The 55,575-nt window shown below is 63.7% G+C and carries 53 protein-coding genes, 1 tRNA gene and 1 pseudogene (1 of these 55 only partly in view); 27 read left to right on the forward strand and 28 right to left on the reverse strand.

Annotation, left to right across the window (positions count from 1 at the left end):
- Positions 1–213: 213 nt before the first annotated feature.
- Positions 214–1,149 carry a LysR family transcriptional regulator gene (locus tag CO664_RS17825; protein ID WP_097539503.1) on the reverse strand — a complete coding sequence of 312 codons (936 nt, stop codon included), beginning with the start codon at positions 1,147–1,149 and terminating at the stop codon, positions 214–216.
- 241 nt (positions 1,150–1,390) lie between these two features.
- On the opposite strand from CO664_RS17825, the gene CO664_RS17830 reads away from it, so the two are divergent.
- The 6 genes from CO664_RS17830 to CO664_RS17855 are packed head-to-tail and all read left to right on the forward strand — an operon-like array spanning position 1,391 to position 7,601.
- Positions 1,391–2,596 carry an ABC transporter substrate-binding protein gene (locus CO664_RS17830; protein ID WP_097539504.1) on the forward strand — a complete coding sequence of 402 codons (1,206 nt, stop codon included), beginning with the start codon at positions 1,391–1,393 and terminating at the stop codon, positions 2,594–2,596.
- Between the two features lie 13 nt (positions 2,597–2,609).
- On the forward strand, positions 2,610–3,392 hold the full coding sequence (locus CO664_RS17835; RefSeq protein WP_097539505.1) for an ABC transporter ATP-binding protein: 783 nt from the start codon (positions 2,610–2,612) through the stop codon (positions 3,390–3,392).
- A 1-nt stretch (position 3,393) separates the two neighbouring features.
- Positions 3,394–4,095: an ABC transporter ATP-binding protein gene (locus tag CO664_RS17840; protein ID WP_037417375.1), complete on the forward strand. Its 702-nt coding sequence runs from the start codon at positions 3,394–3,396 to the stop codon at positions 4,093–4,095.
- A 3-nt stretch (positions 4,096–4,098) separates the two neighbouring features.
- Positions 4,099–4,986: a branched-chain amino acid ABC transporter permease gene (locus CO664_RS17845; protein ID WP_097526203.1), complete on the forward strand. Its 888-nt coding sequence runs from the start codon at positions 4,099–4,101 to the stop codon at positions 4,984–4,986.
- A complete protein-coding gene (locus CO664_RS17850; RefSeq protein WP_037417380.1) occupies positions 4,979–5,980 on the forward strand; it encodes a branched-chain amino acid ABC transporter permease in 1,002 nt (333 codons plus the stop codon). Before CO664_RS17845 ends, CO664_RS17850 begins: the two co-directional genes overlap by 8 nt.
- Before the next feature lie 25 nt (positions 5,981–6,005).
- Positions 6,006–7,601 (forward strand): GMC family oxidoreductase N-terminal domain-containing protein, encoded by a 1,596-nt coding sequence (locus CO664_RS17855; RefSeq protein ID WP_097539506.1) that lies wholly within the window; start codon positions 6,006–6,008, stop codon positions 7,599–7,601.
- A 4-nt stretch (positions 7,602–7,605) separates the two neighbouring features.
- On the opposite strand, the gene metH is transcribed toward CO664_RS17855, so the two are convergent.
- From metH to CO664_RS17875, 4 genes are all read right to left on the reverse strand, one after another.
- The gene (gene metH / locus CO664_RS17860; protein WP_097539507.1) at positions 7,606–11,376 is read right to left on the reverse strand and encodes a methionine synthase; all 3,771 of its coding nucleotides are present in this window, start codon (positions 11,374–11,376) and stop codon (positions 7,606–7,608) included.
- Positions 11,377–11,550: 174 nt separating this feature from the next.
- The gene (gene pmi / locus CO664_RS17865) at positions 11,551–12,708 is read right to left on the reverse strand and encodes a mannose-6-phosphate isomerase Pmi (protein ID WP_097539508.1); all 1,158 of its coding nucleotides are present in this window, start codon (positions 12,706–12,708) and stop codon (positions 11,551–11,553) included.
- 11 nt (positions 12,709–12,719) lie between these two features.
- Positions 12,720–13,214 (reverse strand): heme-degrading domain-containing protein, encoded by a 495-nt coding sequence (locus CO664_RS17870; protein WP_037389644.1) that lies wholly within the window; start codon positions 13,212–13,214, stop codon positions 12,720–12,722.
- Positions 13,215–13,291: 77 nt separating this feature from the next.
- On the reverse strand, positions 13,292–14,188 hold the full coding sequence (locus CO664_RS17875; protein WP_037389641.1) for an ROK family protein: 897 nt from the start codon (positions 14,186–14,188) through the stop codon (positions 13,292–13,294).
- A gap of 212 nt (positions 14,189–14,400) precedes the next feature.
- On the opposite strand from CO664_RS17875, the gene CO664_RS17880 reads away from it, so the two are divergent.
- Positions 14,401–14,477: transfer RNA gene (locus CO664_RS17880), tRNA-Arg, on the forward strand.
- Between the two features lie 134 nt (positions 14,478–14,611).
- On the opposite strand, the gene CO664_RS17885 is transcribed toward CO664_RS17880, so the two are convergent.
- The 4 genes from CO664_RS17885 to CO664_RS17900 all read right to left on the reverse strand — a co-directional run bounded on the left by CO664_RS17885 (position 14,612) and on the right by CO664_RS17900 (position 19,296).
- The gene (locus CO664_RS17885) at positions 14,612–15,160 is read right to left on the reverse strand and encodes a c-type cytochrome (protein WP_234820278.1); all 549 of its coding nucleotides are present in this window, start codon (positions 15,158–15,160) and stop codon (positions 14,612–14,614) included.
- Between the two features lie 26 nt (positions 15,161–15,186).
- Positions 15,187–15,555 carry a hypothetical protein gene (locus CO664_RS17890; protein ID WP_037389639.1) on the reverse strand — a complete coding sequence of 123 codons (369 nt, stop codon included), beginning with the start codon at positions 15,553–15,555 and terminating at the stop codon, positions 15,187–15,189.
- A 135-nt stretch (positions 15,556–15,690) separates the two neighbouring features.
- Positions 15,691–18,474, reverse strand: a complete 2,784-nt coding sequence (locus CO664_RS17895; protein WP_234820279.1) for a LuxR family transcriptional regulator — start codon at positions 18,472–18,474, stop codon at positions 15,691–15,693.
- 150 nt (positions 18,475–18,624) lie between these two features.
- A complete protein-coding gene (locus CO664_RS17900) occupies positions 18,625–19,296 on the reverse strand; it encodes a Crp/Fnr family transcriptional regulator (RefSeq protein ID WP_037389636.1) in 672 nt (223 codons plus the stop codon).
- Positions 19,297–19,598: 302 nt separating this feature from the next.
- Here CO664_RS17900 and CO664_RS17905 point away from each other — a divergent pair, with 302 nt between their 5' ends.
- Entirely contained in the window at positions 19,599–19,946 is a 348-nt protein-coding gene (locus CO664_RS17905) for a hypothetical protein (RefSeq protein ID WP_097539509.1), read from the forward strand.
- A gap of 415 nt (positions 19,947–20,361) precedes the next feature.
- On the opposite strand, the gene CO664_RS17910 is transcribed toward CO664_RS17905, so the two are convergent.
- Positions 20,362–20,523: a hypothetical protein gene (locus tag CO664_RS17910; protein ID WP_097539510.1), complete on the reverse strand. Its 162-nt coding sequence runs from the start codon at positions 20,521–20,523 to the stop codon at positions 20,362–20,364.
- Between the two features lie 186 nt (positions 20,524–20,709).
- On the opposite strand from CO664_RS17910, the gene CO664_RS17915 reads away from it, so the two are divergent.
- From CO664_RS17915 to CO664_RS17935, 4 genes are all read left to right on the forward strand, one after another.
- Positions 20,710–21,021, forward strand: a complete 312-nt coding sequence (locus CO664_RS17915) for a PepSY domain-containing protein (RefSeq protein WP_037417535.1) — start codon at positions 20,710–20,712, stop codon at positions 21,019–21,021.
- Positions 21,022–21,085: 64 nt separating this feature from the next.
- Positions 21,086–21,691, forward strand: a complete 606-nt coding sequence (locus tag CO664_RS17920; RefSeq protein WP_097539512.1) for a general stress protein — start codon at positions 21,086–21,088, stop codon at positions 21,689–21,691.
- 305 nt (positions 21,692–21,996) lie between these two features.
- Positions 21,997–22,806 (forward strand): hypothetical protein, encoded by an 810-nt coding sequence (locus CO664_RS17930; RefSeq protein WP_037417541.1) that lies wholly within the window; start codon positions 21,997–21,999, stop codon positions 22,804–22,806.
- Between the two features lie 12 nt (positions 22,807–22,818).
- The gene (locus CO664_RS17935) at positions 22,819–23,529 is read left to right on the forward strand and encodes a metallophosphoesterase (protein WP_037417544.1); all 711 of its coding nucleotides are present in this window, start codon (positions 22,819–22,821) and stop codon (positions 23,527–23,529) included.
- Positions 23,530–23,543: 14 nt separating this feature from the next.
- Here CO664_RS17935 and CO664_RS17940 read toward each other — a convergent pair whose 3' ends face one another.
- The gene (locus tag CO664_RS17940; RefSeq protein WP_037417546.1) at positions 23,544–24,713 is read right to left on the reverse strand and encodes a zinc-dependent alcohol dehydrogenase; all 1,170 of its coding nucleotides are present in this window, start codon (positions 24,711–24,713) and stop codon (positions 23,544–23,546) included.
- A 51-nt stretch (positions 24,714–24,764) separates the two neighbouring features.
- On the reverse strand, positions 24,765–25,742 hold the full coding sequence (locus tag CO664_RS17945) for an SDR family oxidoreductase (RefSeq protein WP_037417549.1): 978 nt from the start codon (positions 25,740–25,742) through the stop codon (positions 24,765–24,767).
- 235 nt (positions 25,743–25,977) lie between these two features.
- Between CO664_RS17945 and CO664_RS17950 the strand changes: the two genes are divergently transcribed.
- Positions 25,978–27,099: a DNA topoisomerase IB gene (locus CO664_RS17950; protein WP_234820283.1), complete on the forward strand. Its 1,122-nt coding sequence runs from the start codon at positions 25,978–25,980 to the stop codon at positions 27,097–27,099.
- A 98-nt stretch (positions 27,100–27,197) separates the two neighbouring features.
- Here CO664_RS17950 and CO664_RS17955 read toward each other — a convergent pair whose 3' ends face one another.
- The 3 genes from CO664_RS17955 to CO664_RS17965 all read right to left on the reverse strand — a co-directional run bounded on the left by CO664_RS17955 (position 27,198) and on the right by CO664_RS17965 (position 28,490).
- Entirely contained in the window at positions 27,198–27,890 is a 693-nt protein-coding gene (locus tag CO664_RS17955; protein ID WP_037417552.1) for a BON domain-containing protein, read from the reverse strand.
- Between the two features lie 119 nt (positions 27,891–28,009).
- Entirely contained in the window at positions 28,010–28,204 is a 195-nt protein-coding gene (locus CO664_RS17960; protein WP_037417555.1) for a hypothetical protein, read from the reverse strand.
- Positions 28,205–28,244: 40 nt separating this feature from the next.
- Entirely contained in the window at positions 28,245–28,490 is a 246-nt protein-coding gene (locus CO664_RS17965) for a hypothetical protein (protein WP_037417559.1), read from the reverse strand.
- Positions 28,491–28,660: 170 nt separating this feature from the next.
- Here CO664_RS17965 and CO664_RS17970 point away from each other — a divergent pair, with 170 nt between their 5' ends.
- Both CO664_RS17970 and CO664_RS17975 read left to right on the forward strand, forming a co-directional pair.
- Positions 28,661–29,518, forward strand: a complete 858-nt coding sequence (locus CO664_RS17970; protein ID WP_097539514.1) for an SDR family oxidoreductase — start codon at positions 28,661–28,663, stop codon at positions 29,516–29,518.
- Positions 29,519–29,643: 125 nt separating this feature from the next.
- Positions 29,644–31,620, forward strand: a pseudogene (locus CO664_RS17975) (protein-L-isoaspartate(D-aspartate) O-methyltransferase).
- Positions 31,621–31,652: 32 nt separating this feature from the next.
- On the opposite strand, the gene CO664_RS17980 reads toward CO664_RS17975, so the two are convergent.
- Positions 31,653–31,976 carry a hypothetical protein gene (locus tag CO664_RS17980; RefSeq protein WP_097539515.1) on the reverse strand — a complete coding sequence of 108 codons (324 nt, stop codon included), beginning with the start codon at positions 31,974–31,976 and terminating at the stop codon, positions 31,653–31,655.
- A 17-nt stretch (positions 31,977–31,993) separates the two neighbouring features.
- Positions 31,994–32,125, reverse strand: a complete 132-nt coding sequence (locus CO664_RS31590) for a hypothetical protein (protein WP_083853972.1) — start codon at positions 32,123–32,125, stop codon at positions 31,994–31,996.
- A gap of 172 nt (positions 32,126–32,297) precedes the next feature.
- Here CO664_RS31590 and CO664_RS17990 point away from each other — a divergent pair, with 172 nt between their 5' ends.
- The 3 genes from CO664_RS17990 (at position 32,298) to CO664_RS30740 (ending at position 33,357) form a co-directional block, all read left to right on the forward strand.
- Complete coding sequence (locus tag CO664_RS17990) at positions 32,298–32,804, forward strand: DUF892 family protein (protein ID WP_097539516.1); 507 nt, start codon at positions 32,298–32,300, stop codon at positions 32,802–32,804.
- A gap of 87 nt (positions 32,805–32,891) precedes the next feature.
- Complete coding sequence (locus tag CO664_RS17995; protein WP_097526194.1) at positions 32,892–33,146, forward strand: hypothetical protein; 255 nt, start codon at positions 32,892–32,894, stop codon at positions 33,144–33,146.
- A gap of 37 nt (positions 33,147–33,183) precedes the next feature.
- Entirely contained in the window at positions 33,184–33,357 is a 174-nt protein-coding gene (locus CO664_RS30740; protein WP_086022744.1) for a hypothetical protein, read from the forward strand.
- On the opposite strand, the gene CO664_RS18005 is transcribed toward CO664_RS30740, so the two are convergent.
- Entirely contained in the window at positions 33,354–33,629 is a 276-nt protein-coding gene (locus CO664_RS18005; RefSeq protein WP_097526193.1) for a hypothetical protein, read from the reverse strand. The two genes, CO664_RS30740 and CO664_RS18005, sit on opposite strands and share 4 nt — an antisense overlap.
- Before the next feature lie 148 nt (positions 33,630–33,777).
- Here CO664_RS18005 and CO664_RS18010 point away from each other — a divergent pair, with 148 nt between their 5' ends.
- Positions 33,778–34,125, forward strand: a complete 348-nt coding sequence (locus CO664_RS18010; protein WP_097539517.1) for a hypothetical protein — start codon at positions 33,778–33,780, stop codon at positions 34,123–34,125.
- A gap of 44 nt (positions 34,126–34,169) precedes the next feature.
- Positions 34,170–34,361: a hypothetical protein gene (locus tag CO664_RS18015; RefSeq protein ID WP_037417580.1), complete on the forward strand. Its 192-nt coding sequence runs from the start codon at positions 34,170–34,172 to the stop codon at positions 34,359–34,361.
- Positions 34,362–34,433: 72 nt separating this feature from the next.
- Here the strand turns inward: CO664_RS18015 and CO664_RS18020 are convergent, their stop codons facing one another.
- Entirely contained in the window at positions 34,434–34,709 is a 276-nt protein-coding gene (locus CO664_RS18020) for a hypothetical protein (RefSeq protein ID WP_097539521.1), read from the reverse strand.
- Positions 34,710–35,031: 322 nt separating this feature from the next.
- Here CO664_RS18020 and CO664_RS18025 point away from each other — a divergent pair, with 322 nt between their 5' ends.
- Positions 35,032–35,586: a DUF4142 domain-containing protein gene (locus CO664_RS18025; protein WP_097526190.1), complete on the forward strand. Its 555-nt coding sequence runs from the start codon at positions 35,032–35,034 to the stop codon at positions 35,584–35,586.
- Here the strand turns inward: CO664_RS18025 and CO664_RS18030 are convergent.
- Positions 35,583–36,005, reverse strand: a complete 423-nt coding sequence (locus CO664_RS18030; protein ID WP_097539522.1) for an META domain-containing protein — start codon at positions 36,003–36,005, stop codon at positions 35,583–35,585. The two genes, CO664_RS18025 and CO664_RS18030, sit on opposite strands and share 4 nt — an antisense overlap.
- Positions 36,006–36,165: 160 nt before the next feature.
- On the opposite strand from CO664_RS18030, the gene dxr reads away from it, so the two are divergent.
- A complete protein-coding gene (gene dxr / locus CO664_RS18035; protein WP_037417589.1) occupies positions 36,166–37,338 on the forward strand; it encodes a 1-deoxy-D-xylulose-5-phosphate reductoisomerase in 1,173 nt (390 codons plus the stop codon).
- A gap of 17 nt (positions 37,339–37,355) precedes the next feature.
- Here the strand turns inward: dxr and hemA are convergent, their stop codons facing one another.
- The 4 genes from hemA to CO664_RS18055 form a co-directional block, all read right to left on the reverse strand.
- Positions 37,356–38,570, reverse strand: coding sequence for a 5-aminolevulinate synthase (gene hemA, locus CO664_RS18040; protein WP_176536619.1), 1,215 nt, complete (start codon positions 38,568–38,570; stop codon positions 37,356–37,358).
- A 210-nt stretch (positions 38,571–38,780) separates the two neighbouring features.
- Complete coding sequence (locus CO664_RS18045) at positions 38,781–39,578, reverse strand: xanthine dehydrogenase family protein subunit M (protein WP_037417592.1); 798 nt, start codon at positions 39,576–39,578, stop codon at positions 38,781–38,783.
- Positions 39,579–39,594: 16 nt separating this feature from the next.
- Complete coding sequence (locus CO664_RS18050) at positions 39,595–41,940, reverse strand: xanthine dehydrogenase family protein molybdopterin-binding subunit (protein ID WP_097539523.1); 2,346 nt, start codon at positions 41,938–41,940, stop codon at positions 39,595–39,597.
- A 58-nt stretch (positions 41,941–41,998) separates the two neighbouring features.
- Positions 41,999–42,487: a (2Fe-2S)-binding protein gene (locus CO664_RS18055; RefSeq protein ID WP_097526186.1), complete on the reverse strand. Its 489-nt coding sequence runs from the start codon at positions 42,485–42,487 to the stop codon at positions 41,999–42,001.
- A gap of 427 nt (positions 42,488–42,914) precedes the next feature.
- Here CO664_RS18055 and CO664_RS18060 point away from each other — a divergent pair, with 427 nt between their 5' ends.
- Positions 42,915–43,166: a YMGG-like glycine zipper-containing protein gene (locus CO664_RS18060; protein WP_014766143.1), complete on the forward strand. Its 252-nt coding sequence runs from the start codon at positions 42,915–42,917 to the stop codon at positions 43,164–43,166.
- Positions 43,167–43,279: 113 nt separating this feature from the next.
- Here CO664_RS18060 and CO664_RS18065 read toward each other — a convergent pair whose 3' ends face one another.
- Entirely contained in the window at positions 43,280–43,690 is a 411-nt protein-coding gene (locus CO664_RS18065) for a DUF1801 domain-containing protein (protein ID WP_097539678.1), read from the reverse strand.
- Between the two features lie 65 nt (positions 43,691–43,755).
- Positions 43,756–44,346: a DUF1801 domain-containing protein gene (locus CO664_RS18070; protein ID WP_176536620.1), complete on the reverse strand. Its 591-nt coding sequence runs from the start codon at positions 44,344–44,346 to the stop codon at positions 43,756–43,758.
- A gap of 224 nt (positions 44,347–44,570) precedes the next feature.
- Between CO664_RS18070 and CO664_RS18075 the strand changes: the two genes are divergently transcribed.
- From CO664_RS18075 to CO664_RS18090, 3 genes are all read left to right on the forward strand, one after another.
- Complete coding sequence (locus tag CO664_RS18075) at positions 44,571–45,302, forward strand: DUF899 domain-containing protein (RefSeq protein ID WP_050988233.1); 732 nt, start codon at positions 44,571–44,573, stop codon at positions 45,300–45,302.
- A gap of 366 nt (positions 45,303–45,668) precedes the next feature.
- Positions 45,669–47,582: an autotransporter assembly complex family protein gene (locus CO664_RS18080; RefSeq protein ID WP_097526185.1), complete on the forward strand. Its 1,914-nt coding sequence runs from the start codon at positions 45,669–45,671 to the stop codon at positions 47,580–47,582.
- 209 nt (positions 47,583–47,791) lie between these two features.
- Positions 47,792–53,413, forward strand: coding sequence for a translocation/assembly module TamB domain-containing protein (locus CO664_RS18090; RefSeq protein WP_097539524.1), 5,622 nt, complete (start codon positions 47,792–47,794; stop codon positions 53,411–53,413).
- A 202-nt stretch (positions 53,414–53,615) separates the two neighbouring features.
- Here the strand turns inward: CO664_RS18090 and CO664_RS18095 are convergent, their stop codons facing one another.
- A complete protein-coding gene (locus CO664_RS18095; protein WP_037417610.1) occupies positions 53,616–54,095 on the reverse strand; it encodes a VOC family protein in 480 nt (159 codons plus the stop codon).
- 92 nt (positions 54,096–54,187) lie between these two features.
- Complete coding sequence (locus CO664_RS18100) at positions 54,188–54,622, reverse strand: Lrp/AsnC family transcriptional regulator (RefSeq protein WP_037417614.1); 435 nt, start codon at positions 54,620–54,622, stop codon at positions 54,188–54,190.
- A gap of 138 nt (positions 54,623–54,760) precedes the next feature.
- Here CO664_RS18100 and rocF point away from each other — a divergent pair, with 138 nt between their 5' ends.
- Positions 54,761–55,575, forward strand: the 5' portion of a protein-coding gene (rocF, locus tag CO664_RS18105; RefSeq protein ID WP_037417618.1) for an arginase. It continues 109 nt past the right edge of the window; the window shows 815 of its 924 coding nt (coding positions 1–815); the start codon lies at positions 54,761–54,763; its stop codon lies beyond the right edge, outside the window.

A 55,575-nucleotide genomic window follows, 5' to 3' on the forward strand; every position in this document is an offset into this window, starting at 1 on the left:
GCAGCGCCGCCGCCCTCGTCAGTGATCGGGCTTATAGACCCCACACCTCAGACACGTCAACAGACATTTTTAAAAAATCGATAGATTTTTGTAAGCTGCTGATTTGTCACACGGATTTCGACACGATCGACTAACCGCTTGAAATCGGCGTCGGCCGCGGAAGGAGAAGCTCCTCCATGGCTGTTGCCTATATGGTTAACGCTCTATTGCTCTTCAAGGGGGCGCATCTCGGCTGACCGCCGCCCGGCCTTCCCGGAGGAAGGAGCCGCGGCTCTCCCTCGCCGCTTCGACCAGAAAATCGCGTACGGCCCTCACCCGCGGCATCGCCATCAGGTCGCGATGGCAGATCAGCCAATAGGTGCGTTTCAGCTCGATCTCGTCCGGCAGCACGATCTCGAGATTGGCTTCGTCCTTGGCCATGAAATAGGGCAAGACGCAGAGGCCGAGGCCCTGACGCGCCGCCTTCAGCTGCGTCAGGATGCTCGAGCTCTGGAAATGGGCGCGCAGGCCCGGCTGGATCTCGCCGAGATAGTCGAGCCCGGGCGTGAAGATCATATCCTCAATATAGCCGACGAAGCGGTGCGAACTCAGGTCATTGCGCGTCCGGATCATCGGATGCCGGGCGAGATAGCTTCGCGCTCCATAGACATGCAGCGTATAGGGCGTCAGCACCTCGGAATGATAGGGGCCCGCCTTGGGCGCGGCGAGCGCCACGGCAATATCGGCCTCCTTGCGCGACAAGGACATGATCTGCTGAATCGCCACAAGCTCCAGCGAAATATTCGGATAGCGGCCGGCGAAGTCGGCAAGCCGGTCGGAAAGGAAGAAATTGCCGAAGCCCTCGAGCGTGCTCAGCCGCACGACGCCGCGCTGGGCGGTCATGCCGTCGCTGATGTCGAGCTGCAGCTGCTCCGTTTCCCGCTCGATCCGTTCGGCCGTCTCGACGAAGCGCTGGCCCATGCCGGTCAGCACGTAGCCACGCGGATTGCGTTCAAAGAGCTTCACCTTGAGGGCAAATTCCAGCCGGTCGATACGGCGCGAGACAGTCGCATGGCTGGTTCTCAAACGCCGCGCCGCGGTCGAAAGCTGGCCGGTGCGCGCCACCGCCAGGAAGAACTGCAGGTCGTCCCAGGTGAAATTCGGATTCATTCCGCCTCCCTTCTGTTCAAAAATGAACAGATGCTGTTTGCAATTTACGGTTTGACCCGCTTGCTTCCAAGTAGAATTTTCTGGATGTTAAACTTCGAGGCCAGCTGTTGAGGAGCATGTCTGGCCAAATTTGAACAGAGCGATACGAGAAACGGTCGGGGCCTCGAAAGGTCACCGCCAGGCCCTATGTGTTTGCGCATGACGGCCAGCATCACCCTGGACATCCTCGGGAGGAGGACAGATGAACAAGAAAGTGATCGCCACACTTGCAATGCTGCTCGCCAGCAGCACCGCCGCTCTTGCCGACGCGTCCGACGGCAAGGTCAAGATCGGCATTCTGAACGACCAGTCCGGCGTCTATGCCGATTTCGGTGGCAAATCTTCTTATGAGGCGGCGCTGATGGCGGTCGAGGATTACGGCGGCAAGGTGCTGGGCGTCCCTGTCGAAGTCGTGACCGCCGACCACCAGAACAAGCCCGATATCGCCTCCAACATTGCCCGGCAATGGTATGACACCGAGCAGGTCGACAGCATCATGGAACTCACCACCTCATCGGTGGCGCTCGCGGTACAGGCGATCTCGAAGGAGAAGCAGAAGATCGACATCGTCACTGGCGCGGCGACGACGGAGCTTACCGGCAAGCAATGTAGTCCCTATGGCTTCCACTGGGCCTATGACACCCACTCGCTGGCCGTCGGCACGGGCGGCGCACTCGTCAAGCAGGGCGGCGATAGCTGGTTCTTCCTGACCGCCGACTACGCCTTCGGTTATTCGCTCGAGGAAAACACCGGCAACTACGTCAAGGAAAACGGCGGCAAGGTCGTCGGAGCGGTGCGCCATCCGCTGGCCACCACCGACCTCTCGTCCTTCCTGCTGCAGGCGCAATCCTCCGGTGCCAAGGTGATCGGGCTTGCCAATGCCGGTCTCGACACCTCGAACGCCATCAAGCAGGCGGCCGAGTTCGGCATCGTCCAGGGCGGTCAGCGCCTGGCGGCGCTGCTCTTCACGCTTGCCGAGGTCCACGGCCTCGGGCTCGAGGCGGCGCAAGGGTTGACGCTCACGGAGGGCTTCTATTGGAACCGCGACGCCGAAAGCGCCAAGTTCGGCAAGCGCTTCATGGAGCGCACCGGCAAGATGCCGAATATGGTCCATGCCGGCACCTATTCCGCCGTGACGCAATATCTGAAGGCGATCGAAAAGGCCGGCAGCGATGATGCCGACGCGGTCGCCAAGGAACTGCATGCAATGCCGGTGAACGACGTCTTCGCACAGAACGGCACCGTGGCGCCGAACGGTCGGATGATCCACGACATGTACCTGCTCGAGGTCAAGAAGCCGGACGAGAGCAAGGAGCCCTGGGACTACTTCAAGGTTCTGGCGACCATCCCCGGCAAGGAGGCCTTCATCGATCCGGCCGAGAGCGGCTGCGACCTGGTGAAATCCTGACCGGCGCCTAGCGATGAGCGTCGCCACGCCTCTTGAGAATGGAAGGCCGCGGGTGGTTCTGTCCGCCCGCGGTCTCCGCCGCGACTTCGGCGGCTTCACCGCCGTCAAGGATGTCGACCTTGACGTCCATCATGCCCGCGTGCATGCGCTGATCGGCCCGAACGGGGCCGGCAAGACCACCGTCTTCAACCTGCTGACAAAGTTCCTGCAGCCGACCGACGGCACCATCACGCTGCTCGGCGAGGACATCACCAACACCGCGCCGGACAAGGTCGCCCGCATGGGCCTGGTGCGGTCGTTCCAGATCTCGGCTGTGTTTCCGCACCTGACGGTCCTCGACAATGTCCGCGTCGCCCTGCAGCGGCCGAACCGGCTGGCGACCCAGTTCTGGAAACCGCTTTCGGCGCTCGACACGCTGAACGGCAAGGCCGATCAATTGATCCGCGCCGTTGGGCTCGAAAAGGAGCGCAATGCGGTGGCCGCCGATCTTTCCTATGGCCGCAAGCGCGTCCTCGAGATCGCCACGACGCTGGCGCTCGACCCGAAGGTCCTGCTGCTCGACGAGCCGATGGCCGGCATGGGCCACGAGGATGTCGGCATGGTGGCCGAAATCATCCGCGAGGTGGCGCGCGAGCGCGCCGTGCTGATGGTCGAGCACAATCTCTCCGTCGTCGCCACGCTCTGCCACCACGTCACCGTGCTGCAGCGCGGCGAGATTCTTGCAGAAGGCGATTATGCGACGGTGTCGGAGGACCCGCGCGTGCGCACCGCCTATATGGGCACGGAGGAGGCCTGAGATGAAACCGCTTCTCAAGGTCTCCGGCCTCAACGCCTGGTACGGCGAGAGCCACATCCTCCACGGCGTCGACATGACCGTCGGCGAGGGCGAGATGGTGACGCTGCTCGGCCGCAACGGCGTCGGCAAGACAACGACGCTGCGCGCCATCATGGGCATCGTGCGCGAGCGCAAGGGCGAGATTACCTTTGCCGGCGAGGACCTGATCCGCGTGCCGCTCCATCGCGTCGCCCACCGCGGCATCGGCTTCGTTCCCGAGGAGCGCGGCATCTTCTCGACCCTCTCCGTCTACGAGAACCTCTTGCTGCCGCCGGCCGTCGCCGAAGGCGGCATGACGATCGACGAGATCTTCGAGCTCTTTCCCAATCTCCACGAACGCCGCAACAGCCAGGGCACAAAACTTTCCGGCGGCGAGCAGCAGATGCTGGCGATCGCCCGGATTTTGCGCACCGGGGTCAGGATGATGCTGCTCGACGAGCCGACCGAAGGCCTCGCCCCGGTCATCGTCCAGCGCATCGGCGAGGTCCTGAAGAAACTCAAGGAGCGCGGCATGACGGTTCTCCTCGTCGAGCAGAATTTCCGTTTCGCCAGCAAGGTCGCCGACCGTTTCTATCTAATGGACCACGGCAAGGTGGCGGGCGAGTTTCCGATCTCGGAGCTTTCCGCGCGCATGGACATGCTGCACGACATCCTCGGGGTGTAAGTGATGACGATGATCTTCGGTATCCCGCTTCAGGCGTTTCTCGGTCAGCTGCTGATCGGCCTCATCAACGGCTCCTTCTATGCGCTTCTGAGTCTCGGCCTCGCCATCATCTTCGGCCTGCTGCGCGTCATCAACTTCGCCCACGGCGCCCAATACATGCTCGGGGCCTTCGTCGCCTGGCTGCTGCTCGCGCATTTCGGCATCGGCTATTGGCCGGCGCTGATCCTCGCACCGCTTCTCGTCGGTCTCCTCGGCGCCGCCATCGAACGCACCATGCTGAGAAGGCTCTATTCGCTTGATCCCCTCTACGGCCTGCTCTTCACCTTCGGCCTGGCGCTGACGGTCGAAGGCACGTTCCGCTATCTCTACGGCGCCTCCGGTCAGCCCTATGCGACACCGGCGCTTTTGACCGGCGGCGCCAATCTCGGTTTCATGTTCCTGCCCGTCTATCGCGGCTGGGCGATCGTTTTCTCGCTCGTCGTCTGCATCGGCACCTGGCTCGTCATCGAGAAGACGAAGCTCGGCTCGTATCTGCGGGCGGCGACGGAAAATCCGGTGCTGGTGCAATCCTTCGGGATCAACGTGCCCTTCCTGCTGACGCTGACCTATGGCCTCGGCGCGGCGCTCGCCGCTCTCGCCGGCGTGCTCGCCGCGCCGATCTATCAGGTGTCGCCGCTGATGGGCTCGAACATCATCATCGTCGTCTTCGCGGTGGTGGTCGTCGGCGGCATGGGCTCGATCATGGGGGCGATCGTCACCGGCTACCTGCTGGGCGTCGCCGAGGGGCTGACCAAGGTGTTCTATCCGGAGGCCTCCAATATCGTGATCTTCGTGATCATGGCCATCGTTCTACTCCTGAGACCCGCGGGCCTCTTCGGCCGGGATGCTTGACATGACGCTGACACTCGAACTTCAGAAGCAGAAGGAACGCACCCCCATCGTCGCCCAGACGGTGTTTCTCGGGCTCGGCCTCGCGCTTCTCCTGCTCGCGCCGCTGTTCTTCTACCCCGTTTTCCTGATGAAGATCCTGTGTTTCGCGCTCTTCGCCTGCGCCTTCAATCTGCTGCTCGGCTATACGGGGCTGCTCTCCTTCGGCCATGCTGCCTTCTTCGGCGGTGCGGCCTATTTCACCGCGCATGCGGTCAAGGAATGGGGGGTGCCGCCCGAACTCGGCATCCTCGTCGGCGTTGTCGGCGCCGCCCTTCTCGGCGTGGTCATCGGTTTCTTCGCCATTCGCCGCCAGGGCATCTATTTCGCGATGATCACGCTGGCGCTGGCGCAGATGTTCTATTTCTTCTGCCTGCAGGCCGAGTTCACCCATGGCGAGGACGGTATCCAGTCGGTGCCGCGCGGCCATCTGTTCGGCTTCGTCGACCTCTCGCAGTCCTCGAACATGTACTATTTCGTACTCGCCGTCTTCGTCATCGGCATCGCCATCATCTGGCGGATCATCAATTCGCCCTTCGGCATGATCCTGAAATCGATCCGCGAAAACGAGACGCGGGCCATCTCGCTCGGCTATTCGGTGCGGAACTACAAGCTCGCCGCCTTCGTCATGTCGGCTGCACTGACCGGTCTCGCCGGCGGCCTGAAGGCGCTGGTCTTCCAGTTCGCGACGCTGACCGATGTCGGCTGGCAGATGTCTGGCGAGGTCATTCTGATGACCTTGCTCGGCGGCATCGGAACGCTGATCGGACCGCTTTTCGGCGCCGCACTGGTGGTGACGCTGCAGAACTATCTGGCGACCTCGGAATTTCCGGTGACGATCATCACCGGCGTCGTCTTCATGGTCTGCGTGCTCGTTTTCCGCCGCGGCATCGTCGGCGAGTTCTATAATTCCCGCCTCGGCCGCCGGCTCGGCTTCGAGCACCGGCACAAGCACTGACGCGCGGCCCGACAAGAGAAAGCCCATGGAAACGTTCGACTACATCGTCGTCGGAGCGGGGAGCGCCGGCTGCGTCCTCGCCAACCGCCTGTCGGAAAATCCGGCGCATCGCGTGCTGCTGCTCGAAGCGGGCGGCAGCGACAATTATCACTGGATCCACATTCCTGTCGGCTACCTCTATTGCATCAACAATCCGCGCACCGACTGGTGTTTCACCACGGCCGCTGAAGATGGCCTCAACGGCCGGTCGCTTTTCTATCCGCGCGGCAAGGTGCTCGGCGGCTGCTCTTCGATCAACGGCATGATCTACATGCGCGGCCAGGCGCGCGACTACGACCTCTGGCGTCAGCTTGGCTGCGCCGGCTGGAGCTGGGACGAGGTGCTGCCGTTCTTCAGGAAATCCGAGGATCACTATCGCGGCGCCGACGACATGCATGGCGCCGGCGGCGAATGGCGGGTCGAAAAGGCCCGCGTTCGCTGGGCGGTACTCGACGCCTTCCAGAAGGCAGCAGCCGAGGCGGGTATTCCCGAAGCAGACGATTTCAACCGCGGCAGCAACGAAGGCTCCGGCTATTTCGACGTCAACCAGCGCTCCGGCATCCGCTGGAACACCGCCAAAGCGTTTTTGAAACCTGCCAGGCACCGGCGCAATCTGACGATCCTGACCAAGGCGCATGTCCGCAAGCTGGTCCTCGAAGCGGGGCGTGTCGCCGGCGTCGAGTTCCAGCACGACGGCACGACCAAGCGCGCGCACGCTCGCCGCGAGACGGTGCTTTGCGCCGGTGCGATCGGCTCGCCGCATATTCTCGAGCTTTCCGGCATCGGCAATCCGAAAATCCTCCGCGCCAACGGGATCGAAGTGCATCACGCGTTGCACGGCGTCGGCGAGAACCTGCAGGATCATCTGCAACTGCGTCTTGCCTACAGGGTCACCGGCGTTCCGACTCTGAACGAGAAGGCGAGCTCGGTCCTCGGCAAGGCGGCGATCGGCCTCGAATATCTCGTCCGCCGTTCCGGGCCGATGGCCATGGCGCCGAGCCAGCTCGGCATCTTCACGCGCTCGGGCCCCGAGAAGGAGACGCCGGACCTGCAGTATCATGTCCAGCCGGTGACGCTCGAAAAATTCGGCGAGCCGGTGCACCCCTTCCCGGCGATCACCGCCAGCGTCTGCAACCTGAGGCCGGAAAGCCGCGGCTCGGTGCACCTGAAGGGGCCGGATTTTGCCGCCGCGCCCGACATCCGCCCACGCTATTTAACGGCCGAAACCGACCGGGACGTCGCCGTGAAGGCGATCCGCCTCACCCGCCGCATCGTTTCGCAGCCTTCCTTCGCCCGCTACCGGCCGGTCGAATTCAAGCCCGGACCGAGCTACGAGACCGATGATGAGCTAAAGCAAGCCGCCGGCGATATCGGCACGACGATCTTCCACCCGGTCGGAACCTGCCGCATGGGGGCTGATCCGGAGAGCGTCGTCGATCCTGAACTGCGCCTGCGCGGCGTTGAAGGCCTGCGCATCGCCGACGCCTCGATCATGCCGACCATCACCTCCGGCAACACCAATTCGCCGACCATCATGATCGCCGAGAAGGCGGCTGGGATGATCCTCGCGGTAAACGGGTAGCCGCCTACTCGGCGGCCTCGGCCTCCGGCATCGGCACATAGTTGAGGATCGGTGATAGCCAGCGCTCGACCTCGCGCACATTCATGCGCTTGCGTGTCGCGTAATCCTCGACCTGATCGCGCTCGATCTTGGCGACGCCGAAATAATAGGCGTCCGGATGGCCGATATAGAGACCGGAAACGGACGAACCCGGCCACATCGCGTAGCTTTCCGTCAGGCTGACGCCGATTGCCGCCTCGGCGTCGAGCAGACGGAAGAGCGTCTCCTTCTCGGTATGGTCCGGCTGTGCCGGATAGCCGGGCGCCGGGCGAATGCCCTGATAGGGCTCGCCGATCAGTTCCTGCGGCGCGAAGGATTCGTCCGGAGCGTAGCCCCAGAGCTCCTTGCGGACATATTCGTGCATGCGCTCGGCAAAGGCCTCGGCGAAGCGGTCGGCGAGCGCCTTGACCAGGATCGAGGAATAATCATCATTGGCGCGCTCGAAGCGTTCGGCGATCGCCACCTCCTCGATGCCGGCCGTCACCACGAAGCCGCCGAGATAGTCGCGCCTGCCGCTGTCGACCGGAGCGACGAAATCGGCGAGCGCGACATTCGGCCGCCCGTCGCGCTTGGTCAGCTGCTGGCGAAGCGTGAAGAAGGTGGCAAGCTCGTGCTTGCGCGTCTCGTCGGTGAAGAGGCGGATGTCGTCGCCGGCGCTGCCTGCCGGCCAGAAGCCGACCACCGCCTTGGGCGCGAACCATTTTTCCGCAATGATCTGCTCCAGCATCGCCCGGGCGTCGGCGAAGAGCTGCCGCGCCGCTGGTCCCTGATGCTCGTCATCGAGAATGCGCGGATAGACACCCTTCAGCTCCCAGGTCTGGAAGAAGGGCGTCCAGTCGATATAGCCGGCAAGCTCCGCCAGGTCCCAGCTCTCGAAGACGCGCGTGCCGAGAAAGGAGGGCGTCGTCGGCTGATGCGCATTCCAGTCGACTTTCTGCGCATTAGCGCGAGCCTGCGACAGCGGCAGGCGACGCTTCTCAGCCTCATTACGCGCATGGGTATCGGCAACCTTCAGATACTCGGCGCGAATCGTCTCCTTGTAGCCGTCGCTTGCCTCCGGCGAGAGCAGGCTCGACACGACGCCGACGGCGCGGCTGGCATCGGTGACATAGACGGTCTGGCCGAGATTGTAGCGCGGATTGATCTTGACCGCCGTGTGCACGCGGCTGGTCGTCGCCCCGCCGATCAACAGCGGAATGTCGAAGCCTTCCCGTTCGAGTTCGGAGGCGACATGCACCATCTCGTCGAGCGACGGGGTGATGAGGCCGGAGAGCCCGATGATGTCGACCTTCTGCTCGCGCGCCACGTCGAGGATCTTTGCCGAGGGCACCATGACGCCGAGGTCGATGATCTCGTAATTGTTGCAGGCAAGCACGACGCCGACGATGTTCTTGCCGATATCGTGCACGTCGCCCTTGACGGTTGCCATCAGGATCTTGCCGGCGCTCTCGCGGGTCCCCTCGCCGCCATTGGCAAGCTTCTCGGCCTCCATGTAAGGCAGCAGCACCGCGACCGCCTGCTTCATCACGCGCGCCGACTTGACCACCTGCGGCAGGAACATCTTGCCAGCGCCGAAGAGGTCGCCGACCACGTTCATGCCGGCCATCAGCGGACCCTCGATGACATGCAGCGGGCGCTCGGCGGCAAGCCGCGCCTCTTCCGTGTCGGCCTCGATGAATTCGGTGATGCCGTTGACGAGCGCATGTTCGAGCCGCTTTGCAACCGTCCACTCGCGCCAGGTGAGGTCCTTCTCCTTGCCCTGTGCACCGCCCTGCCCGCGATAGCGCTCGGCGATTTCCAGGAGGCGCTCGGTCGCGTCGGCGCGGCGGTTAAGCACCACATCCTCGCAGGCTTCGCGAAGCTCCGGATCGATCGCATCATAGACGGCGAGCTGGCCGGCATTGACGATGCCCATGTCCATGCCCGCCTGGATGGCGTGATAAAGGAACACGGCGTGCATCGCCTCGCGCACCGGCTCGTTGCCACGGAAGGAGAAGGAGAGGTTCGATACGCCGCCCGAGATATGCACATGCGGCAGTGTGGCGATGATCTCACGCGTCGCCTCGATGAAGTCGACGCCGTAATTGTTGTGCTCTTCGATGCCCGTCGCCACCGCGAAGATGTTCGGGTCGAAGATGATGTCTTCCGGCGGGAAGCCGACCTCTTCGGTCAGCAGCCGATAGGCGCGCCCGCAGATCTCGACCTTGCGCGCTTTGCTGTCGGCCTGGCCCTTCTCGTCGAAGGCCATCACCACAACGGCCGCGCCATAGGCGCGCACCAGCCTTGCATGATGCAGGAATGCCTCCTCGCCTTCCTTGAGCGAGATCGAGTTCACCAGCGCCTTGCCCTGGACGCATTTGAGGCCGGCCTCGATCACCTCCCATTTCGAGGAATCGATCATCACCGGCACCCGGGCGATATCCGGCTCAGAGGCGACCAGGTTCAGGAACTCGACCATGGCACGGGTCGAATCGATCAGCCCCTCGTCCATGTTGATGTCGATGATCTGCGCACCGTTGGCCACCTGGTCGCGTGCCACATCGAGCGCCGCGGCATAATCGCCGGCGGTGATCAGCTTGCGGAATTTCGCCGAGCCGGTGACATTGGTGCGTTCGCCGACATTGACGAAGGGAATCTCATCGGTGAGCGTAAACGGCTCGAGGCCGGAAAGCCGCATGCGGCGTTCGATCTCCGGCACCTCGCGCGGCGGGTATTTTTTGACCGCTTCGGCGATGGCGCGGATATGAGCCGGCGTCGAGCCGCAGCAGCCGCCGACAATGTTGACGAGGCCGTCGCGGGCAAATTCCTCGATCTGCGCCGCCATCGCCTCCGGGGTTTCATCGTAACGGCCGAATTCGTTCGGCAGACCGGCGTTCGGATAGGCGCAGACGAGCGTGTCGGCAACGCTGGAAAGCTCGTCGATATGGGCGCGCATCGCATTGGCGCCGAGCGCGCAATTGAGCCCGATGGTGAAGGGCGCCGCATGGCGCACCGAATACCAGAAGGCAGTCGGCGTCTGGCCGGAGAGCGTTCGGCCGGAGAGATCGGTGATGGTGCCGGAGATCATCACCGGCAGGTGGATTGCCTTCTCGGCAAACACTTCCTGCGTCGCGAAGATCGCCGCCTTGGCGTTCAGCGTGTCGAAGATCGTCTCGATCAGGATGATGTCGGCGCCGCCATCAATGAGGCCGCGGACCTGTTCGGCATAGGCCAGCGTCAGGTCGTCGAAGCTGACGGCACGATAGCCGGGATTGTTGACGTCGGGCGAGATCGAGGCGGTGCGGTTGGTCGGCCCGAGCGCACCGGCCACAAATCGCCGCCGGCCATCCTCCGCCTCGGCGCGCTTTGCCGCCCGGCGCGCCAGCCGCGCGCCGTCGCGGTTGAGCTCGTAGACCATGACCTCCATGCGGTAATCGGCCTGGGCGATCCGCGTCGAGGAGAAGGTGTTGGTTTCGAGGATGTCGGCGCCGGCAAGGGCGTAGCGGTAATGGATCTCCTCGATCGCTTTCGGCTGCGTCAGGGTCAGCAGATCATTGTTGCCCTGCTGATGGCAGGCGCAGCCGCCGAAGCGCTCGCCGCGGAAATGATCCTCGAAGAAACCGAGCTGCTGGATCTCGGTCCCCATCGCACCATCCATGATGAGGATGCGTTCGCTCGCCGCCTCCTTCAGGGCCCGGAAGACTTCCGAGCCGTCGGGCCTGGGGGAGAGATCTCCGAAGAGGGACGCGGCGGACATGGGAAATCTCCCGTTCTGAAAACGACAAATGCTTTGCCGATTAAGTCACATAAAGATATCTTTATGTCAACATACGATTCGATCACAATTTTGGCCAGGGGCAAATCTGGACGCAACAAAAAAGCCCGCCGCGGGCGCGGCAGGCCATCAAAGGCGAAAACCGGAGTCGATGCTTCACATCCGCTTCAGGCAATCCTCGACTTCATAGATCGCGCAGAGGATATGGTAGAAGCTGCTGGCCGGCGCGGGTTCGTCGACGAAGCTGCCGTCGGCCTTCTGCTTGTCGCGCCAGAGGCCGGGGATCGGCGTCTCCAGAAAGCGCTGCAGCGCCGCGGCCGCACGTGAGGCCGAGGCAAGGTAGCGCTGCCGCTCGCTGCCGTCGGAAAGCGAAGCGAAGCGGATCGCCGCCTTCAGCCATTCCGTCTGCGGCCAGAGGCGCGCCACCGGGTCGGCGACCGACAGGTCGTCGAAGAGCGTCATGATCGCCACGTCGCGCTTGCCGCAGATACCGTGTGTTTCGCCGATCTCGAAAAGCCGGCGCGCCTTGACGATCGCTTCGACATTGCCGCGCCGCTCCGCCCAGCGCAGGAGCAGCCATGCCCATTCGAATTGGTGGCCGGGTTCGACGATGCGGCCCTTTTCGCCCGGAAAGGCTGTCCAGTCGTGATCGAAGAACTCGCGCAGCACGCCGGTTTCGGCGTCGATGAAGCAATCCATCGCCAGATGAGCGATCTCGTCGGCGAGATTGGGCCAAGCGACCCGGTCGAATCCGTCGACCGCTTCGCTGGCGAGGCAGGCCTCGAAGAGGTGCATATGCGGGTTGGAGCCGAGCGGCAGGCGCGGCGGCTCGTCCTCCTCGAAGCCGGCGACCGGATGCTTGCAATGGGCCTCCAGCCTGCGTCGAAGATCGTTGCTGCGCCCGACCATCTCGGTCTTCCGCTCCGGGATCACCTCGGCGAGATAGGCGAAGGCAAGCAGGGCAAAGGCCTGGTTGTAGAGGTCGAAGGACGGATCGATGATTTCCCCGTCGGCATTGGCAAGCGCGCCATAGAAGCCGCTCGGCTGTCGGTAGACCCGATCAAAATAGGAAAGCCCGCTTTCAGCGACCGTACGCCAGTCGCCGCGCCAGCCGCGCTGCCCCGCCTCCGCGAAGCAATAGACCTGGCGGGGCTGGACGCGCGAGCGGCGATCGGCCCGCGTCGGCTCGCCGGCCATGTCGATCGTCTCGACGAAACCGCCGCCAGCCGCATCAAACCCCTTGTCGCGCCAGAGCGGCAAAGCGGCTTCCGCGAGCCAGCGGCCGAGCTCCCTCGCCCTTAATGAAATGTCCATTGGCCCGCGCATCAGGTTTCGAGTTTCAGCCCGTCGTGATCCGCGCCGAGAAGTTCGGCGAGCGCCTCGACGACGAGATTGTGATCGTCGCGCTGCGGCAAGCCCGACACCGTGATGGCGCCGATGCAACCGGTTCCCTTCACGACGATCGGGAAGCTGCCACCATGCGCGGCGAACTCTTGATCCGGCAGGCCGAGCTTCGCCTGCAGGTTGGTCTGCTGCTTCAACAGGCTAAGGCCTGTGGCGTAGCTGCTCTTGAACAGCCGGAAGACCGTGTTGCGCTTGCGCCGCACCCAGTTCGGGTTGTCCGGTGTCGCCCCATCGAGCGCCGCGTAGAAGACCTGCATGGAGAAAAGCGTGATGTCGATGACGACGCCGAGCTTGCGCTCGGCCGCCATGCGGCGGAGCGTCGATCCGAGCGTCCAGGCCGTGTCGAGATCGAAGCGCTCGAACTGCAATTCCTGTTCCTGGAGCGCGATCCGGCGCAGATCATTGTCGATGTTCATGATGCCTCCGCTTGTCATGATCGAATTGGAGGGGCGATGCCCCCTTCTGGCCTGCCGCCGCCAAGCCTCGGCACGCGCTATTCCTTCCAGAGCCAGGCGGCGCCGCGCACGCCGGAACTGTCGCCGTGCACGGCCTTGCGGATCGGCGTCTCGAAACTGTCGCCGAACAGGTATTTGGTGATCAGACCCGGCAATTCGCCATAGATCTCGTCGACATTCGACATGCCGCCGCCGAGCACGAAGACGTCCGGATCGACGATATTGGTCAGAAGCGCCAGGCTGCGGGCAAGCCGGTCGACGAAGCGGGCGTAGACGCCGGTCGCAATGGGATCGCCGGCACGCTTCGCCTCGATGATGTCGCGGCCGCGGCGGTCGGTGCCGGTCGTCAGGCGATAGTCGAGTTCGACCCCGGTGCCGCAGGCATACATGTCGAGGCAGCCGAGCTTGCCGCACCAGCATTTATGCCCGGGATATTCGTCCTTAGTCATCCAGGGCAGCGGATAATGGCCGATCTCCGCGGCGATGCCCTGATAGCCGGCATGCACCTTCTTGCCGATCGCCAGCCCGCCGCCATGGCCGGTGCCGACGATGATGCCGAATACGACATGCGCATCCTTGCCGGCCCCGTCGACCGCCTCGGAGACCGCCAGGCAATTGGCGTCGTTGGCAAGACGCACCTTGCGTCCCAGTACGGCCTCGAGGTCGCGCCCGAGCGGCTTGCCGTTGATGAGCACGGCGTTGGAGTTGCGCACGATCCCCGTGCGCGGATTGGGACTGCCGGGAATGCCTATGCCGATCGAGCCGCGTTGGCCGGCCGTCTCTTCGGCGGCAGCGACCAGATCGACCACGGCGCGGACGCACGCGTCATAGCCGCTGGTCGGGGTTGCGACCCGGTGCCGGGCACGCGTCTCGCCATCGCGGCTAAGCGCGATGACTTCCATTTTGGTGCCGCCCCAATCGATTCCGATAAACATGCGCGGATCAGGTCCCCAGGATGGATGGGCTGCGGGAAAGGGCGGCATCTCCTCCGACCGCCGCCGGCCCCTGCTTAGCATTCACCCCGTCGATGATGCTAGCCCCCTGATTTCGCATCGACGCATCGGACTCGACGCACGGCAAATCTCCGGCCGCACACGCAAAAACACTTGGCGAAGAGGCCTCGCTTTTGTATGGGTTTATGCCGAGTGGTCCCGTAGCTCAGCAGGATAGAGCACCAGATTCCTAATCTGGGGGTCGCGCGTTCGAATCGCGCCGGGATCACCATTCAAATTGAATCCTAATAATCACCTAAGCGCAGAACGTGTCTGATCGGGAGACTCCCGAAGGTCCTTTTGCGCCAGCGCTCTTGAGAACGCTTCGCCCTCCGGAAATCAAGCTTCTACGTTGTCGAAGCGGCTCTACGGCTCCAGTCTCTTTGGCCGCCCCCGGCCGAGTGCGCCGTCGGCGCGGGCCTGCAGATAGGCGTAAATGTCGTCGATATAAGGCGCGAAATTGGGGTCGTCGGCGAACCCTTTCATGAACGAGTTTTCGCTGCTGCTCTGGCCGTCGCGAACAACGCGCCTGAAGTTCTCGATATCGAGCGGCCGGTCGACAAGAGAGGACGCAATGGTCGAGCCCACTCCATCGGGGCCGTGGCAATGGTTGCACCCGCCATGATAACGTCGGTAACCATTGTAGGTCCGCGCATCGGCCATGCCATCGACAACTTTATAGAGCTTGTCGGCCGCGGCGTCCTGCGAAAATCCCCCGGAACCGAGCGCGAAGCCACAGGCGAGGGCGAATAGAACCAGGTGCTGCGGTTGCAATGGACGCATCTTCCACAGGAAGGCGTTTAGGAGGCGATCGGCCGCGTCTACGATGGTCGACGTCCCGAATTCGCATTCCTGCGGTGGTGAGGGGGCGGGCTGCTCGGCCGGCATCTCCTGAGTGAAGCGCGCACGAATCACCCGAGATATCTTTGACCCAAAAAGAGTCACTCCTTGAGTACGGCGCTGGTTGCGACGCTGTCGATCAGATTGCCGCTGGGCTCCTGCACGTGGAGAATTTCGCCCTCGCGTATGATCTCGAAGTCGGCAGACGGCTGGCCGATGGCTTGCGGCACAGAGATCATCAGCCGCTCCCCCGGTCCGAGTGTGGACACGAAGCGTATCGGCTGCGCTTCCGCTCCAGAGGCCAAAGTCGCAACCACCCGATAGCCGTCTTTCTCGACCGTGTAATACACCGCACCATCGAAGAGACCGAGATGAACGCTGTGGCCATTTCCCGGCGCCAGTTCTGACGCGCCGGCAACCCCTGTCATGGCGAGTAAGGCCATTGCGCATGCGGTAGAACATCTGGTCATCGTTTCTCCTCCTCCGCAATAGACTGTCTGGGCAGTCTTTTCCCATCATCGGAGCCTATGCGTGCAGCCGCCAAGTCACATCGGTACCGGCCCCCAATTTGCCGGGCGCCGGTTCCCTAAATTTCGCGAGCTTGCCTAGTTTTCGACAGTTTGCAGCGCGTCGGCGGTTGACAGGAGCCATGGCTCGCCGCGCAGGCGCAGGAGCACTTCCATCCGGTTGGCGGCGTTGAATTTGCCAAGCACGGCCGAGACCTGATGCTCGATCGTGCGCGGAGAGCGTGACAGACGCTGGGCGGCTTCCTTGTTGCTCATGCCCGCCGCGATCAAGGCGAGCACTTGTTGTTCGTGCCGCGTCAGCCCGAGCGGGTGACGGCGGGCGGTCCCGTATGGCCCCCTGCGGCCCTTCGGCAATTGGCCCGCAATACCTAAGCGCTGCGCCTGCTTCCGCGCCAGCGCCGCAGCGGGACGCGCCCCCAACGACTCGAACATCGTGACGGCGCGAGCCAGTGCCGGCCCAGTACCGCCTCCGCGAACCTGCATCAGGGCGAGCGCCGCTTCATAGGGAAGCCCGAGGCGATCCCATTCGGCTGCCGCCGCCAAGGGATCGCCGCGGAGTTCGGCAGAGCGCGGCAAGGGAATCTGTACCTTCGACTCCGGCAGCGGCGTGGCCATACCGCATCGCTGCCACCAGACCGCCAGTTCGCCGAAGTCCCAGCTACGGAAATTGTCGAGATCCATTGCCGCGACGGCAGTCAACTGCTCGTGACCAGCACTGTGATCTTCGGCAAGCCAGGCCGCTTCGGCCAGCGCCAGGCGAACTGGCACGATACGCTGGGGCTCTCCCGTCGCCAATCCCTCATGGAGGGCCTGCTGGAGAAGCGCCAAACCACCGGGCTCGCCCAGCCGCACACGCACAGTTCCGAGCACGGTAAGCGCCGGCAAGTGCATGACCATCGGCAGGCGTACCAGATTCATGACGCCCTGCGCAATGGTCTCAGCTTCGCGAAAACGGCCCTGCTCCATCCGAAGCTGCGCTTGTCGACCGAGCAGGTATTGCGCTGCCGAATCGAGATCGTGCCTGCTGGCGAATGCGATGCCTTCGGCCAACAGGCGTTCGGCCAGGACAAAGTCCTTGGACACGACCGCGCATTCCGCGAAGTTGGTGTAGGCTCGCGCCGCATGGTCGTGGAACTCGTGCTCGAGCGCCAGTGCCAGGCTTTCCTCAAGCCGCTCGCGGCCGCCCGGGCGGGCGGCGAAAAGGAGCGCGGTGCCGACATTGTTCAAAGCGTGAACGCGCGTTTCGATCTCACCCAATCGGTCGGCGAGTGCGATCGCCCGCAACCCCCAATCTATCGCTTCGTCGAAGCGATAGTGGAGCATATGAAGTTGAGAGCGTGTGCTATAGGCCATCGCCAGTTCCGAGCCGGGCGGCAGCTTTTCCATTTCGCGCACCGCCTGCTCTGCGTAGTCCTCTGCCGGCTGGCCTTCGCCGCGGCGCCAGTGCAGCCGCGATAGCCTGCACAGGTTGGGACCGATCCTGTCGATGCGTCCGAGTTCGCGCCAGATCGCGATGGCACGATGGTGCGCCTCGATCACCGGTTCGTAGACGAGGAGCGTCAGTCCGGCCTCGTAAGCCCAGTCCTCGTAAAGCCGTGCGGTCAGCTCCGGTGCCGCCCGCGCAACGTATCTGAGAGCCATCGCCAAATGCGAGGCCGCCTCTCGGTGGGCGCCCAGACGCGCCGCATGCGCTGCGGCTTGCGGCGCGAGTTCGAGAACGCGTGCCCCATCATCGGCTCCAGCCGCGTGGTGTACCCGGCGTGAAAGCAGGGTAGATGCTTGTGTCGTGAGGACTTGCGACAGCGCTGTCTCCACCTTTGCATGGAGTGACCTCTGAAGGGTCGGTGCCAGCCGGTCGAGCGTCGCCTGCCGGGCAAGCTCATGTCGAAACGTCACGTCCCCTTGGTTGTCTCGCCGCAACAGTCCGCGCGCCACGCACTGGTCAACCAGTGCCTCGGCCTCGACACCGAGCAGAGCCCGGGTAAGGGAAGGCTCCACGCTGCCTGGCACTATGCTGATCACTTCAAGTACTTCACGCTCACCCGCTGTCAGCCGCGACAGGCGCGCCCAGACCGCATCGCGTATCGAATCCGGTACGCGCCCAGGCTCGGTCGCGCCGCTTGCCAAAAGTTCGGTGACGAAAAAGGGATTGCCCTCCGTAATGCGATAGAGATCAGCGGCGCAGCGGCCCGCCTGCTCAGCCAGTATGGCCACTGCTGCGGGAGACAGCGGTTCAAGCACTATGCGCGTGACTGACGCGGACGGAAGATCGCCGAGCACGTGCGTCAGGGGATGATCGGCGCCGATTTCATCGCTGCGCAGACTGAGTACCAGCACGGTGGGGAGCAACGAGACGCGGCGACCAAGATATCTCACAAGGTCCAGCGTCGCGTTGTCGGCCCAGTGTACATCCTCGAAGATGAGTATGATCGCACTACTGGCGTGCTGGAGCACATTCAATAACGCCGGAAAGAGGCGCTCTGGCGGAGCCGCCTGATCGAGCAGTGCTGCCACGCGCGGGTCAAACGATTGCCCCATGTCCTGCAAAGGTCCGAGCGGACACGGCGTGAAAAGCGCCTCGCACCAGCCCCATAACACCCGGCAGTCTTTATCCACGTGCTCGGCGAACTCGCGCAGGAGAGAACTCTTGCCGATCCCGGCTTCGCCTTCCAGCAGCACTGTGCTGCCCCGACCGACCGCCGCACTCCGTATTGCGGCCAGCAAAGCCTCGAGTGGACCCTCTCGATCGAGCAGCATCGCGAATTCCCCTTCGGGAGTATAGCAAACAACGATGAGGTTTGTGCGCGTTGAAGGCCGCATTCCGACAAATAAATCGGTATGGCTTTTCGTATTGTCTTCCAAATGGCGAGTAATCCTCTTGTGGTTGCTCCAGCGCTACGTCGAAACCATGCCGCGAATGCAGTGGCCGAGCAGTTCTTCTACAAGGAAATCGGTCCCATAGCTCCGCGCGTCCTATCAGACGCGTAAGGGTCGCTGCAGCACTTTGGCCCGCTACCCTTCCTTTCCCGCGAGCATTTCAAGGGCCGCAAGGTCGCAGAGCAACAGCCTACGGCCGCGTCTCTCGATCAGTCCCCTTTTCGAGAGAGTGCTCATTTCCCGAGAAACCGCTTCCCTCTGCGTGCTGATGGAGGCGGCCAGTTCGAAATGAGTGGGCGCCGGGTTTATGACGGCCTGCCTGTCGTCTGCATGCGCTTCGTCAGCGCGGCGAAGCAATTCGAGGATGAGACGCCGACGCACGACCAGAGTACTGAACTCGTAAACCCGGTCGGTCATGTGCCTTATGCCCGCCGAGAGGTATTCGAGGAGAGCCCACGAAAACTCCGGGTGGTCCGCGATCAGGCTGCGGAAGTCCTTCGCCGGCAACCTTGCGGCACGCGTTGCGTCGATGGCCAGGACTGTCGCCGATCGCGCCTTGCCATCGATAGCGGCCAGTTCCCCGACGATATCACCGGGCCCGCGGTCACCGTAAAGGACCTCGCGACCGTTCGTCGAAAAGAGGGTCACGCGGGCGTGTCCCTCAAGTATGAAGAACACATCGCGCCCGCTTTCGCCATGGGCGATGATCAACTCCTGGGGGGCGTAACTACGAACGATCCAGCGCTCCGACAACGCAGCAACGGCCTTATTGTCCAGTCTCGAAAGGAAATCAGGCGAACGTGTCATGGCCAGTGCTTCCGTTCCGCCAAATCTACTTCCTTTGGCTTCGGCAGCAAATGGAAATAGGGCCCTGGCCGTCGGCGCACGGTCTCCGTTTGAGTTGGATTGTCAGCCCCTGTGCGAATAATCACAGACGAACCTATGCACGCCTAGTAACCTCATGCACTGGTCCTGTCCGGACCTTTTTCGGCTACCGCGCCGCACGTCTTACAAGACGCGCAAAGGTCGCTGTAGCACTTAGAATTGCTGCATGATCTCGTTCTTAAATCGATTTCCGGTCTAAGGAATCATGCAGCAGGGAGGCGACGATGTGCAGATACACGGTTCTCGCGGCTCTTTGCGTGACGGCAAGCAGCGCCTTCGCGGGTGAAATTGAGGCCCTGCAAGGCGAAAGCATCAATCTCGGCGCTTATCGTGGCGTCGTCTATTACACGGAAGCCGGTGACGGTTTCCGAGTGGTCACCACGATCGCGGAGGGAGAGGCGGGTTCTCCCGTGCGCTTCGAGGTGACACTGGACGAGGGCCGAGGCCTCACGATTTCGATTCCAGGCCGGTTGGACGAGCCCAGCCAAGCCGTCGAAATCTCCCGGACCGGCGGCAAACTCTTCGTGGAAGGCGCCGAGCACGCTCCCCAACTGGTACATGCCGGTAAATAGATTCGGTTTCGCCCCGCCCGAACGCGATGTTTTGCGGGAGACAAACTTCGCTCAAACGTCGTGATGGCGAGGTGCGCGGGCTAGATCTCGTCGGCGCTCCCGGAGACATGCAGCATTTCAAAGTGCGACAGCGACTTTGCGCGTCTGATAAAAACGCGCGGCGTTGTGGGACCGTGTCAACCGCGACGGCAGGCGGATTGCGGCCGGAATCCGAAAGTCGCGACGTCAAAGAACATGACGTCTCATAGCCAAACACCCCCTTTCGAATAGTCTTGCCACTGTAACAATCGGCGCCTACACTGCCTTTACTGTCCCTCTCGTCGCTGACCACGGATGTACTGGCAGCGGCGGGAGGTGGCGATGAGAGGTCGGGCTGAGCCCGGCCTTTTTGCTTAGGCCCTGCTAGCGTGCGGCGTCAGCCCTTGCCCCGCTGCGGGTCCTTGCCCGCCGCCTGGCTGCTCTTCTTCGTCTCGCCTTTCTGGTTGGCGTTCTTCTTAGCCTGGTCGCCTGCGCGATTTCCGCCATGCGTTCCGCTGGAGCCCTTCGGCGCCTTGCCGTCCTTCACATTTGTAGCCATTGCGCTCTCCTCAGAGATTTCGATTGACGGCAGCGCCAACCGTCGAAGCCCGGGAAAGTTCCGGGAGAACGCCTCTCCTTGGCGCCCGCTTACCCGGCGCACTCCTCCGCGGCGCGCAACTCGGAACCAAACCATGCCCGGCCAGTTTGGTTAACCGGGAAAAGAATCCCCGAGAGAGGAAAGGCTATGAAAAACACGATCTTTGGCGTTGCAGTGCTTTTGAGCGCTGCGGCAATGCCGGCCTTTGGGCAGTCGGCAACTTCCGGCGGAAGCACACCGGCGATCGCCACTCCCGGCGCTGAGAACCCCGAAGCCCCCGTCGCCGGCAAGAACAGTTTTACGGAAGACCAGGCGCGCGAGCGGATCGAGCAAGCCGGATATGCCGACGTCAAGGGGTTGAAGCTCGACGATCAGGGTATTTGGCGTGCAACCGCCATGAAGGACGGCAAGTCCGTCACCGTCGCTCTCGATTACCAGGGCAACATTACCGCACTCTAGCTGCGTGGTTGCTGCCGGGAACGAGGCGGTGATCCCCTTCAACGCTACAGAAAGGGAGAAGAAGATGAGAACTGTGGCAGGGCTTTTCGACGACTATCACGATGCCCGACAGGCGGTGAACGACCTAGAGGCGGCAGGCATTCCGTCGGAGGATATCAGCATCGTCGCAAACAATGTCGGCGATCGCTATTCGGGCGAGAGTTCAGGGGCGGCTGAAGGAGCCGGCGTCGGTGCTGGTCTCGGTGCAGCCGGCGGCGGCGCCGTCGGTCTCTTGACCGGGCTCGGGCTGATGGCCGTTCCGGGCGTCGGACCAGTCGTCGCCGCTGGTTGGCTCGCCTCGACGGCGGCCGGCGCGGTCGCCGGAGCCGTGGCGGGTGCCGCCACCGGCGGCATTGTCGGCTCGCTGACGGACTCCGGCGTTCCCGAAGAGGACGCCCATCTTTACGCCGAGGGCGTGCGGCGGGGCGGCACGCTGGTCGTGGCAAAGGTCGACGAGGCCCTCGTCCCGCAAGCCGATGCGATCTTAAGAAACCGCCATGCCGTCGACGCCTCGGTTCGCCGGCGCGCCTATGTCGAGGAAGGCTGGAGCACGTTCGACGCCGCGTCGGCGCCGATGAGCCTCGATGACGTTCAGCGCGAGCGCGAGCGCTACCGCCCACCGGCGCTGTAGCATTGGCCCCATGGGCGCAGCCGCACGCGGCCGCGCCCATGAATCCGACTTCGCCACGTGCTTCCGGCGGAGGTCTTTCTCCGGCTTCTACTCTGTGCCTGTCACAGGGATACAGCAGCGTCGCGTCCGCGGTGCGGAAGAGTCTCTCAGCCAAGGACTTGGCTGGCTGGATTTCTGTGACAAGCACAGAAATGATGGAGAGGAGCTGCCGCACAAACGACCCAGTCACTAGGCGCTGTCGATGCTGCGGAACCTAGCCGAGTTCTCGCGTGTTCTCGTAGGTGTTCCGTCGCAGGAGAGAAAGCATGCCATCGGCAACGCCACCCAAGTCGAAGTCGCCGCGAACGACCCGCAGGCCACTCGCGCTGCCGCAGCTTGTCGATGAGAAGGCCGAAGCCTTCGTCGCCACTGCGATTGCGGAACTGGTCAAATCCAAGATCCCGTTTCTGATCGCCGGCACCTTCGCCGTCAGCGCCTATACCGGCATCTCGAGGCCGACGAAGGATCTCGACGTCTTCTGCAAGGCCGGCGACTACACCCGCATCCTCAAGCATTTCAAATCGCGCGGCTACTCGGTCGAGATTGAGGACGACCGCTGGCTCGGCAAGGTCTACAAGGGCAAGTTCTTCTTCGACGTCATCTTCGCCTCGCCGAACGGAACCATGCTCGTCAACGATGCCTGGTTCGAACACGCTCTTCCGGTGGAACTCAGCGCCTCGCCGGTATCGATCGTCTCTCCGACCGAACTGGTCTGGTCGAAATCCTTCATCCAGCTTCGCGAGCGCTACGACGGCGCCGACGTCGCCCACACCATCCTCAAGACCCACGACCGCATCGATTGGCGCCGGCTGCTCGAATATATGGAAGCGCATTGGGAGGTGTTGCTGATCCACCTCCTCAATTTCCGGTGGATCTACCCTTCGGAGCGCGACAGGGTTCCATTGTGGCTGATGGACGAGCTTTTGAGCCGGCTGGCGGCGCAGCGGGATCTGCCGCTGCCGCAGACGAAAATCTGCCGCGGGCGGATGTATTCGCGCACCGACTACCAGATCGACGTGACCGAATGGGGGTTTGCCGATGTCGGCGGCGACCTCGAGATGCCGACAGGAAAATAGGGAGTTGTCACCATGGGCAAGGTGAAAGTCGCCGCGGTTGCGGACCTCCACATGAAAGAGGATGGTTCGGTCTCCTTTACGGACCTGTTTTCGGAGGTCTCCAAAGTCGCCGATGTGCTGGTGATCGCCGGCGACCTGACCGATCTCGGCAAGCCGGCCGAAGCGGAGCTGCTCGCCGCCGATCTGAAATATTGCACGGTTCCGGTGGTGGCGGTTCTCGGCAATCACGATCACCAATGTGACGCGGTCGAGGAGATCTCGTCGATCTTCATGAGGGCAGGTGTCCATCTCCTGGATGGCCAGGCGGTCGAGATCGCCGGTATCGGCTTTGCCGGCACGAAGGGTTTCGTCGGCGGTTTCGGACGGCATATGCTCGGTTCCTTCGGCGAAGCTGCACTGAAGACCATGGTATCGGCGACCGTCGATGAAGCGATGCGCCTCGAAAACGCGCTGCGCAAGACCAGCGCCGAGCATTCCGTGGTCGTGCTTCACTACGCGCCGATCGCCGAGACCGTCGCGGGAGAACCGGAAGAGATCTATCCCTTCCTCGGCTCCTCCCGGTTCGCGGAAACCATCGACCGGTTCCGCGTCAGCGCCGTCGTCCACGGCCACGCCCACAAGGGCACCTACAAAGGCACGACGCCGGGCGGCGCACCGGTCTTCAACGTCGCTGCTCACGTCGAGAAGCCGACAGGCCGGCCCTATGCGATCCTGGAGTTCTGAGGGAGCACCTCCCCTCAAGGCCTCAGGACGACCTTGACGCAGCCGTCTGCCCGCTTGTTGAAGGTCTGGTAAAGGTCCGGCCCCTCCTCCAGCGAGCCTCGATGGGTGATGACGAAGGAGGGATCGATCTCGCCCTTGCGGATGCGATCGAGCAGGATGGGCAAGTAGCGCTGAACGGGTGTCTGCGCCATGCGGAAGGTCAGCCCGCGATTGATCGCCGACCCGAAGGGTATCTTGTCGAGATATCCGCCATAGACGCCAACGATGGAGACCGTGCCAAAATTCCGGCAGCAATGAATTGCCTCGCGCAGCACATGCGGACGGTCGGTGCCGAGATAGGCGGCAACCTTGACGCGGTCGACGAGCGAATCGAGGCTCGCCCGGCTGTCGGCCTCCGTCCCCACCGCATCGATGCAGGCATCCGCGCCGCGCCCATGGGTCATCTCCATGATGCGCTCGTAAATATCCTCCTTCATGTAGTCGAGCGTCGCCGCGCCCGCCGATTCGGCAAGCCGCAGCCGCTCGGGAACGGTATCGACGGCGATCACCCGTTCCGCCCCGAGTAGAAGGGCCGAACGGATGGCCATCTGGCCGACAGGCCCGCAGCCCCAGACGGCGATCGTGTCGCCGGGTTCGATGTCGCAGAATTCGGCCGCCATGTACCCGGTTGGGAAGATATCCGAGAGGAACAGGACCTGCTCGTCTGTGAGCTCCTCCGGTATCTTGACCGGCCCGACATCCGCATGCGGCACGCGCAGATACTCTGCCTGGCCGCCGCTATAGCCGCCGAGGAGATGCGAATAGCCGAACAGGCCGGCGGGCGAATTGCCCCACATCTTCACCGCCTTCTCCCGGTCTGGATTGGTTCGCTCGCAGGCGGAGTGAAAGCCCCGCTGGCAGAAGAAGCACTCGCCGCAGGCGATGGTGAAGGGCACCACGACACGGTCGCCGACCTTCAGCTTCGTCGCCGCCTTGCCGAGCGCAACCACCTCCCCCATGGTCTCGTGGCCGATGACGTCGCCGTGCTCCATCGCCGGGATGAGGCCGTTGTAGATATGCAGGTCGGAGCCGCAGATCGCGCAGGCGGTGACCTTGATGATGGCGTCGCCCTCGTCCTCGATCGCCGGATCGGGAACGCTCTCGCATCGGATGTCGCCTTTGCCGTGCCAGGTCAAAGCCTTCATTGCAGGATTCCTCCACTGTCGTCAAAACGGGGCCACGCGCCGAGGAGAGTCCTAGCGCCGCCGGTATGAGGTTCGTGGTACGATCACCGCCGCAAGAGCCAGGCCGACGAGCGCCGCGGCTGCAACGGCGGCGATCGGGACCCTGCGCTCGGAACGCCATCCGCCTTCGATACCGCCGGGATTTGGCGGGGCCCGGAACAGGTTGCCATTGCTTCTTTCGGCGCGCGGCGCTCGCCGGAGATAGGACGAGGTCAGGCGGGCGAGGACGCGGGAGGTCGTGTTGGGGGCAAGAAAATGGGCAAGCCGCGCCAAGTCGGCAACGGCCCCGACGGTGACGGAGCTGCGCGGCCGTTCAGCCAGACGAACAATGGCGCGGGCGGCCCGCCGCGCATCGTAGACGGGAGGCGGAACGCTCAGCCTGCGGCCGGTGTAATTCGCGCCATGGGCAACTCCCGGCGTGTCGAGGAAGGTCGGATAGACGTCGCAGATGTGAATGTCGGGTTCTTCGGCGAGTTCGGCGCGCAGCGCTTCGGAAAAGCCGCGAAGGCCGAACTTGCTGGCGCTGTAGGCCGCCGCAAAGGGCGTCGAGGCAAAGCCGCCGAGCGATATCATGTTGATGAACGTGCCGTGGCCCTGCTTCAGGAACACCGGGATGGCTGCATGCGCATCGTTGACGTGGCCGATCAGGTTCGTGCGGATGACCTGCTCATGCGCCTCGATCGGCGTTTCCTGGAAACGGCCGACCGCGCCGACGCCGACATTGCTGAACCAGACGTCGATCCTGCCGAAGGACAGGGCCTTGGCCGCCAGCTCCTTGACCGCATCCGCTTCGGTCACATCGGTCGGCACGACGAGCACGGCCGCCCCGAGATCCCGGCAGGTTCGCGCTACCCGTTGCAGCGCCACCGCGTCGCGCGCGGCGAGCACGAGCTTCGATCCCCGCCGGGCAAACTCCTCCGCCGCCGCCTGTCCCACTCCGGACGAGGCTCCGGTGATCACCACCACTGCATCTCTGAGTGCTTTCCGCATGGCGCGTCTCCCGCTCGAGCAAGTGCCGATGGAACCGCCTGCGATCGATTATGTTCCGCTGGCCGTGCCGGCTTCGGCGCCCCTAAATCGGTCCGGCGGCGCATCCGGCATGGAACCGGACCCGCATGGCGGCGCGTTAGTTCTCGATCGAAAGTTCACCTGCCACACCTGCCAAAGGAAGGGCCGCTCAATGCCGCTGCAAGTCATTTCCAATCCGACCCGCCAGGCCGCGGCCATGCGGCGCGGCGGGCGCAGCCGCAACAGCGGCGGTCCGGCCCCAGGCGAGGCCCGGCCGAAGGAAAGCGGGCTCGTCTATGTCAGCGATTCGGAGCCGGGCATCAGACGCCAACGCGCCGGCAAGGGCTTCGTCTATCGGCTGCCGGACGGCTCCGTCCTGACCGATCCTGCCGTGAAGGCCCGTATCGCCTCGCTCGGCCTGCCACCCGCCTACGAGAAGGTGTGGATCTGCCTGGATGAGAACGGCCACCTGCAGGCGACCGGCTACGACGTACGCGGTCGGAAGCAATACCGCTACCACACGCAATGGCAGGCGCTGCGAAGCGGCGACAAATTTGCCCAGCTCCTTCTGTTCGGGAAGGCGCTGCCGAGGATCCGGCGCACGGTCCGCCGGCACATGGAAGGCGGAACCGGCGACGCACGAACGGTCCTCGCCGCGCTTGTCGCGCTCCTCGACGAAGTGCATCTCCGGACGGGAAGTCCCGCCTATGTCCAGGCGAATTCGACCTATGGCGCGACGACGCTTTTGAAACGCCATTTACGGCTCCTCGACGGCAGCATCGAACTGCGCTTTACCGCCAAGGGCGGCAAGCGCGTGCAGAGGCGGCTGCGGCGCCCGAAGCTGCAACGCCTGCTCGAGGACATCGCCGACCTGCCGGGACGGCAGCTCTTCGTGTGGAGGGACGACAACGACATATTGCGCCCCGTCGACTCGGGTCGTCTCAACCGCTATCTGGCGGAGGTGGCGGGTTTTCCGGTTTCGGCCAAGACATTCCGAACCTGGGCGGGCAGCGTTGCCGCCTTCACGGCCGCCCGCGAGGCGATGGATAAAGGTAAGCGCCCAACGGTCAGAGAAATGTGCGAGGCGGCCGCCGAGACCCTCTGCAACACGCCGGCAATCTGCCGCAAAAGCTACATCCATCCGGACATCATTGCGCTCGCCGGCGCTGCCAGTGCAGCCTCCGCCAGCAAGCTCAGCCGCCGCGGGCGGGCTAACCCGGAACTCCGGGTCGAGGAAGCGCGCATGCTCAATTTCCTTGTGCGCGCCGCACGCGCGGAGCGGCAGGCCAACGCCTCGATGAACGGAGTGGCGGCGGGCCTAACAGCGCCGAGCGTCTAATTAGACGCGTCGCGGCAGCACTTCGAATGGCCGCATCATCATTCCCTTGACTCGATTCCGATTTAAGGAATCGTGCAGTGAGCCCCGCCGCCGGCTGATTAGAGGTTCCGGTTGGTTTCGCCGGTATTCCAGCCGGAGGTCCCACCCGAGGTTCCGCCAGCGCCTCTCACACGGATATTGTTCTGGACATGGCCGACGCCGGAGACGTTTTCCGCCAGGTCTTCGGCGCGGCGTTTAGCCCACTTGGACTCGACGAAGCCGCTGAGCTGAACCTCGCCGCCCGTGACCGAAACCTCGATCTCGGAAGCGTCGAGCGCTCCGTCATCGCTCAGCCGATCGCTGACATCCTCCTGGATGCGGCTGTCGGAACGGGTATAGCCCTTCGGCCCCTTACCGCGATGTTGGTCCATCTGCCGCCGGCGCTCAGCATCTTCGTCGCCGAACCAGGAGGCCACCTCGTCGCCGGCCCGCTCGAAGAAGCCCCTCTCCTCGTCCCAGTCCCGGCCGGAGCGCGAATGGGAGGACCGGCTGCGGTCGCCGTAGTCGGAACCATAATCGCCATATCCACGATCCCGGTTCCAACGGCCGTAATCCTCGCCCATCCGGCGATAGGGTCCGGCGGTGGACTCGGCATCCGGAAAATACTCGGAGTTCTCGTAATCGGCGCCGCGAGGTTCGACTGTCTGCGCGAAGTGCCGCCGGCTGCGTCTTTCCTCACCGTACCAATCCCTGCCGGCTTCGCGCGAACGCCAATCGGGATCGTCCCGCTTCCACTCTTTTCTCCTGGCCATCGGTAGCTCCTTTCCCTTTCGGTTCCTTTCATGATGTTCACTCTTCCAAACCAGCAAAAAGCGCCTCGGTTCCGCTGCGCGCAATGCACAACGGAACCGAGGCGCCATCGCGGGCCGGGTCAGTCGTCCTTTGTCTTAAGGGCGTGCGAGACCTTGCCTCGGTGCGGATCCTTCAGGTTTTCGTCGGCCGCATCCCGGTCATGCTCCGGGTCGTCCTTCGCCGGCAAATAGCCTCTTGGCCGCGTCTCCTTCGGCCCTTCCCACCGCGGCGATTGCTCCGTGGTGCCGGGCGCTCCGTCCTTCGGGGTCTTCATCGTCTTTCTCCTGTTGAGCCGCCTTCATTCCTGGTCTTTCTCAGTCCTGATCCTTCATCGTCGGCAACGGGAACCGCTGGTCTTCGTCCTCGAGGTCGGATTCGACGACATAGCCATCCCTCTTGCTGTGCATCGCCTCGCGGGCGGCGCTCTTCCTGACGAGTTCGTCCGGCTCGAGCGGCTGGTCGCCGGCCTCCGGATGAAGATCGCTGTCGGTTTTCACGGGCTGGGCGCTGTCCGACGTGACGTCCGGCACGCCCTTTGATCTGTTCTCGTCTTTTGCCATTTCTCGCCCTCCTCGGGTTGTCGCTTGGTCAACGCCAGCCCTAAGGCGAAGTTCCATCACCCCGGCTCTCCGATCGGAACAAAGCCCGGCAAGCCCGAGTTTGGGGGCTGCCGCCGTCTCCGATGGCGGACCGAAATCAATCGCATCGAATTACCAAGGAGGCCTGGACCATGGAGAATTTTCCGCGCCCGCCGTTCGAGCGTCAAAGCCAACCCATGCCCGGTACCACGGACCGCATGAATCCTCTGCCGGACCACGGGGAGAAAACCTACAAGGGATCGGGCCGGCTGCAGGGCAAGAAAGCCATCATCACCGGCGGAGACAGCGGCATCGGCCGCGCGGTCGCGATCGCCTATGCGCGGGAGGGCGCCGATGTCCTGATCTCCTATCTGAATGAGCACGAGGATGCGAAATCGACCAAGGCGCTCGTCGAAGAGGCCGGACGCAAGGGCGTGCTCGTCGCCGGAGACATCCAGACCTCGGAACACTGCAAGCGCATCGTCGAGAGGGCGATGAACGAACTCGGCGGCATCGACATTCTCGTCAACAACGCGGCCCACCAGGCCTCGTTCCCGGATATCGCCGACATCACCGACGAAGAATGGGAGCTGACCTTCCGCGTGAACATCCATGCGATGTTCTTCCTCACCCGCGCAGCGGTGCCGCATATGAAGCCGGGCTCTTCGATCATCAACACCGCCTCGATCAATGCGGATGCCCCGAACCCGATCCTGCTCGCCTATGCGACCACCAAGGGCGCCATCCAGAACTTTACCGCCGGCCTGGCGCAAATGCTTGCAGACAAGGGTATCCGCGCCAACGCTGTGGCGCCGGGTCCGATCTGGACGCCGCTCATCCCCTCGACCCTTCCCGAGGATACGGTGATGAATTTCGGCAAGCAGGTGCCGATGAAAAGGCCCGGGCAACCGGTGGAACTCGCCTCGGCCTACGTCATGCTGGCGGATCCGCTGTCCAGCTACGTCTCCGGCGCGACGATCGCCGTGACCGGTGGCAAGCCGATACTGTAGCGGCATCCCGCTCGCCGCCAGCGGCTGCGCCACGCCTCGCGGGCATGGGACATCGGTGCGTTTCGCGGCTGTCGGACTGAGCGGCGTCGGTGCCGGCGGTTACATCGCTGCAAGGAGGGTCCGTCATGATCGATTTCTCCCATGCTCGCGAGAGAATGATCCTGTCCCACCTCTCGCGCCGCGGCATCCGGGATCCCGACGTTCTTGAAGCGATGCGGATCGTCCCGCGCTAGGCCTTCGTCGACCCCGGCTTCGAGGAATTCGCCTATGAGGATTCGGCGCTGTCGATCGGCCATGGCCAGACCATTTCGCAGCCCTTCATCGTCGCGCTAATGACGGAAAAGGCGGAGCTGCAGCCGGGCGATACCGTTCTGGAGATCGGCACGGGATCGGGCTATGCGGCGGCGATCTTGAGCCGCATTGCTGTGCACGTCTACACGGTAGAGCGCCATGCCGGCTTGGCCGAGGCCGCCGAAAGGCGCTTCACCAAGCTGGGCTTCGACAATATCTCCGTGCGGGTCGGCGATGGAACGACGGGCTGGCCGGAAGCCGGGCCGTTCGATGCCATCCTCGTGGCAGCGGGCGGTCCGGACGTGCCGCAGGCCCTCAAGGAGCAGTTGGATCTCGGAGGCCATTTGGTAATCCCGATCGGCCCGCGTGACGCGCAGCGCCTTATGAGGATCACCCGCGTCAATGCCACTACGTTCGAGGAACAGGATCTCGGCGGCGTTAGGTTCGTGCCGCTCATCGGTGAGCAGGGCTGGCAGGAAGAGAGGAACCAACTGCATGCGAAACCCGGCCGCTCGCGCAGCCTGCCCGAGTTGATCGCCGACGCGGCCGAACCGCTCCCCGATTTCGACGACCCCGCCTTCGGGCGCCTCTTCGACCGCTTCGCCGAACGCCGGTTGGTGTTGCTCGGCGAGGCAAGCCACGGCACGTCGGAATTCTATCGCGCGCGCGCCGCCATAACGCGGCGGCTTATCGAGGCGCATGGCTTCACCATCGTCGCCGTCGAGGCGGACTGGCCGGATGCCGCGGCGGTCGATCGCTACGTCCGCCACCGGCCGCCGAGCGCCCGACCGCAGGTTCCCTTCCAGCGCTTCCCCACCTGGATGTGGCGAAACCGCGAGGTAATGGACTTCGTCGAATGGCTGCGCAGTCACAACGAGGAAAAGGATGAAGCGCCGAGAGCGGGATTCTATGGCCTTGACATCTACAATATGAGCGGCTCGATTGCCGCAGTCCTCGCATATCTCGACAAGGTCGATCCGCAGGCGGGAGCGATTGCACGCCAGCGCTATGGATGCCTGACGCCTTGGCAGAACGAACCGTCCACCTATGGCCGGGCGGCCTTGAGCAAGAGCTTCCGGGAATGCGAGGAGGCGGTCGTCCGGCAGTGCCGCGACTTGTTGGAAAGACAACTTGAGGCCGGCCGGGAGAGCGGCGACGACCTGCTGGATGCTGCGCAGAATGCGCGGCTCGTCGCCTCGGCGGAAAAATACTACCGCGTCATGTACTACGCCGGTGCGGAGTCTTGGAACATGCGCGACACCCATATGTTCGAGACGCTGCGGCATGTTCTCAATGCGCGCGGATCCGGCGCCAAAGCCGTCGTCTGGGCCCATAATTCTCATATCGGCGACGCCCGCCACACGGACATGGGAACGGCACGCGACGAGCTCAATATCGGTCAGCTCTGCCGCGAGCATTTCCCCGATGAGACGGCGCTGATCGGCTTCGGCACCCATGACGGGCAGGTCGCCGCGGCAAGCGACTGGGGAAGCGAGATGGAGGTGAAGGCGATACGGCCGTCGCTCGAGGGCAGTTACGAGCGGCATTTCCATGATTCACGGGTCGGCCGCTTTCTCCTGGACCTCTCCCAAGACCGGGAACTTCGCGACCGTCTGCTCGAACCGAAGATCGAGCGATTCATCGGCGTGATCTACCGGCCGGATACCGAGCGGCTGAGCCACTATGCCCATGCCTCGCTGCCGCGGCAGTTCGACGCCTTTGTCTGGTTCGACAAAACGTCGCCGGTTATACCGCTGGCGCGCGAACATGTCGGACCGGGCCTCCCCGAGACCTTCCCCTTCGGACTATGAACGGAGTGCGCGCCTGCCGTTGCGGGCGATCTTCAAAGCTGGGTGGAAATGATGTTGTCGACCGTGACGTGGCCGGCGATCAGTCCGCGTTCCCAGCCCCGAGGCGCCGGTCCCTCTTCGATCACTGTATAGAGCTTTTCATTGCGAAAGGCGCTCGCCATGTCGGTAGTCACGCCTTCCGCCGGCTTTGCGTCGATCTCACGGAAATCGAGCTCGGCTTCCGAGGCGACGATCCGGGCGTCACCGGCCGAGCGTGCTGCGACGACCACTTCACCCTGGTACCTGGCATTCTGCCAGTTCGGGTCCCCAGGATCAGCGAGCGGCGTTAGCCGGTAAATCTTCAGTTCTTCCTGCATGAGCTTCCTCGAGGTGGTCATTCCGACTGGTCGATCGCATGGGGCGCCGGCTGCCCCTCTTCGGCCGGTCCGTCGAACGGAAAGATCGTCCAAAGCACGGCAACCAATATCAGGGCGACGATCACTGCTGCGGCCACGGTCTTCGACATCGTACCTTCCGGCGATTGCTGTGATTGAATCAGAAAAACCTGCGGTTTTGCTGCTTCCTATCAATCGCCAGGGATTGGAATTGTTCCGCGGCGGTCTTCGCACTCCACCCTTCCCCACGGAACCTTTCGCAGCAAGGCCGGTTGGATCAGGTCCAATCAGGAGGAACGAGCGATGCACAAGGCGAGCGAACACTTACAGGCTTGGCTCCGGGATGCGCATGCCATGGAGGAGCAGGCGATCACGATGCTCGCCAGTCAATCCCGGCGGCTGGAAAACTATCCTGAGCTCAAAGCCCGGATCGATCGCCACCTGCAGGAGACCCGCGACCAGGCCGCGATGCTCAAGCGGTGCCTGGAGCGACTGCATGGCGGGACCTCCGCAGTCAAGGATATCAGCGGCAAGATCGTAGCCATCGGGCAGGGTTTGAGCGGGCTCTTCGTCAGCGACGAAGTCGTCAAGGGTTCGCTTGCCAGCTACACGTTCGAACATATGGAAATCGCCAGCTACAAGATCCTGATCGCTGCCGCAGACTATGCGGGCGACGAGGAGACGAAGCGGGTCTGCGAAACCATCCTACAGCAGGAAGTCGAGATGGCCGAGTGGCTCGACCAGCATGCGGCGGAAATCACTCGCACCTTCCTGGAGCGGGATCAGCGCGGCGTGACTGCCAAGCATTGATAGGTGACGCCAACCCTGTGGCACGCCCCAACCAGGGGAACAAACTCTTTAACTCCGCTTTCCTCTCTCAGAAGAAGGAAGGACACGATGGTACGCAACAGCGCAAACGACCCTCGCAGGAACCCCGCTCCGCCCGCCGATGAAGAGGTGCCGGGCACGCCGGAAAGCATGAAAGTCCGACCGGTCGTCCAAGGCCGTGTACGCCCGGTGCGCAGCAGAGACGAGCAGAACGTCGATCCGGACGAGACCCTTCCAAGTGACGAAGAGGAGCAGTCGATCGCCGACAATCCCTCGCGCGAAGAGGTGCGCTTCGGCGATGTGAAGGCGCCGAAGCCTGACTGACCCGCGGCCGGGGCTCTATCGCAAGGAGGCACCGAACATGTTGATGGACTATTTCTGGCTATTGGTGACCGGTGGCGGTGCCTTCCTCCTCGGCGCGGCCATCGCCTATGCGATCATGCGGCAGAAAGCGCTCCCGCCCGTGACGAAGGAAGCCCAGAAGCGCGAGATCGATAGGCTCTACGAGCGTCCTCCGGAAAACAACGCTCGCTAAGTCGCCTCAGGACCCGCTTGCCTCGCCGTGCGTTCCAATGCCGCGAGCGCCTCCCCTTCCGAGTGGCACAACAGATTGAGCTCGACCGGCTGCCGCAAAGCGATCTGGATATGATGCGGTCCGGACGCTCGGATCAGACCGTAGCCAGGAAACCGTCCATTGCCGGGGCGCCGATTGTTCCAGCGATTGACCTCGCGGTAGCGCGGCGCCTCATAAGCGTGGGAGGCGCCGAGGATACGCGAACACTCTTCGTAGAACGCTTTTCTGTCCATAGCTCGAGGCTCGGTCAATCCCACCGGTGCTTCCCGCTGCACCCAACGCTCGGGCACTCCTGGAGGTTCCGGAGCGAATCGGTGGCGGGCCCGAACGGGAACAAACGCTGCAAAAGCCAGTTGTTCTGGCGGCAGAAGGGAGAAAAGCATGTCCAAGCTGCCCAAGACGGCAAACAACCCGGCACAGTTGCGCGGAGACATCCAGCACGGCAGGACCGGCGACAAGAGGCCGGGGTTCGATCCGGCCGCGGCACCGCTCGAGACCGACGGCGAGGCGGCGGGTACTCCGCTCAATGCGCAGATGACGCAAGAAGCGAGAGCAGCGCAGCATCACGGCGAACCGGCTGTCTCCACGGAGTTCGGCGATGCCATGCGCCCCTTTGCCACCGAACATGACCGCCCCTCGAGGCCGCGGCTGGGACTGTCGCTGCTGATCTTCGGCGTTGTGCTTGCCGCAACCATTCTGATCTACGCCGTCGCCGCCGACTGGCTGTGATGGGGCACGCCGTCTCGCAACGTGGCGAACCGAAGGAGTTTCGAATGCCCGATCCTCGCCCCGACAAAAGAAACCCCCTTCCGGAATTGTCCGCCCGGGAAGAGGCGCTCTACCTGCGCCGGTCGTCGACGCGTTTTCTCGAATGCGCCATTCACCTCTGTGCCACGCACATGTCGCTGGACGAAGTGGCCGAACTACTCGAGAAGGAAGCGGAGCAGTTGAGGCGCTTTGGCTGATTTTTGCACGCGCAAACGCCCTGGGTACCGGTGTCCGAGAGCGAATGTTCCTCCTCGAAGGTGCAGAGCTCTTCAGTCGAAGATCGCCCCTTTTGCGCCCTCATATTCGCGCGCCAGGGTCTCGATGGCGGAAGACGCTTCCTTGTAGCTCCAGCCTGCCGCTTCGGCCTGGTGAGCCAGAGCGGCCAGGTCGTCGGTCATTTCCCCGCCGATGGCTGCCACGATACTGTCCTGGGATTTTGCAGCGAGGTCCGCCACCGCCGGTCTCAGAGCCGCGACGCAGTCTGCCTGCCGGCCCGGATAGTCTGCTTCCCGCTGCGGACGGGAAATCGCATGTGAGTCCGCCATGTCTGTCTCCTTCGCTCGATCCGGATCTTCTTGCAACGGAGGGAGTAATGGTGGATTTGGCCGATTGTTCCTGCGGCCGTCGATTGCGACCATTGGCCGACGTTCCGGAGCAACGGCACCACCGGCCGCGGAGCAGCTTACGCGGGGTAGTCGGCTTCGCTTTCCGCGCTCTGGAACAATTTTCCGCGTCGCGAATTAATTGGGCATCGCTCCAGAGATGGTAGCGACAATCAAGTCCCCCACCTTCGCTGTAGGCAGTGTCCGCATCTGCGGGCACTGCCGGGGCGTGTCTACCGTCCCTTAGCGCTCGCGAGGATCCGTCATGAGACGCCGTCATGTTCTCTGTCTGGCCGCCGCCGGCGCCTTGCCTATCTGGCCGCCCTTGGAAAGCGCTGTCGCCCAAGAGATGGCGGCTGATGATGCCGAGCGGAAACACGCCCGATCGGCAATGCGGGTCGGCGCCCTCTCCTTGGCCGCCAGCCGTACGGCCGAAAACACGACGAGCGACGCCCTCCTGAAGCAATTTGCCAAATGGGAAATCGCCGAGCAGGAGGCGGCCTCCAACGTCCTTCGATCGATGGAACCCTATGGCGGGACAAGCGACGGTTCCGGCCCGCCCGCCGACGCTCAATTGGAAACGATGTTGGACGCGGAAGGCCGCACCGCGCTTGAAAAGCTCAGAAGCTTGCAGGGGCCCGCCTTCGACAAGGCCTATGTGTTGCTGCAGTCTGACGGGCACAAGAAACTTCTGGCGATCCACGAGGAATATGTGAGATCGGGCCGGGACCGCGAGCGACGGAACGTCGCAAGGCTTACCCGCCTGCTGATCGAAGAACACCTCGAACATCTGGAGATGCTGCGGATAAGACTTGGCTAGCCCTTGACACTCACAAGACGCATGACCGACGCGCCGTCCGGTCCTGCCAGAGCAAGCATCGCGCCATTCACCTTCCAGGCGAGTGCGGCTTTCAGCATGTCGAGAAGCCTCTGCTCCTGCTCCATGACGGCGGGGGAACAGGTGGTATGCGTCACCTCGGTCGGGCCGAAGGTGATCGTTCCTTCCGAGAGGCTGAAGGCGCCGGTGAAGAAATTGCAGCCGCCCGTGCCGCCATAGGTACCGTCCTCGCGGATTTCGAGAACCGCCTCGGGATCGTCGACCGCTTCGCCGGAGTTGATGGTCTCGGCGCGCCAGGAACCGATCAATTCCGGCGGCACGTTTTCGGCGCCGACCGATCGCAGCGAGGCAAGCTCGATCAGCACGCAGGCGCAGGATGCGGCTGTCAGGACGTTGAGCATCGGAACTCCTCATGCGATCGCTGCGGCATTGCCGCCGCATCGATTCCTACTCCAGGAGCGCCGGATAAAGAAGAGCGGCCGCTTCTACGCTTGTTGCCGGCGGGTTTCGGCTGTAGAGCCTATCCAAAACGTTTCAACAAGAAGAAAACGGGATCTGGCAATGGCATCCGGCGAGGAAGGCAAGCGCCGCCTGACGGTACTGGGCTCGACCGGCTCGATCGGCACCAACACGCTCGACGTCGTCGAGCGGCTCGGCGGGCGGGACCGCTTCGAGATCGCGGCCCTGACCGGCAACGGCAACATACCCCTTCTCGCCGAGCAGGCGCGGCGCATGGGGGCAGAGCTGGCGGTAACCGCGGACGAACACCGCTACAACGAACTCAAGGATGCCCTTGCAGGCAGCGGCATCGAAGTGGCCGCCGGGCGGAGCGGCCTGGTCGAGGCGGCCGAACGCGATTCCGGCTGGCTGATGGCGGCAATCGTCGGCAATGCGGGTCTTGCGCCGACGCTTGCTGCGGCGCGGCGCGGTGCCGACATCGCGCTTGCCAACAAGGAATGCCTCGTCTCCGCTGGCAGCCTGTTCATCGAGGCGGTCAGCAAGGGCGGAGGCCGGCTGCTGCCCGTCGACAGCGAGCACAATGCGATCTTCCAGGTGCTGGAGAACGACCAGCGCCATGCCGTCGAACGGGTCGTACTGACGGCCTCGGGCGGTCCGTTCCGCACGAAGACGCTCGAAGAGATGCGGCATGTGACCGCCGACATCGCCCGCGCCCACCCGAACTGGTCGATGGGGCTGAAGATCTCGATCGACAGCGCCTCGATGTTCAACAAGGCGCTCGAAATGATCGAGGCGCGCCATCTTTTCCGCCTGCGCCCAGACCAGATAGAGGTGATCGTCCATCCACAGTCGATCGTCCATTCGATGGTCGGCTACAGCGACGGATCGGTGCTCGCCCAGCTCGGCTGCCCCGACATGCGTACGGCGATCGGCTATGCGCTTTCCTATCCGAAACGCTGCGACCTGCCGATCGAGCGGCTCGACTTCGCCAAGCTCGCGCGGCTCGATTTCGAGGCGCCGGACGAGGCGCGCTTCCCGGCACTCCGCTTGGCGCGACGCGCCATGGAGGCCGGCGGGATTCAGGGTGCGGTGCTGAACGGCGCCAAGGAAACTGCCCTCGAAGCCTTCATCAAGGGCCGCATCGGCTTTCTCGCCATGGCGGAAATCGTCGAAAAAGTGATGGATCGGCTCTCAGACCTGCCGGCCGCGATGACCATGGACGACGTCTTCGCGGCGGATGAAAAAGCCCGGCATGCGGCGGCCGGGCTGATCTGATCCAGGTTCGCCGTAGCTTACGCGACCGCCCTTGCCAGCGCGCAGCGCGACCACAGCGAATGCAGCGCGCCGACCAGGTGGTCGATGTCGTCATCCGAATGCAGCGGCGTCGGCGTGATGCGCAGTCGCTCGGTCTTTTTCGGAACCGTCGGATAGTTGATCGGCTGGACATAGACGCCGAAATTGTCGAGCAGCAGGTCGGAGATCCACTTGCACTTGGCGGCGTCGCCGACCATCACCGGGACGATATGGCTCGGATTAACCATGTGCGGAATGCCGCGCTGATCGAGCAGCGATCGCAGCCGGCGCACCCGCTCCTGATGGGCGAAGCGTTCGCGCTGGCTTTCCTTGAGATGCCGGATCGAGGCGAGTGCGCCGGCGGCAAGCGCCGGCGGCAAAGCGGTCGTGAAGATGAAGCCGGAGGCGAAGGAGCGGATGAAATCGCAGAGCGCCGCCGAACCGGTGATGTAACCGCCCATGACGCCGAAGGCCTTGCCGAGCGTACCCTCGATCACCGTCAACCGGTGCATCAGCCCCTCGCGCTCGGCAATGCCGCCGCCGCGCGGGCCGTACATGCCGACCGCATGCACCTCGTCGAGATAGGTCATCGCGCCATATTTGTCGGCGAGATCGCAGAATTCCTTGATCGGCGCGATGTCGCCATCCATCGAATAGACGGATTCAAAGGCGATGATTTTCGGTGCACGCGGATCAGCAGCCGCCAGTTTCGCCTCGAGATCGGCCACCGAATTGTGCTTGAAGATGACGCGCTCGCATTTCGAATGCCGGATTCCCTCGATCATCGAAGCGTGATTCCCGGCGTCCGAGAAGACGATGACGCCGGGAATCTTGGAACAGAGCGTGCCGAGGGCGGCCCAGTTGGAGACATAGCCGGAGGTGAAGAGCAGCGCCGATTCCTTGCCGTGCAGGTCGGCAAGTTCGCGCTCGAGGAGAACGTGGTAGTGATTGGTCCCGGAGATGTTGCGCGTTCCGCCGGCGCCGGCGCCGCATTCGTCGATCGCCAGCTTCATCGCTTCGGTGACGACCGGCGACTGACCCATGCCGAGATAATCATTCGAGCACCAGACAGTGACCTCCTGGGTGCCGTCGGCCGTGTAGCGCGTCGCCTTCGGAAAATCACCGCGGTGGCGGGCGAGATCGGCGAAGACCCGATAGCGGCCTTCCTGATGCAGCCCGTCCAGCTCGTTTTTGAAGAAACTCTCGAAATCCATCATCATCTCCGATGCCCTGCCGCCTTTCTTCATTCAAAGCGACCAGGGGTCAACCCCGGAACGGCCTCCGGCCACGCGACTGCGGCAAAAGGCCTCTAGTTTTGAACTATTCCAAAACGGCTAAGGCAACTCAATCCCCTTAACTTTGATCGAAGTCAAGCAATTGCAAAAAGGACGGCCGCGGCCGTCCTTTCTTTCCTTCTCGCGTCCTCAGGCAGCCGCCACGGCACGCTTGGTCATAACCTTGACGAGATTGGCGCGGTAGGCGGCGCTGGCGTGAAGGTCTGTCAGCAAATCCGATGCGTCGACCGCTACATTCGCCACCGCATCCGGCGACCAGTTGGCGGAAAGCGCCGCCTCCAGGCCGTTATGGCGGAAGACGCCGTTGGAGCCGGCTCCCGTCACCGCGACGCGGACATTGCCGTCGTCGCGCCGGGCGACAAAGACGCCGGTCATGGCGTATCGCGAGGCTGGGTTGGCGAACTTCTGATAGGCAGCCTTGGCCGGCGCGTCGAAGCGCACGGCGGTGATGATTTCTCCTTCCTCCAGCGCCGTTTCGAACAGGTCGGTAAAGAAGTCGTCCGCCTTGATCTCACGCCGGTCGGTGACGATCACCGCATCGAGCCCCAGCATCGCGGCCGGGTAGTCCGCCGCCGGGTCGTTGTTGGCGATCGAGCCGCCGATCGTTCCCATGTGGCGCACCGCCGGGTCGCCGATGTGGCCGGCGAGGTCGCAGAGGGCCGGGCAGACCGCGCCGAGCTCGGCTGAGATGGCGACCTCCTCATGCGTCGCAGCAGCGCCGATCCGGACGGAGCGGCCGTCGACGGCGATCCCTTTCAACTCGGTGATGTGCCGCAGATCGACAAGATCGCTCGGCGCGGCGAGCCGCAAGCGCATGGTCGGGATGAGCGTCATGCCGCCAGAGAGATATTTGCCCTCCGCCGCGGCGCCCATCATCTGCACCGCTTCCTGGATCGAGGAGGCTCTGTGATAGTTGGTCTCATACATCCTAAGTTCCTCCCGATCAGTGGGCGGCTTGAGCCGCTGCCCAGACCTTTTCCGGCGTCGCCGGCATCGTCAGCTGATTGTTGCCGATCGCGTCGGTGATCGCGTTGATCAGCGCCGGCGGTGAGCCGATCGCGCCAGCCTCGCCGCAGCCCTTGACGCCGAGCGGATTGTTCGGACAGGGGGTGTTCGAGGTCGACACGTTGAACGACGGGACGTCGTCGGCGCGCGGCATCGCGTAGTCCAGGTAGCTCGCCGTCAGCAGTTGGCCGCTGTCATCGTAGCGGACCCCCTCGAGCAGAGCCTGGCCGATGCCTTGCGCCAGCCCGCCATGCACCTGGCCCTCGACGATCATCGGATTGATGATGTTGCCGAAATCGTCCGCCGCGACGAACTGGACGATATGCGTGCGGCCAGTCTCCGGATCGACCTCCACTTCGCAGATGTAGCAGCCAGCCGGGAAGGTGAAGTTGGCCGGATCGTAGAAGGCGCTCTCCTTCAGCCCCGGCTCGAGTCCCGGCGGCAGGTTATGGGCGGTATAGGCGGCAAGCGCCATCTGGAACCAGGGGACCGACCTGTCGGTGCCTGCGACCTTCAGCGCCCCGTCTTCGATGACGATGTCGCTCTCGTCCGCCTCCATCAGATGCGCGGCGATCTTCTTCGCCTTGGCCTCGACCTTGTCGAGCGCCTTGGCCAGCGCCGACATGCCGACCGCGCCGGAGCGTGAGCCGTAGGTGCCCATGCCCATCTGCACCTTGTCGGTGTCGCCATGGACGATGTTGATGCTGTCGATCGGCAGGCCGAGCCGGTCGGCGACGAGCTGGGCGAAGGTTGTTTCATGCCCCTGGCCGTGGCTGTGCGAACCGGTCATTACCTCGATTGTGCCGGCCATGTTGACCTTGACCTCGGCCGATTCCCACAGTCCGACGCCGGCGCCGAGCGAACCAACCGCCGCCGAGGGCGCAAGCCCGCAGGCCTCGATGTAACAGCTCATGCCGATGCCGCGTTTCATTCCGCGCCCTTCGGCCTCGGCCTTGCGGGCCGCAAAGCCGCTCCAGTCTGCCGCCGTCATCGCCGCGTTGAGCGAGGCTTCGTAGTCGCCGGCATCGTAGTTCATGATCACCGGCGTCTGGTGCGGGAAAGAGCGGATGAAGTTGGTGCGACGCAGTTCCGCCGGCGAAATGCCGAGCTCGCGCGCCGCCGTCTCCATCGTCCGCTCGAGCAGGTAGGTCGCCTCCGGTCGTCCGGCGCCGCGATAGGCGTCGACCGGCACCGTGTTGGTATAGACGGTGCGGACATTGGCGTGGATCGCCGGGATGTCGTACTGACCGGAAAGCAGCGTCGCGTAGAGATAGGTCGGTACGCAGGAAGAGAAGAGCGACATATAGGCGCCGAGATTGGCGATGGTGTCGACTTTCAGCGCGATGATCCGGTTGCCGGCATCGAAGGCCATCTTCACGGTCGAGACGTGGTCGCGGCCATGGGCGTCGGTGAGAAAGGCTTCGGTGCGGTCGCAGGTCCACTTGACCGGCACGCCGGTCCGCTTCGAGGCCCAGAGACAGACGATCTCCTCCGGATAGATATAGATCTTCGAGCCGAAGCCGCCGCCGACGTCGGGGGCAATCACCCTGAGCTTGTTTTCCGGTGCGACATTGTAGAAGGCGCTCATTACCAGCCGCGCCAGATGCGGGTTCTGGCTGGTCGTGTAGCAGGTATAGTGATCGTCGCCGGCGTCGTAGATGCCGAGCGTGGCGCGCGGCTCCATTGGATTGGGCGCCAGGCGGTTGTTGTAAATCTTGAGCTCGATCACATGGGCTGCGGCCGCAAGCGCCCGGTCGACGGCCGCGGCATCGCCCAGCTCCCAGTCGAAGATCAGGTTGTTGGGCGCCTCGGGGTGAAGCTGCGGCTCTCCGTAGGCGAGCGCCTGCAGCGGATCGGTGACCACCGGCAGGAGGTCGTAGTCGACGACCACCGCTTCGGCCGCATCGCGCGCCTCGGCGACACTGTCGGCCACCACGATCGCCACGGCGTCGCCGACATAACGCACCGTCTTGTCGGCCAGCGGCCGCCAGGAGCCCATCTTCATCGGCGAACCGTCCTTGGAGTGGATCATCCAGCCGCAGATCAGGTTGCCGATCCCGTCGGCCAGCAATTGCTTCCCGTCGAGCACATCGATGACGCCCGGCATCGCCCTGGCGGCGGTCGCGTCGATGCCGGTGATCGTCGCATGCGCATGCGGACTGCGCACGAAGACCGCATATTTCATGCCGGGAACCGACATGTCGTCCGTATAGCGCCCCTTGCCCGTCAGGAAACGCCTGTCTTCCTTGCGCGCCACGCGCGCGCCGATGCCATCAACGCCCATTGCCTATCTCCTCCCGAGACATTCAGCTGGATTGGTTCTGCCGGTAGCGGCGTGCCGCTCATTCCGCTGCCTGACGCACGCCGCCCATTTCCTGGGCCGCGGCGAGGATCGCCTTGACGATGTTGTGGTAGCCGGTGCAGCGACAGATATTGCCTTCGAGTTCGAAGCGGACCGTCGCCTCGTCGAGACCGCTGCCGTGACGCCTGATCATGTCGACCGCCGTCATCACCATGCCGGGCGTGCAGAAGCCGCATTGCAGGCCGTGATGCGCCTTGAAGGCTGCCTGCACTGGGTGGAGCTCGCCATTTTGCGCCAATCCCTCGATGGTCGTGATCGCCGAACCTGCGGCTTGCGCCGCAAGGATGGAACAGCTCTTCACCGATTGGCCGTTCATATGGACGACACAGGCACCGCATTGCGACGTGTCGCAGCCGACATGAGTACCGGTCAGTCCGAGATTTTCGCGGATAAAGTGCACCAGCAGCGTCCGGTCGTCGCAGACGCCGCTTACCTGGCGGCCGTTGACCGTCATTGTTACTTTCGCCATTTCGCTCCTCCGGGGTCGGTCCGTACCAGGGCGAGCGCGGCTTCGAATCGGGTGAGATATGTTCACGCGACTGAAAGTACGCGCCCTGATATCAATGCCCTTTGCCAGTGGTCCGCTCCTCCCGGACCATTGTCGACGTTGTATCATTTGTCTTTTTGCCGAATGTCGCAACCGTCTCGGCCGCAGAAGGGCAAAAAAATCCGTCACGGCATGTAACGGCGGAAACAGCGCCTTCATCTTCTGTTCAGGAAGGATCGCATTATCTTGCGGCCGGACGACCGCGCCGCCTCCATTGGACTTTCCTGGGCGGCGGGGTATTTTCCGCATTGCAAGTTCAAGTGGAGGGACGCGGGTCGCGTCTCGCCGCCACCACCCAAGAGACGGACGAAGCGACAGGCTGACATCCGTAGAGATCGGAGAGGACAACATGAAGAAAGCCATCGCACTTGTTCTGGTCGCCCTGTCGGTTGCAAGCTGCACGCAGACGGAGAAGGGTGCCGGCATCGGCGCGGCGTCGGGCGCGATCATCGGCGGCGCCATCACGAACGACGTGCGCGGCGCGGCGGTCGGCGCCGCCATCGGCGGCGTTTCCGGCGCCGTGATCGGCAACGTCACCGAGCAGCCGGGCCAGTGCTACTACCGCGACCGCTACGGCCGCCGCTATATCGACCGTTGCTGATCGCCACCGGCAATCATCGAACGAACGGCCCCGGAGCAATCCGGGGCTTTTTTTTGCGTGGAGTCATTTCGCGGGATTGCGGCGCCGTCATTGGGCCGATTGCACGATGATTCTCAGGCGCTCTTCGATCTTTTCTGGGGGTGACCAGCCTTTGACGATAGGTTCAGTGCCACGGCCGCCCGAATGAGCGCCTTCAACGCCTCTTCGTCGATCTTTTCGCCCTCATGGATATCGATGGCGCGCCTGGTATTGCCTTCGAGGCTGGAGTTGAACAGGCTCGCAGGATCCTCCAACGAAGCACCCTTGGCGAAGGTCAGCTTGACGACGCTCTTGTAGGTCTCGCCGGTACAGATGATTCCGGCATGCGACCAAACCGGAACGCCCCGCCACTTCCACTCCTCGACCACGTCCGGGTCGGCATCCTTGATAAGCTTTCGCACGCGGGCGAGCGTCTCGCCCCGCCAGTCGCCCAGCTCTTCTATCCTCGCATCGATCAGCTGCGAGGGAGAGTTTTCCCCTTCCATCCTCTTCTCCATGGTTGTTTCACTCTCTTCATGATTGCCGTCGCGCACGCCCTTGCCCTCTTCGCTCACATGCGTTCGCCGGGCAATTGGCTGGCTTGCTTCACCCAGGCGGCAAACTGAGCCTCGTCCAGCTCCTCGTCCTCATGGATGTTCAGGTACCGCACTGCCTTCTGTTTGGACTCGCCTGGCGGCACCGGATGCAGCGAGGTGCCGCGAAAGAACGCCACCTTGATGTATTTCGTGAAACAGTGAATGCCGAGGAACCAGCTCTGCTCCTCCATTCCATAGAGCGGCGAGTTCCATTTGACCGCCTTGCGGACATCGGGGACGGTCCGCTCGATCAGCGCGTCGAGGCGGCGTCCAAGATCGCTTTTCCAGCCGGGCATTGCGGCGATATAGGCCTGCACCGGCGCGTCGCCGTAGCCCTTGGCGATCTGCGGATTGCCGCCTGAGAGAAGCTTCGGCTTCGTCGCCGCTTCCGCGCTTTCGCTGTTTTCTGCGGTGGATTCAGGCATTGCGGAGCGCGCCGGAGATGCCTTCGCCGCGGCTTTAGTAGGCTTGCGGGCGGGTGACTTGGCAGCCGGCTCGGGCGACTTGGCTTTCGCAGACATGCGCTTGGTGTCGGCCTTCTTCTCCATTCTCGCCTTGTCGGCCATCCGGTCACTCCCGTGAAAGACGAATACATAGTCACGAATACCTCAACTTCCAGTCAACTCGACTGGCGAGGATACCGATCAATTGGCGCCGAACGACGCGGGCTCCAATCAGCCTTGCATCGGGTTGCCGCCACACTTGTGTGCAAGACTGTGTGACAAGCAATTGTGATGAACCGAATGGAACGCGCGCTCAGCCATGAGGCGCGGCACCCGAGGAGGAAGCCATGACCACATCAGCCGAGAAGCAACCGACGGGCGGACAGCCTGCCATGCCCACACCACCGGTCGTTGCGCCGGAGGCTTGGGAGGCGGCCCGCGAAGATCTGCTCGTGAAAGAAAAGGCCCTGACACGCGCCCGTGACCGGCTCGCCGCCGAGCGCCGGCGGATGCCCTGGATGGCTGTGACGAAGGACTATGTCTTCGAGGGGCCAGCAGGCAAAGTGAGCCTGCTCGACCTGTTCGACGGCCGGCGCCAATTGATCGTCTACCGCGCCTTCTTCGAGCCCGGCGTGGAAGGCTGGCCCAACCACGCCTGCGTAGGCTGTTCCATGGTGGCCGACCAGGTCGCCCACCTCGCCCACCTCAATGCTCGTAACACCACCCTCGTCTTTATATCACGGGCGCCGCAGGCGGACATCGTGCGGCTGAAGGCGCGGATGGGCTGGGAGATCCCATGGTTTACGATTACGGACGGCTTCGACGCCGATTTCGGCGTTGACGAATGGCACGGCACGAACGTGTTCTATCGTGACGGAGACCGCCTGTTCCGCACCTATTTCATCAACAACCGCGGCGACGAGCAGATGGGGAGCACCTGGAACTATCTCGACTTAACGCCCCTCGGCCGGCAGGAGGTCTGGGAGGATTCGCCCGAGGGCTATCCCCAGACCCCGCCCTACAAGTGGTGGAACTGGCACGACAGCTACGTCGAAAGCGCGGCTCCAGACAAGAAGTAGACCGAGCATCGAGCGACGGAGAGGCGGCATTCCGGAAGCAGGAGGCGAGCAGGAAGCCATGAGGCGGGCCGGTTCCGGCGGATACGACGGGCGGCGAAGCGAATGCACACCGTTCATTCAGGTCGTCAGGATCGCTGCGACGGCCGCTTGCGGCCCCGATCCTCCCCAGCCGCCTACCCGCCGCTCTTTGTGCCCGAAGCACCACAGAACGAGTTCTTTTTGGCCAGAATCCGACCCGAATTGCCGCTGCAGGGTGGATGCAACCGGCCCTGATCGTTAACAAATGGAAAACTTTGCCCTGCTAGAGTGCCCATTGCCGCACATGCAGGCATTGAGTAAAGAGTCGCCTGAAACGGGATGCGGAGGATGTCTCCACCACGCTCGAGTACTGCGTATTTGAAGGCGGCGACAGTGTTCGCGCTTGCGGCCTCGACGGCGCTCGGCCCGATTTTCGCCGGCCAAGCGCAGGCGATCCGGATCTTCGGCATGCGCTTTTTCGAAAGCGCCGAGGAGCAGGTCCAGGTTCTCGACCCGGTCAACTACACGCTTACATTCGAGCCTGGAACGGATGATGAGGAGCTGCGCGAGGCGCTCGAAAATGCTTCGCAGCTCAATCAGGATCAGGAAAAGCCGGTCTCCGGCGACCTCGGCCTGTTGATCAAGGCGCGCGACGACCGGGAGCGGCTGCTCGCCGCGCTCTACGAAAAGGCGCGCTACGGCGGCACCGTGACGATCCTGATCAACGGCCAGGACATCGACAGCCTGCCGCCCGACCCCTCCTTCCCCGATGGCCAGGCCGTGCCGGTGACCGTGCGCGTCGCGCCGGGTCCAGCCTTCACTCTCGGCTCGGTGAGGTTTGAGGGCGATGCGGCAGGGCTCGATCCGGCGACCTATGATCTCACACGCGGCGCCCGTGCCGACTCCACGCTGATCATCAAGGCGGGAGAGCAGATCGTCGTCGATCTCAAGGAACAGAGCCGGCCACTTGCCAAGATCACCGAGCGCAGCGTCGTCGCCGACCATGCCACCTCCACCGTCGACGTGACGATCAGGGCCGAATCCGGACCGGTCGCGCCGGTCGGCGCTCTCACGGTTACCGGCACCAGGACCGTCGACCCGAATTTCGTGCGCGACTATTCGCGGCTCAACCATGGCCGGCCCTATTCGCCGGAAAACATCCGCAAGGCCGCCGAGCGGCTCAGGACGCTGAACGTCTTCTCCAGCGTCACCATTGTCGAGGCTGATCAGCTTGCTCCCGACGGCACCATCCCGATGAACATCCAGGTGTCGGAGGGCAAGCACCGCTATTTCGGATTCGGCGGCCAGGTATCGACGACAGACGGGCTCGGTCTGCAGGGCTATTGGGGCCATCGCAATCTCTTCGGCCGGGCCGAGTCGCTCCGGATCGAGGGCTCCGTCGACCGGATCGGCGAGACCACGGATGTCGGCGGGCTCGACTATTCGGCCGGTATTCTCTTTGCCAAGCCCGGCGCCTTCGGTCCGGCATCGACGTTCACGGCAAGCCTCAAGGCGGCAATCGTCGATCCGGATGCCTATAACGCCAAGACGATCACCGCCGCGGCCGGCGCCGGCTTCGAGCTTACGCCAGAGGATACCGTTTCCGTCGGCGCCGAGCTCAGCTGGGCCGATATCGACGACGCCTTCGGCTCGAATTCCTATCTGACGGCCGCGATCCCGCTCGAATATGTCCGCGACACCCGCGACGACAAGCTGAACCCCACGGAAGGCTACCGGGCGATGATCAACGCGAAGCCGAGCTACGAGATCGAAGGTCAGACCTTCTTCAGCTCCTTCGAGACCTCCGCCTCCGCCTATTACGCGCCGGGCAGCGAAAATCGCTTCGTGTTGGCCGGCAAGCTCGGCGCCGGCGTGCTCGTCGGCGGCGACGAACTTTCCGACATTCCGGCAACCCGGCGTTTCTTCCTCGGCGGCGGCGGCTCGGTGCGCGGCTATTCCTTCCAGGAGATCAGCCCGCGCAATGACGACAACGAGGAGACCGGCGGCCGCTCCTATGTGAACGGTTCGCTGGAGGTCCGGATTGCGGTAACCGATACGATCGGTGTCGTGCCCTTTATCGATGCCGGCAGCGTCTCGACGAGCACGGCGCCGGATTTTTCCGACATCCGCGCCGGGGCCGGCATCGGCCTGCGCTATGCGACGCCCTTCGGGCCCATCCGTCTCGATTTCGCGGTGCCGCTCAACAAATATCCGGGCGGCACCGAATACGGGATCTATGCGGGCATCGGACAATCTTTCTGATGCGCGCAGCAATGCCATGGTAAACTACAGCGCCGCGCGTCTTATCAGACGCGCAAAGGTCGCTGTAGCACTTTGAATTGCTGCATGGCTTTGTCCCTAAGTCCAGGTCGATTTACGCACAAAGACATGCAGTAGGCAAATCCGCCTGCGGGCGATGAGCTTCCGTCCTGCCGATTCCAGAGCGGCGTAACATGGTCTATGGATAGGACATGAATCAGGTCATCGGCACATTTCGCTCAGCGCTGCGCTACGTCTTCGCCTTTCTCGGCGTGGTCGTCGTCGCGCTGTTTCTCCTCGTCGCCTTTCTCGGCTTCACCGTGCCCGGCGCACGCGTCGTCGCCTGGGCGATCGAAAAATATGCGGCGACCCCTGACCAGATCGTCCGCATCTCCGATCCGGGTGCGCTGCTCACCGGTGACTTCACCGCGGGAACGGTGACGCTCTTCGACGGCGAGGGAATCTATGCGGAGGTCCGCGACCTCTCGGTGAACTGGTCGCCGGCCGAGCTTCTGTCGATGCGCTTCGATGCAAGCAGCATCTCGGCGGCTTCCGTACGCCTCGAACGGCTGCCGATCCCCTCCACCGAAACGAAAGAGGTCCGACGGACACTCGCATTGCCCGTGGACGTGAAAATCGATGCCTTCGATCTCAAAGAGATCGTTATCGGCAAGGCGATCGCCGGCAAGGACCAGTTCCTAACCGCGAAAGGCAGGGTCGACGCGACGAATTCGAGGATCGCGCTCGCCTTGGATGCCGCCGAGCGCGACCGCCCGGAAGCACGCGCCGTCGCCGATCTCGTCTTCAATCCGGCCGGAAACGAGCTGAGGCTCGAGGCCGAGATCGCCGAGCCGAAGGGCGGGCTGCTCGCCAAGCTGCTGCGGCTGCCGGGCGAACCGGCAGTCGATATCCAGGTGACCGGACAAGGACCCCTCTCCGACTGGACGGGCTCCGGCACCGCATCGCTCGACGGCAGCGAGCTTCTCCGGTTGGAAGGCCGGCACGTGCTAGCCGCCGACGGCATGCACAATCTGAAGCTCACCGGCGGCGGGGCTTTCGCCCAGCTGATGCCGGCCGCTTTCAGGGCGCTTTTCGAGGGATCGACCAGCATCGACCTGACCGCCGCCTTCGACGGAAAGAGCAAGGTCCGGATCGAAGCGGGCAAGCTTGCGACCGGCGCCTTGACGCTGAACGCCTCGGGCACGGTCGACAGCCGCGGCGAGAACAATCTTCAGGCAAGCGTCGCCGGCACGAGCGGTCCGTTCGATTTCCGCTGGCCGCTGAAGGATGGCGAGCTGCAAGCACGGGTCAACACGGCGAACCTGTCGCTGATCGGCGAGGGACAATCGGCGATCCTCGACGTCGCCGCCGACGTCGTCTCGCTCGGACTGCCTCAAGGCAGTCTCGGCGCCATCCGGCTCGCGGCGCAAAGCGACGCCTTCAACCTGGAAATGCAGGCCGGATCGCTGAAGGCAACCGTGGAGATCGGCGAGGCGCGGTTCGCAAACGCGGATCTCGATCGGGCGATACAGGCGCCGATGAAGCTCGCCGGCACGATCGCGATCGCGCCGGACGCCATCCATTTCGATCCGCTGACGCTTGAAAGCCCCGGCATCGGCGGTTCCGTCACCGGCGCACTCGATCGCGCCGACAGCACACTCGAAGCCGCCTTCAAGCTCTTCGCAGTGCCGGCAGTTCTGCCGCCGGCGCTTGCCGAAAAATTCGAAAAGACGATCGCCGTCTCCGGCAATCTGGTGACCGAAGAGGACGGCAGCGTCCAGCTGAGCGGCCTCGATGTCAAATCCGAAGCCGTCGAAGCCTCCGGCTCGCTGACGCTTTCGGGCGAGACGCTGACGGCCGATATCAGGGGCACGCTACCGGAGCTTGGCCGGCTTCTGCCTGACGTGAAGGGCAGCGCGGATTTCCAGGCGGCCGCATCAGGGCCCTTGAGCAAGCTCGGCGTCAAGGCAGAGATCACGTCGAGCGGCGCGACGCTTGCCGGGCGTACTTTAAGCGAACTCACGATCAACGCCGATGCGACGGCGACGCCCGGCAGCCCCGAAGCGAAGCTCACCGCCACCGGCACGCTCGACGGCCAGCCGATCGACATTCGCGCCGACGTCGTCTCGAAGGACGGTCTTACCGCCGTTCCGACGCTGGAAGCGAAAATCGGCGGCAACAGCTTGACCGGTGCGATCGACCTGACGGCCGATTTCAAGCCGAACGGCAAGCTCGACTTCAACCTGCCGGATCTCGGGCTGCTTGCCGCCATGGCCGGCCAGCAGGCATCCGGCGACCTCGCCGGTTCGGTGACGCTCGAGACCGCAAATGGCGTTACCTCGGTGGCGCTCAAAGCCAATGGCAACAGCGTAGAGCGCGGCGCGCTGACGATCGCCAAACCAGCGGTCGATCTCGCTATCGCCGATATTGCCAGGCCGGCCATCAAGGGCAATGTCAGCGCCGAGAGCGTTGCGCAGGGTGAAAACCGGATCGCGGACCTCAATCTCGCCTTCGAACAGCAGGGCAGCCGCACCGGCTTCTCGGCCGAGGGCCTCTATGACGGCGCACCGCTCAGGGCTTCGGGCGAACTGACGAGCGAGGCCGGCCGCACCGAAATCCGCCTCGCCTCCGCCTCTGCGGCGCCGCGGCGCCTGCCGCTGCAGCTTGCAGCGCCGACCGTGATCGCGATTGAAAACGGCGCGGCTCGGCTCGACGGCCTCACCATCCAGGCATCGACGGGTACCGTCGCCGTCTCCGGCACGGCCGGCGACCGGCTCGACCTCAGCGCGAATCTCAACGACTTGCCCGCCGCGCTCATCAACACCTTCGCACCGACGCTCGGTGCCGAGGGCACCATTGCCGGCACCGTCGATATCGACGGCGAGGCGCAGGCGCCGGTGGTCGCCTACGACCTCGCCTGGAGCGGCGCCTCGATGTCATCGCTGCGCGCCGGCGGTCTTGCCGCGCAGGACCTGACCGCCAAGGGCACGGTCTCCGTCACGGAGGCGGCGATCAGCTTCGACCCGACGGTGATCGAGAGCCCCGGCTTCCGCGGCAATCTCACCGGCAGCCTCGCCCGCGCCGAAAAAGCGGCAACGGCGACCTTCGACGTGCGTGCCGAACCGAGCTTCCTGCCGGGTGGCCTGGCCGCGAGATTCGACACGCCGGTGACTGTCTCGGGCAAGGTCGAGACCGGCGCTGATGGCAGCGTCAGGCTGAGCGCCCTCGAGGTCGAGTCCGGCACCGTCAACGCCAACGGCTCGGCGACGATCGCGGCAGGTCAGCTGACGGCCGATGTCGAGGGCACCTTGCCCGATCTCGGCAAGCTGCTCGCCGACGCGCAAGGAAAGGCCGGCTTCAACGCAGAGATTTCCGGCCCGCTTGACGCGCTCGCCGTCAAGGGAGAGCTGACCTCGAGCGGCGCCATGCTTGCCGGCCGATCGCTGACGGACCTGACGGTCACCGCCGACGCAACGGTCAAGCCGGGCAGCCCGCAGGCGAAGCTCACCGCCACCGGCGGGCTCGACGGCCAGCCGATCGACGTCAGGGCCGAAGTGGTATCGGCGGATGGCCGCACATCCATCCCGACGCTCGAGGCTAAGATCGGCGACAACCGCGTCACCGGCGCGATCGAGCTCACGGCGGACTTCAAGCCGAACGGCACCGTCGACTTCAACCTGCCCGATCTCGGCCTGGTCGCCGCCATGGCCGGCCAGAAGGCGTCCGGCGACCTTTCAGGATCGGCGACGGTCGCGACCTCGAACGGCATCACTTCCGTATCCGTCAAGGCCAGCGGCAGCAGCATAAAGCGCGACGCGCTGACGATCACCAAGCCCGTGGCGGATATCCGCATCGCCGATATCGCCGCCCTGGCAATCCGTGGCAGCGTCAGGGCCGAAAGCGTTGCCCAGGGGCAGAACCGCGTCTCCGCCGTCAACCTCGCCTTCGACCAGCAGGGCGGCCGAACAGGGTTCGAGATCGCCGGCCAATATGACGGCGCTCCGCTCTCGGCCAAGGGCGATCTGGCAAGCGCCGGCGGCCGCACCGAGATCCGTCTGGCCTCGTTTTCGGCAGCCCCGCGGAGATTGCCGCTGAAGCTTGCCAAGCCGACCGTCGTCGCTATCGACAACGGCACCGTCCGCCTCGGCGACCTCACCATCCAGGCATCCAAGGGTACGATTTCCGTCGCCGGCACGGCCGGCGCGACGCTCGACATTTCCGCGAAGCTCAATGCCCTGCCCGCGGCGCTGATCAACACCTTCGCGGCGACGCTCGGCGCCGAAGGGACGTTCGACGGAACGGTCGAGATCAGCGGCACTGCCGCAGCGCCGGTCGTCAACTACGATCTGAGATGGAGCGGCGCTTCGGTCTCGGCCGCGCGCGGCGCCGGCATATCGGGGCTCCAAATCGCGGCAAAAGGCCGCTTTGCCGATAATCGCGTCACGCTCGACGCGACCATCTCCGGGCCGGGTGGCCTCTCCTTCCGGGGCGGCGGCCATGTCGATGTCGCCGGCAGCATGCCGATGTCGATGAAGTTCGCCGGCGACGTGCCCTTCGCGCTGCTTGCCGCCAAGCTGGCGGAGCAAGGTTTCACCCTCACCGGCTCGGCCCGGGTCGATCTTTCCCTTTCCGGTCCGGCCCGCGCGCCGCAGATCACCGGCACGGTTGCGACCACCGGCGGCCGGCTCGTCGATGTCCGGCGCAATCTTGCCCTCAACGACCTTGCGGCCAACGTTACGCTCGACGGCCGGCAGGCGACGATCAGCCGGCTTTCCGGCAATCTCGCCAGCGGCGGGTCGATCGAGGCGAGCGGCACTGTCGGCATTGCAGCCGGTTCCAACTTCCCGGCCGACCTCAGAATCCGCCTCAACAACGCCACCTATGTCGACGGCACGCTCTTCACCGCCAATCTTGCCGGCGATCTGACGCTGAAAGGTCCGCTCGTCGCGACGCCCACGCTCGGCGGCCAGCTGACGATCCACAGGGCGGCGATCACCGTGCCGGAAAAACTGCCGACCTCGCTGTCGGCGATCGACATCCAGCATCGGAATGCGCCGGCCGGCGTGCGGCAGATGGCACGCGACGTGCGCAGGGAAACGTCCTCGTCGGGCGGTGCAGGCGTCAATGCCGGCGGCGTCATCGCCTTCGATCTCGCGGTCCGTTCGCCCGGGCAGTTCTTCGTCCGCGGACGCGGCATCGATGCCGAGCTCGGTGGCGACCTGACGATCCGCGGCACCGCCGTCAGCCCGATCGTCTCCGGCGATTTCGACATGCGGCGCGGCCGGCTCGAAATCCTCGGCAAGAGGCTGACCTTCACGGACGGTCACATCGGCTTCGGCGGCGACCTCATTCCGACGCTCGACCTCGACGCCACCTCGAGCGCGGGCTCGACCACCATCACGGTCAACATTGCCGGGCCGGCCAACAACCCGACGGTGACCTTTTCCTCCTCGCCGGCGCTGCCGCAGGACGAGATCCTGGCACAGCTGATCTTCAACCGCTCGCTCAACAATCTTTCGGCGTTCCAGATCGCCCAACTCGCCTCCGCCGTCAGCCAGCTTGCCGGCGGCGGCTCGACGTCGCTGCTCGACGGCCTGCGCAACAAGCTTGGTGTCGACGACCTCGACATCACCACCGACGAGAGCGGCGGCGCCCAGGTGCGGGCTGGCAAGTATTTGAACGACCGGACCTATCTCGAATTGCAGCAGGGCTCCGACTCGGCCTCCAGCAAGGCGATCATCAACCTCGATGTCGGCCGCGGCGTGAAACTGAAAGGCGAGGCAGCCGGCGATGGTTCGGCTGCCGGCGGTATTTTCTTCGAGAGAGAGTATTAATCGGGGCTTGAGGAAAGTCCCCTCCCCAACCCCTCCCCACAAGGGGGAGGGGCTTAACGCGCAGCGCCCTCCTCCAGTCCCGCAATTCTTATGAGACGGCTGCAACGGTCAAAAAAGAGAGGAAGCGGCTGCGGCATCGAAGTCCTTCCCCCTTGTGGGGAGGGGTTGGGGTGGGGCCTTGGGTCAGGAACACAATCCTCTCTCAAGCCGCATTCCTGTCAGCCCCGAAGGCATTCAAAAATTCACTCTCGTCGACCGCCGTGAACAGTGCCCAGATATGACCGAACGGGTCGATGAGGGCGGCGACACGGTCGCCGGTCGGCAGGGTCTCGACGGCGTTGCGCAGGCTGGCGCCGGCGCCCATTGCCCGGGCGAGCACACGATCGACATCGTCGATCTGCAGCTCGAGGATCGCCGCGGTGGTGCCGAGCGCATGCGGCGAGCGCGGCCCCCCGAGATGCGGTTCGGCATCGCGGCGCGGATTGGCGCCGGCGACCCGGAAGATCGAGTCGCCAATGCTGAGATCAGCGCTCGTCAGAATGCCGCTCCATTCATGGCGCTGGAGGAGCTCTGCACCGAAAACCTCGCGATAGAAGGCGATTGCCCGCTCCTCGTCTCCATGCCTGACGAACAGTTTGATGCAGATCTGTCGCGCCATTGGGCCGCCACCGGAAATGGCCATGACATCCTCCCTTGTTCGCTGAGACGGAGCATCCTACACGAGCATTAGAACAAATCAAGAACAAATTGTCCGCGCAGCCCGAATCCGTGCGACTAAAACGCGCCGGACAATTTGCTTGTCTTGAGCAAGATGTTCGTTTCAGTGACGGTGATCCCATCAATTAGCCTGATGCGGCGCAAGGTCTCGTCGAAGCTCGCGAGGTCGCGGTCCTCGAGCTCGGCGATGAAGTCCCATCGCCCGTTGGTGCTGTGCAGCGCCCTCACCTGCGGCAGGCCGCGCAACTGCTCGGCAACCCGGTCGGCCATCTTGCCGTGAACCTCGATCATGACGACGGCGCGAACCCCCGAGGCGGGGATTTCCGATCCCGTCCGGATGGTGAATGCGGCGATCGTTCCATTCCTCACCAGCCGGTCGATGCGGGCAGCAATGGTGGCGCGCGAAACGCCGGTCATCGCCGACAGCGTCGAAACCGGTGTCCGCGCATTTTGCCGAAGGGCGCTGATCAGGGCCTGGTCGAGGTCGTCCATTCTCTGTCATTTTGTCGAACATTGCTTTTCATAGTGAGAAGAGTAGCCTTCTTATCGGCAGTTTTCCATCTTTTTGCCGTCACAGCTATTGGCGATAATCTCTGCCGGACTCACAGATTCGAGCGAGGGAAGAAGGACATGAAAACCATCACGTTGATCGGTGCACCCATCGAGGAAGGTTCGGGGCGTCGCGGCGCTGCGATGGGCCCGACGGCGCTCCGGATCGCCGGCATCGACACGGTCCTCGCGGATCTTGGTCACACCGTTCACGACGAAGGCGACCTAACGCCGCTGCCGGCCCGCGACCTTCCAAACCATGCGGGCGCAAACAATCTGCAGATGGTCGCCGCCTTTGCGCGGGCGCTCAACGACACCGTGCACGACACGGCGCGCAAGGGGCATTTTCCGATCATTCTCGGGGGCGACCATGCCCTCTCGATGGGCAGCGTCTCCGGCATGGCGCGCTATGCACACGAGGTTGGCCGGCCGCTCTTCGTGCTCTGGCTCGACGCTCATGCGGATTTCAATTCGCCTTCGACCTCGCCCTCCGGCAACATGCACGGCATGCCGGTCGCCTTCTTCTGCGGCGAGGCGGAATTCGCCCCGATCCTTCAGTCGAACCGGCCGCTCGTCCATCCGAAAAGGGTCTACCAGGTCGGTATCCGCTCGGTCGATGCACGCGAGCGCGAGGAGATCGCCGAACACGGCGTCAATGTCTTCGACATGCGCGCCGTCGACGAGATCGGCATGGCCCATATCATGCGTCAGATCCTCGACGAGGTGCGCGCCGCCAACGGCCTCTTGCATGTGAGCCTCGACGTCGATTTCATGGATCCGGAGTTTGCCCCGGGGGTCGGCACCACCGTGCCGGGTGGCGCCACCTTTCGCGAGGCCCATCTCATCATGGAGATGCTTTGCGACAGCGACCTCGTCTCCTCGCTCGACGTCGTCGA

The sequence above is a fragment of the Sinorhizobium sp. NG07B genome (assembly GCF_002532005.1).
Classification (GTDB): domain Bacteria; phylum Pseudomonadota; class Alphaproteobacteria; order Rhizobiales; family Rhizobiaceae; genus Sinorhizobium; species Sinorhizobium fredii_C.

Excerpts from the sequence above, each read along its gene's own strand:
- CO664_RS17965 (WP_037417559.1), bottom strand. The coding sequence starts at position 28,490 with ATGGCAAAAGACGAGAACAGATCAAAGGGCGTGCCGGACGTCACGTCG.
- CO664_RS31590 (WP_083853972.1), bottom strand. The coding sequence starts at position 32,125 with ATGTCGAAGACCGTGGCCGCAGCAGTGATCGTCGCCCTGATATTGGTT.
- CO664_RS18075 (WP_050988233.1), top strand. The coding sequence starts at position 44,571 with ATGACCACATCAGCCGAGAAGCAACCGACGGGCGGACAGCCTGCCATG.
- CO664_RS17945 (WP_037417549.1), bottom strand. The coding sequence starts at position 25,742 with ATGCGGAAAGCACTCAGAGATGCAGTGGTGGTGATCACCGGAGCCTCG.
- CO664_RS17825 (WP_097539503.1), bottom strand. The coding sequence starts at position 1,149 with ATGAATCCGAATTTCACCTGGGACGACCTGCAGTTCTTCCTGGCGGTG.
- CO664_RS18060 (WP_014766143.1), top strand. The coding sequence starts at position 42,915 with ATGAAGAAAGCCATCGCACTTGTTCTGGTCGCCCTGTCGGTTGCAAGC.
- CO664_RS18045 (WP_037417592.1), bottom strand. The coding sequence starts at position 39,578 with ATGTATGAGACCAACTATCACAGAGCCTCCTCGATCCAGGAAGCGGTG.
- CO664_RS17920 (WP_097539512.1), top strand. The coding sequence starts at position 21,086 with ATGAGAACTGTGGCAGGGCTTTTCGACGACTATCACGATGCCCGACAG.
- CO664_RS17830 (WP_097539504.1), top strand. The coding sequence starts at position 1,391 with ATGAACAAGAAAGTGATCGCCACACTTGCAATGCTGCTCGCCAGCAGC.
- CO664_RS17900 (WP_037389636.1), bottom strand. The coding sequence starts at position 19,296 with ATGACACGTTCGCCTGATTTCCTTTCGAGACTGGACAATAAGGCCGTT.
- CO664_RS18090 (WP_097539524.1), top strand. The coding sequence starts at position 47,792 with ATGAATCAGGTCATCGGCACATTTCGCTCAGCGCTGCGCTACGTCTTC.
- CO664_RS17855 (WP_097539506.1), top strand. The coding sequence starts at position 6,006 with ATGGAAACGTTCGACTACATCGTCGTCGGAGCGGGGAGCGCCGGCTGC.
- CO664_RS17930 (WP_037417541.1), top strand. The coding sequence starts at position 21,997 with ATGCCATCGGCAACGCCACCCAAGTCGAAGTCGCCGCGAACGACCCGC.
- CO664_RS18100 (WP_037417614.1), bottom strand. The coding sequence starts at position 54,622 with ATGGACGACCTCGACCAGGCCCTGATCAGCGCCCTTCGGCAAAATGCG.
- CO664_RS17950 (WP_234820283.1), top strand. The coding sequence starts at position 25,978 with ATGCGGCGCGGCGGGCGCAGCCGCAACAGCGGCGGTCCGGCCCCAGGC.
- CO664_RS18005 (WP_097526193.1), bottom strand. The coding sequence starts at position 33,629 with ATGGACAGAAAAGCGTTCTACGAAGAGTGTTCGCGTATCCTCGGCGCC.
- CO664_RS17890 (WP_037389639.1), bottom strand. The coding sequence starts at position 15,555 with ATGACCAGATGTTCTACCGCATGCGCAATGGCCTTACTCGCCATGACA.
- CO664_RS18065 (WP_097539678.1), bottom strand. The coding sequence starts at position 43,690 with ATGGAAGGGGAAAACTCTCCCTCGCAGCTGATCGATGCGAGGATAGAA.
- CO664_RS18030 (WP_097539522.1), bottom strand. The coding sequence starts at position 36,005 with ATGCTCAACGTCCTGACAGCCGCATCCTGCGCCTGCGTGCTGATCGAG.
- CO664_RS18015 (WP_037417580.1), top strand. The coding sequence starts at position 34,170 with ATGCCCGATCCTCGCCCCGACAAAAGAAACCCCCTTCCGGAATTGTCC.
- CO664_RS17960 (WP_037417555.1), bottom strand. The coding sequence starts at position 28,204 with ATGAAGACCCCGAAGGACGGAGCGCCCGGCACCACGGAGCAATCGCCG.
- CO664_RS18080 (WP_097526185.1), top strand. The coding sequence starts at position 45,669 with ATGTCTCCACCACGCTCGAGTACTGCGTATTTGAAGGCGGCGACAGTG.
- CO664_RS17905 (WP_097539509.1), top strand. The coding sequence starts at position 19,599 with ATGTGCAGATACACGGTTCTCGCGGCTCTTTGCGTGACGGCAAGCAGC.
- pmi (WP_097539508.1), bottom strand. The coding sequence starts at position 12,708 with ATGGACATTTCATTAAGGGCGAGGGAGCTCGGCCGCTGGCTCGCGGAA.
- CO664_RS17915 (WP_037417535.1), top strand. The coding sequence starts at position 20,710 with ATGAAAAACACGATCTTTGGCGTTGCAGTGCTTTTGAGCGCTGCGGCA.
- CO664_RS17840 (WP_037417375.1), top strand. The coding sequence starts at position 3,394 with ATGAAACCGCTTCTCAAGGTCTCCGGCCTCAACGCCTGGTACGGCGAG.
- CO664_RS17850 (WP_037417380.1), top strand. The coding sequence starts at position 4,979 with ATGCTTGACATGACGCTGACACTCGAACTTCAGAAGCAGAAGGAACGC.
- CO664_RS18020 (WP_097539521.1), bottom strand. The coding sequence starts at position 34,709 with ATGGCGGACTCACATGCGATTTCCCGTCCGCAGCGGGAAGCAGACTAT.
- CO664_RS17955 (WP_037417552.1), bottom strand. The coding sequence starts at position 27,890 with ATGGCCAGGAGAAAAGAGTGGAAGCGGGACGATCCCGATTGGCGTTCG.
- CO664_RS18025 (WP_097526190.1), top strand. The coding sequence starts at position 35,032 with ATGAGACGCCGTCATGTTCTCTGTCTGGCCGCCGCCGGCGCCTTGCCT.
- CO664_RS17995 (WP_097526194.1), top strand. The coding sequence starts at position 32,892 with ATGGTACGCAACAGCGCAAACGACCCTCGCAGGAACCCCGCTCCGCCC.
- CO664_RS17940 (WP_037417546.1), bottom strand. The coding sequence starts at position 24,713 with ATGAAGGCTTTGACCTGGCACGGCAAAGGCGACATCCGATGCGAGAGC.
- CO664_RS18050 (WP_097539523.1), bottom strand. The coding sequence starts at position 41,940 with ATGGGCGTTGATGGCATCGGCGCGCGCGTGGCGCGCAAGGAAGACAGG.
- CO664_RS17935 (WP_037417544.1), top strand. The coding sequence starts at position 22,819 with ATGGGCAAGGTGAAAGTCGCCGCGGTTGCGGACCTCCACATGAAAGAG.
- CO664_RS18095 (WP_037417610.1), bottom strand. The coding sequence starts at position 54,095 with ATGGCCATTTCCGGTGGCGGCCCAATGGCGCGACAGATCTGCATCAAA.
- CO664_RS18070 (WP_176536620.1), bottom strand. The coding sequence starts at position 44,346 with ATGGCCGACAAGGCGAGAATGGAGAAGAAGGCCGACACCAAGCGCATG.
- CO664_RS17970 (WP_097539514.1), top strand. The coding sequence starts at position 28,661 with ATGGAGAATTTTCCGCGCCCGCCGTTCGAGCGTCAAAGCCAACCCATG.
- dxr (WP_037417589.1), top strand. The coding sequence starts at position 36,166 with ATGGCATCCGGCGAGGAAGGCAAGCGCCGCCTGACGGTACTGGGCTCG.
- CO664_RS30740 (WP_086022744.1), top strand. The coding sequence starts at position 33,184 with ATGTTGATGGACTATTTCTGGCTATTGGTGACCGGTGGCGGTGCCTTC.
- CO664_RS17845 (WP_097526203.1), top strand. The coding sequence starts at position 4,099 with ATGACGATGATCTTCGGTATCCCGCTTCAGGCGTTTCTCGGTCAGCTG.
- CO664_RS18055 (WP_097526186.1), bottom strand. The coding sequence starts at position 42,487 with ATGGCGAAAGTAACAATGACGGTCAACGGCCGCCAGGTAAGCGGCGTC.
- CO664_RS17870 (WP_037389644.1), bottom strand. The coding sequence starts at position 13,214 with ATGAACATCGACAATGATCTGCGCCGGATCGCGCTCCAGGAACAGGAA.
- CO664_RS18010 (WP_097539517.1), top strand. The coding sequence starts at position 33,778 with ATGTCCAAGCTGCCCAAGACGGCAAACAACCCGGCACAGTTGCGCGGA.
- metH (WP_097539507.1), bottom strand. The coding sequence starts at position 11,376 with ATGTCCGCCGCGTCCCTCTTCGGAGATCTCTCCCCCAGGCCCGACGGC.
- CO664_RS17875 (WP_037389641.1), bottom strand. The coding sequence starts at position 14,188 with ATGTTTATCGGAATCGATTGGGGCGGCACCAAAATGGAAGTCATCGCG.
- CO664_RS17835 (WP_097539505.1), top strand. The coding sequence starts at position 2,610 with ATGAGCGTCGCCACGCCTCTTGAGAATGGAAGGCCGCGGGTGGTTCTG.
- CO664_RS17990 (WP_097539516.1), top strand. The coding sequence starts at position 32,298 with ATGCACAAGGCGAGCGAACACTTACAGGCTTGGCTCCGGGATGCGCAT.
- CO664_RS17910 (WP_097539510.1), bottom strand. The coding sequence starts at position 20,523 with ATGGCTACAAATGTGAAGGACGGCAAGGCGCCGAAGGGCTCCAGCGGA.
- hemA (WP_176536619.1), bottom strand. The coding sequence starts at position 38,570 with ATGGATTTCGAGAGTTTCTTCAAAAACGAGCTGGACGGGCTGCATCAG.
- CO664_RS17980 (WP_097539515.1), bottom strand. The coding sequence starts at position 31,976 with ATGCAGGAAGAACTGAAGATTTACCGGCTAACGCCGCTCGCTGATCCT.